We start from the raw sequence: 55,240 nt of genomic DNA on the forward strand, positions 1-55,240 counted from the left end.
ACAATACACACATGCTAGGATTGTTTGCTAACAAGGTCTTGGAAGCGAAGTTCGAGAGGAGTGAATGACATGGAAAAGACAAAAGTAGCAGTCGTTGGCGCGTGTGTGACGCGGGATTGTTTCAATCGGAGTTTTGTGCCTTTTTATCGGGAAAACTTCGAGTGTGTTGCAACTGTTTGGCAGTCTTCATTTATTTCGCTTGTCGCGCCCCCCACGAAAGTAGCGGATGATGAGTTGGTCGGTCGTCTCAATGAGAAGCAACTGGCATATTTGAAAGAGGACATTGAAAAGGCGCATATCAGGAAGCTGGTATCACTAAAGCCAGATTACATTATTCTCGATCTTTATGCGGATACGCACTATGGCGTTTGTAATGTCAATGAGTCTATTGTCACTTGCAATCCTAACAGTCTAATGAAAACTGAGTTCTACAAAAAGAACAAAGAGCGACTTGCCGCCGTCAGTTTGCTGAATTCGCCTGAGCAGTTACCCCAAGTCCTCCAAGCTTTCTTTGATTTTATTGATTTGATGAAACGACTGCTGCCAGATTCGCGGGTTGTTTTACACCTGTTCGAGTTTACAGATGCATTTATCAATAAAAAAGGGGAGCACGTAAAGTTTGAGGGCCCCAAATACAGTTATATTGAAAAAGCAAATAGTTTGCTAAATAAATTCTATGAGCAGATTTTGAGTGAAAGGGATGTCACGACCGTGGATATGCGCAACCGGTATTATCTAGGTGACGAAAGCTACCCGTTCGGCCTTGAGCCCTATCATTTCGAAAGGCAGTACCAGTTAGATTTTATCAGTAAGTTTTCGCTCCTGTGTCACAGGGATCAGCTCAGCAGTTGAAAGCTGTCAATGGTTTGACGCATTCAGGTTCGCGCCCCTTAACCGCTCTGTTTGGAAAATGATGGATTAAGCATGACTAGTGAAAGTGATTTTTTTGGTGAGTTTACGGCCGTAGGTAATAGGTTTGATGGCGCAACGCCTATTTTCCACGGTAAGAATTCTCTTAATTTTAAGGGTGTAGACTGCGTCATTAAAATTGGTGCAAATGTAACGTTTGAGAACGTACGCATCGAAATGCTGGGCGGTAGCGGCACACTCATCGTTGGTGATAACGTAAAACTAAACGGGTTGCTGCAGATTGCCCCACTCAGCAAAATTGAAATTGGTGAAAATACCATCTTTAATCGGCATTCTCACTTGAGTGCATGGGAAGGTGCTTCTATCCGTATTGGCCGTGGCTGCTTGATGTCCAATGTCGAAATTAGAACTTCGGACATGCACTCTATTGTAGACCTCATTAGTGGCGACCGTATCAATCCAGCTAAGAATACCGTGATTGAAGACCATGTCTGGCTTGGTGAAGGCGTTACGATTTATAAAGGCGTGACAATTGGTAGTGGCTCCGTTGTGGGTGGTCACTCGGTTGTATCTGGTCCAGTACCTAGCTATACATTAGTTTCTGGTGTGCCGGCCAAAGTTATTAAGAGCCGAATCAGTTGGCAGCGCGAACTGATGCCAGTTGCTACGCTTGGCGCAGTACAAGTTCCAACCACCCTGCCCACCAAAGAAGAAATGGCTCAAGCTATCAAGGCGGGTGAAACTAAAGAGCTCATTTTCGATATCGACATGTATATGAAGAATACGGGCACTAACTTTGAAGATCTCGAAGGATATGCTCAGTTCTACTACGCTCGGTCGCAATACCTGTCGGGAAGCTTTAAGGCAGCTCGACAGTGCCTGCAAGTTGTGATTTACAAGAATCCTCAGCATAAAGTCGCTATTCAGCTACTTGAGAAGATTCCTGCAGAGGCCTGAATCGCCTAGATGCTTGGCGGTAAGACCGCCAAGCATTTCAAATAGTAAGGTCGATGTCGTCCGTAAAGTGGCGGCGTATCAGTAGATAATATTAAGCACTAACGGATCTTTGAAAATGGGTGAAGCACTCGAAAAAGCGCCTCCTAGCACACTAGCCTATACAGCTTTCGCTTTTACCTCTACTGGAATCACAGTTACCATCCCGCTCGCTCAAAAGGTACCGAATTCTATATTGATTCTCGAGCACACAAAATCGGGACAAACATGGGATTTTGAGAGATTTAGAGCGGATTCGGCTGGTGAGGTTTGGGTTGCGCCTTTCAAGGTGCTTGAGCTCAGCGGCTCATACCAATTTCGATATGTCAGCAAGGCTAATGGTATTAGTCGCGTATTGGGTAAAGAAATTGCTGCGCAAGTGAGCTCAAACGATGAGCGCTTTATCGGGAGCACATTCTTTCAGAGGGCGGGTGAGCTTTTTGATGCCGAGCTTTATATTCCGTACACCAGAAAGAGTGCCCGCCTTCGTGTGAGGAAGGCGTTTGAGCATGCAGGTTCTGTAAAACGACTTGAACATTTACATGTGAAGTCGGTAAAGGTCAAAAAAGACGAGTTCATCATATTGGGCTCCGCCTTTGTACCTGGGATACCATCGCTTGATCTCGAGCCATTCCTGTTACTCAAAAATGAAGCTGGAGAGGAAGTACTGCGAGTTCCAGGTGAACGTAAGCGCAGTATGGGTAATCAAAACAGATACGGATTTCCTGATTGTGATTACACCAATTCGGGCTTTCTATTCAATGTTTCAAAACACCTGTTTGATGGTGACGATCGGCTCAAAGCGCCAAGTCGTCTAAAGTTATCAGTTACCCTCGTAGGGGCTAATGGCGAATCTTACGAGCGGACTCCAAAGGCTACTCCGGCTTCTTTAGACTCGAAAGTGCGCACAATTGCGTCGCTCGGCACTATAGGGAGTCGTAATATCGTATCAGTCATCTCTGCAGTCAATAGCGATGAACTGTTCTTTACGCACCGGGTAGAGGAAGAGATTTTATCGAGTTTTAACAAGTTCAAACGCGCGCTCGTATACAAAGCTTTCAATTTCATGCGGCGGCCGCAGTCTAATACTTGGCTGCTCTACGAGTTTGAGGCTTCAGCCGCTCAAGATAACGGATTGGCATTGTTTGAGGAACTCAAGCGGAGCAGGGCAGATCTAGATGTTAAGTATATTATTGATCGCAGAAGCCCAGATGCGATTAAGTTAAAGAAATATGGTAGGCATGTGATAGGGAAGTATACCTTACGGCATTACTGGTCGTTGCTTACCGCTCGTGTGTATGTGTCATCTCAGTCTCGTTATCACGGTTATCGTCTCGCGCCACCGAAGGCGGATCCAATTGGCCAAGTAATGGCTAAAAAGCCTTTTGTTTTTCTTCAGCATGGTGTTATTGCACTAAAGAAAATCTCATTTCACAGAAGTAATCCGCGTGTAGCATCTGATTTGTTTTTCTCGTCGACTACGTTAGAGCAGGACATTATCTGCCGGGAATTCGGCTATCAACCACATGAGGTACCGGTTGTCGGTCTTCCTCGGTTTGACAGGTTGGTAGATAAGTCGAATACTACAAATGAAATACTTGTCATGCCTACTTGGCGGAAATGGCTACAACGATCAAATCAACACAGCTTTATGTCGAGCGACTTTTTCAGAAACTACATGACATTTTTGAAAAGCTCTGATTTATCAAGCTTGTGCGAAAGGCAGGGTCTGGTAATTAAGTTTTATCTACACCCGATGATTGCGAAGCATATCGGATGCTTCACGGATCTCCCGCCTCATGTTGAAATTGTCTACAACGGGCAAGAGCCAATCAATGAATTGATGATGAAAGCGAAGATGCTAGTCACCGACTATTCATCCGTTGCTTGGGATTTCATGTACATGAAAAAGCCAGTCGCTTTCTTCCATTTTGACCTGCCAATGTATGATCAGGCTCATGGCTCCTATTTCGATTTGAAAGAGGGACTTGGCCGTTCGTCTGTGAAAAAACCGGCAGAGTTAGTAGCCCTTATTCAAAGCTGGGCCGCTGGGGAGAAATGGCCTGAGCCAACAGTCAATAAGTTTCTTCATACAGATCAAAATAATTGTAATCGAGCCATAGCTGCCATTGAGGAGCTTTTGAATAAGAGCGATATCACATCACCTTAGTCTGCGCTTATGATTGATTACTCACCTCAAAGAAATATTCATAATGCGCCCACGGAGCTGGGCGCTTTCGGATATTGCATGGGCTTTATTTAAGTTCATATATTGCACGTTGACGGCCTGTTTCTTTCCTTCCTGTGGTGACGCCTACAAACAATACTGGCGTCCCTTTTTCGCCAACGCGACTATAGCAAAGTCCTTCAGGTTCATATGATTGTCTAGGTAATAGGCTGTTCTTGCCTGGGTTAATGTCAGGAATCATTCCTTGCGCTGTGCCTTCAATAGTATAAACAAACACAGGTTTAGATTCGTTCGCCTTTGAAGTTCCATACGAGATGGCGACGATGTCTTGATTGGATGCAATACCCTGTACGGGGAATCGACGTCGGGTGGGTATTGACCACTCATATTCGAAAGAGTTCGAAAGATCTCTGCTATCGTTCCTCAGAACTTTCTGAAGCTCGAATATTCGTATGGTATTGGACCCACCATACTCTTTTGTTTTTCTACTGGTTGCGATAAGCCACTTCTGGTCATAGCTTATAGCGACGGTTATTGAAAACCGCATATAGGAATCGTCAAATAATTTGTAGCGTTGGATGTCTAAACGCCCATCGAGGTTATACTTAAATCTTACGGCTTCCCAGCTTCTGCCAGGTGCTGCGGCCCAGAGGTGCGGCCCATCACTGACATTTTCCAAGCTAAGGCCCTGATGGCCTATTTCCCTAGTCGGTTGACGTATGGTTACGGGTAGCCCCCTCCCGTTTGGGGTAAGGTCATATTCCATAATGGTCGTCTGAGCAGGTCTCTCATGGGTTACAAATTGTGCGTAAAGCCTACCTCCGTGATCGTCAATAGCAAATGATTGAAGCGCTAAATCCTGTGCATCATAGTCAGAAGGCAACAGCAATGTGAAATATGGCTGGTCAGCGCCTCGATTTTTAGCTCCAAGGGTTAAGGCATTGGCATAAGTGGCGATGAACGTCACAAGCAGCCCACCTGTAAAGGTGCGTCTCGTTACCATGGTTCTAGTCTCCGGATATTGATTCGCAGACTTCCCAAATTGGTAATTCAGGATAGCGCTCTTCAAAGAAAGATTTTGACAGTTCTTTGTACTTACTGTTTTTTGCACTGTCGCCGCCGTCATTGATGCAAATAAATTTATACTTCAATGAGTTGTAATTAAGTAATTTGGCGGCAGTGTGAGGCTTAGCGGTAAAGTTTGCGACCTTGGCTGTTGACGCCCGACCAGTCGCTCTGATGTAGTGCTGGAAGAAAAAAGAAGCTACATTGATGTCGGTGGCTGATCTGGTGCGTGAGTTACGAGTTGTATTAAATTCATGAATGAAGCGTACCTCCATCTCTTCTAGAATCGATTTCTTTAGTGCGTATGGAACATGCTTATGTTGAAGTCGTGGGCGATGCTTAAAAGATTCATATATTAGTTCGCTTGAGTTCATGGATGCGCGTAGATAGTCAGGGGTTTCAGTGTGAGGGGACCCTGATAGTGCGGGAGTACACTCCTCGAAATACAAAATGGGGCGATTGTACTCGTCAAAAAAATCGTTGGGTCGACATGGTAAAGAGATTAAGAAGTCGTCATTGAAATAAACAAAGTTTTCTGAAAGTCCGCGTATTCTATGGAGGCAAGATTCTATTGCGTGAGAGTTGAATGTCGGTAGAGTCGAGGCTGATGGAAAAATCTCATCATGCGTGACCCATTGAACCTTCCCATCGTTTTTCGACAGCCATAATGGGCGTTCGCAATTGCTAACAATGAATATTTTATTGAACCAAGGCGCATATTTGTTAATTGACCTTAGCGAATACCGGAGTTCTTCGTTGCTTGTGAAGCGGTCGAGGTCAAATGGCCTATCGGGATATGTTTCATTCCAAGCGGACTGCCATCCTTCATCGGTGCAGTCAACCCAAGTGATGACGGCATCTATTGGTTTGCGACAAAGATCGTTGATGTACTTAGACTGCAAGTTTGAATATTCTTCAAGTTTTAATTTCTTAATCCAGGCGTGGTTAGAACGAAGTGCTGAGTAGCCGTCTTCTGTTTGATCGCTTAGGTAAATTCTTAAAACAGTGTCTAATTCATGTTTAGGATCAGAAAACTCTATAATAAACTGTGATGCTTTGGAGAATTCTTTGGAGGCTGCATTGGATAAAGGTAACGCATTTTCGTCCGCGTATATAACCGCGCTCCGTTCGTGGTCATATAGTAATGTTGTAAGCCCGAAGGAGCATCTGATTAAATCAATCAGTTTTAACGTGTCTTTGACATGACAGCCATTGACGAGGAGGCTTCTTGGATCAGTACCGTCACTGACACCATGTGGGCATTTCAGTTTACTGATGACGAAACTCGGTATACCGAATTGCTTAACCATATTTAGATCAGCCGCGGAGAGCTTTTTTGCTGCGGACTGTGTGCTGCGTTGACCAATCACATGCACCTTCGTTTTATTAACCCGTTTTCGAAAGAAATCTAAAAAAAATCGATTCGGATCACTAACCAATTTTTCAAGCTTTGGGGAAATCAGTTTTTTTTTCATTTAAATAAAAACTTAAGCCGCTTCCGAAAAGTGTCATATCTGTCTACGTGGCCAGGCTTGTTCTCAAAATAAATCGAATAGTCTTGTACTCTCCTTTCGGTACTTGAACATAGATTTATAAAATCCGTCATCAGTGTTGGATCGACCGGTCGCTCGCCGTCAACGAAGGCTTTATGTTTCTCGCAAAAATAAAGATAATTTTTTTGGCGAAGTGAATAATATAAAGCACTTTCGTTAGGTTTTTGATGAAATATGTGAAGGAAGAAATCTTTTTCTAATAATGGTGTTAAACAAAAGCGCCCGATCTCCCGTCTAAATCCTTGTGCAAAAAGGGGAGCTCTCATCGTCGCGTTCTCAAAAAAGTCTAGAGCAGGGCTGATTTTTGAACGTAATACAGCAAGTCTGAGAAGGAAGTCAAAATCTTCGTATCCGTGACCTGCAAAGGTAACATCGAACCCGTTCAGAATTTTATAATCATCACTTCGTAGTATTACGATAGACGAGGGATTCGCCAAGTGCAAAAATTCTTTCCGAGAGAAAGAAAAGTACTGTTCTTTTAATAGGTTAGTGGACTTCTCTCGGGAAACCAAGGACCTGCTACCGGCCTCGGATAGATAAAGGCAAGGAATTATTGTGAATGATTCTTCATTTTTGATGATTTTGGCAAGATATTTGGATAGTATATTTAGATCAAGCCATAGATCTACATCCAATAACACCAAGTGCTCTGTATGAACAGCTTCGAACGCGATATTTCTTAGAAGTCCTGAGTTAACAGTGCCTTCGTAAAATTTCCCTGATACTAGCGATACATTATTTATATCGCGGAGGGATTGTTTTAGTTGAGCATCCGCTGCTGTTTTACGATCGTTATGGGCAAATACGATCTTGAGTGATGAGCCGTGACAAAGTTCAACCATCAGTCTAACTTTGGCTAGTATGTCCTTCGCTCGGAATTCCAGGTCTAAAGGAACGATAGCTGTAAGATGCTCTAGATGATCCAATCTGCAAGGTTCAATGTTTTGAGCTTCTGTGATTCGCAGCATTATCCTATCCGTAAGTTTTCAAGATCGCTAATGAAGTCTCTTGTTTCTTGGGCTGATTGCCTATCTACTATAAAGGCCAAATCGAGAGGTTTAGCTAGCATAAATGAAGATGGCAAATGCTGGGGGCTTCAGCGACAAACGACTAATACGCTTAAGTGAATTCATTTGCTATTCGCCTATTTTAATTCCTAGCTTTTGAAGAATGCGTTTAGTCCAATGGGGCTCTATAATGGGTGAGGGTTCTTCAATAGATGCGACTTCTTCAATTGTACTGTTCCAGTAGGGGGACTTGGATACAAATGAAGCATCTGGCTTGTAAGGAGGGGCGACATGATTGAGGTGAGGACGTTCCCACGCGATATTCTTTCGAACCACTCTAATGGGAGCCCCCGCAGCTACACAGTTGTTCGGTATTTTACCCTTTACTATACTGCCAAAACCGATAACACTACCCTGTCCAACATTCGCGCCGCTCAATATTGTTACTCTTCCCCCGATCCAGGTATGAGCTCCGATGTTGACCGACTTAGGCATGTTTATCCGTTTCTCTGACTTAACATCAAAAATTGGATGGCCGTCATCTGCGCGTATTTGGATGTCGGAAGCAAGCATGCAATCCTCACCAATAGTTACCGATATTCCTTCGGCGGCGGTAATCAGGCAATCATTTGTGCAGGTAACTTTGTCGTTTATGGTTACGGTGCAGTCTTCTCCTAATCGTATAAAGCCCTTGAATCGATTTTGCCCTATATGGCATGTGCCGTTATTGCATTCGAAGTAAATCCCTCCTTTGATTTTACTTCCTTTTTTAACTACGAGTTTATTGTTCTTCCCATAGAATACAACTCTAGCGGTTTTGATCTCTTCGTCGCAAAAGATTTCATTGTTGTGTTCATCTTTGTATGGTCTTATGGTATTAACGATAATCATGTGTTAGCAGTGTGCTCAGTCAATGGTGTCTAGTTATTGAAGCGAGCATCAATTATTGCACACTGCGTCCGCGACATGCTACTAAGTGTGGAGGTGGAAGAGAGTGGCACGCCTAATCGGGCATCATTTGTTCAACGCGCCGGCTGCCCTTACTAATTGTTCGTGGCTCGCAAGCGATTTAGTCGCATACGCCTAGCTTGTCCGCGGGCGAGAGATATTTGACACCGCCAAGCTATTCTCAGCCTGCTCCGCAGGCCAGCAGTCATGAGGCCCCGCTTCTGTAGGTGCTTACGAAATTGGGCCTTGGTTCGGCCAAAAATTGGGATGGAAAGCAGTGGCTTTGCCCGATCCTGCTTTGCAGGGCTTGCTGAAAGCTTTAGTATTGTTTCTTTGCTAATACGCCCATGAGGTGGAAATGAATCATCTCCTAATCGCCAAGGAAGCGCTTGTTGCCCAAGCCCAAGCGATAAACCAGCTAGCGCACCGTCTGGATGGTGAGTTTCAAAGTGCAGTTCAAGTAATCTTGGGCTGTAAAGGTCGCACGGTTGTCTGCGGTATGGGCAAGTCAGGTTTGATTGGGCAAAAGATGGTAGCCACTTTTGCCTCAACCGGAACACCAAGTTTTTTTCTCCATCCGGCAGAGGCGTTTCACGGTGATTTGGGGATGCTCAAGTCAATCGATGTTTTGATCTTGATAAGCTATAGCGGTGAGACTGAGGAGTTAATAAAGCTACTGCCAAGTCTTCGCTCGTTTGGCAATACCATCATTGCGATGACAGGCAATGGTCGGTCGACGCTTGCCAAGAACGCTGATATTTGGCTTGATATTTCAGTTGAGCGGGAGGTTTGCCCAAATAACCTGGCGCCTACTACATCTACGCTCGCGACCATGGCAATGGGTGATGCGTTAGCAGTTGCTCTTATTGATGCGCTTCAGTTTAAGCCCATGGATTTTGCGCGATTTCATCCAGGTGGTAGCTTGGGTCGAAAATTACTGACACGCGTATGTGATGTTATGCATTCTCCTGCGCCGATAGTGTCACCTGATACAAGTTTTCATGACTGTCTGTCGATGATGACCCAAAGTCGGCTAGGTTTAACATTGGTTACAGATAATAATGGTGAGCTTGTAGGTATTGTAACGGACGGGGACTTGAGAAGGGCGTTGCTTGAAAGTCCCGATGTGGTCAGGGAAAGTGTTCAGTATTTTATGACACCTAATCCTCATACAATTCTCGATTCTGCGCAGTTGTCAGAGGCTGAAAGCTACATGCGAGAAAATAAAGTTCGCGCGTTGGCGGTTCTAGGGGCCGGAAGTGGTGAAGTATTGGGTATAGTTGAAATTTTCGATTAACTTTCCACTCGGAAAGCAGGAAAGGCCATTCATTCTGGCCTTTCCCTTGTGATCATTTAGTAAGCTTTGCCAGCTTTATAATAATTTTGGAAGCAAAAGTTTGTTGCGTCAATGTAACCTTCAGCGCCGCCGCAGTCAAAACGCTGGCCTTTGAATTTGTACGCTATGACACAACCGCTTTGCGCTTGCTGCATCAGGGCGTCAGTGATCTGGATCTCACCACCTTTACCAGGCGGAGTGTTCATGATGATGTCGAAAATGTCGGGCGTCAGAATGTAGCGACCGATGATAGCTAAGTTCGAGGGCGCGTCTTCAGGCGCAGGCTTCTCGACCATATTTGTCACTCGGAAGATATCTTCACGGATCATGTCGCCGGCAATCACACCGTACTTATTGGTTTCTTGAGGGTCGACTTCCTGGATAGCGATGATTGAGCAGCGGAACTGTTTGTATAGTTTTACCATCTGAGTCAGTACGCCGTCTCCGTTCGGGTTAACGCAGAGGTCATCCGCTAGGACTACGGCAAACGGTTCTTCGCCGATTAAAGGGCGGCCGGTGAGAATCGCGTGGCCCAAGCCCTTCATTTCGGTCTGACGGGTATATGAGAAAGAGCACTCATCCAGCAGGCGACGGATGCCGACTAGGTATTTTTCCTTGTCAGTGCCCTTGATCTGGTTCTCCAGCTCGTAGCTAATGTCGAAATGATCTTCCAGAGAACGCTTTCCTCGGCCCGTGACGATGGAAATCTCGCTCAGGCCGGCATCCAGTGCCTCCTCAACGCCGTACTGAATCAGTGGTTTGTTGACCACCGGCAGCATTTCCTTCGGCATGGCTTTGGTAGCGGGCAGGAAGCGGGTGCCGTATCCGGCGGCTGGGAAAAGGCATTTCTTGATCATAATTTCCAGTCTTTAGCTGCTTCGAGGTGTGGGTAGGAAAAACCGTGAGGTAAGCTCACGGTTATGTCCGAAATTACTCAGTGTTGTAACGCAATAACGATCAGCTTTTTGGGTTGGCGGAGTTATTGGTCGCTTATTTATAGTCCGGTGGTTCTGCCTATGATCATTGTTTGTACAATAGGAGAGATGATTTTTTGCCATTCGTAAACTGCGGCATTAGTCACGTAAATGGTGTCATCCGGTTTGATGGCAATCTGTCGTGCGTAAAAGATTGCTGCTGGATCTCTCATATTCAAACGCAATACAGTCGGCTTTGTATTCTCGCCGGTAGGCATGCGGAAGACAAAAACACCCTCAGGGTTGGCGTTTTGTTCACGCAGACCGCCTACAGATCCCAAGGCATCTAGTAAGGTTGTGTTCTTACTAGGGAGATCTTTCAAGCCAGGTTCACCTACAGCCCCCATAGCTACAAACCGTTGGCGTGCTCGGTCTAGAACTACTTCAGAGTTAGGGCGCAGAATCATGTTATTGCCAGCAAGCACGTCCTCATAGTTGAATTGCTGTACTTGAGTACCGTTGCGCACTGTGACATTAACTAAATGAGATTCCAGTACAGGCCCGCCTGCTTGGTTGACTGCATCCAGCAGAGTCAACGGCCCTTGCAAAGTACTGAAACGACCGGGGGTTTTCACTGCTCCTGCTACTAGCACTGAGCCGGAGAGGTCGCCGACCAATTCAACATGAGTTTGAACGTCCGTGGTAATTCCTTTCAGCTGACGTCGGATCATGTTCTCTACTTGATTGAGAGTCATGCCTGCCACGAACTGTCTGCCGACGTAGGGTAGTGACAGCATTCCTTGAGAGTCGATACGAGTTTTAAGCTGAGTGCCGCCGGTGGCCAGCGGAGCAAAAAGTGCAGACCCTTCCGGAGCCGTATCGGCAATGAGTACGTTGAGTGTATCACCGGACATCAATCTGACTTCTGGTGAAACTGGTGTAGTCACGGAGCTCACAGCCGGACGTGGCGCCCCCTGCATGTAAGGTGCGATCGAGGTCGCATTAATGTCTACGAGAATGTACTGCTCTGATTTTTTCTCGATTGCGCCTTTGTAAGGTCCAGCACCTGAGAGGGTTCCACCGCAACCAGCCAAGCCAAGTGTCGCAAGCGCCACCGCTGCTAGCTTCAGATTAAAATTACGAGATAAAGCCAGGGATTTAATCACGATGATCCTCGATCGACGCCAGAATGAAGCGGGTGATGCCGTAAAGCATCAACAGGCCAAGCAAAATAGTTGCCAGGTTGTACCAGCGCTCTGGGTAGAGGGCGAGCTGCGGGGTGTTGGGGCTGACTACAGTGACCAGGGTACGAATTTTTTTGCTCGCTTCGATGCGGGCATTATCAAGCGCTGCTACAGATGCTTTGTAAGTTTCCTCAGCAATCCCGGCGTCGAGGGTCAGTTGTTGGAAGCGTGAAGCAACAACGTTAAGTTGAGAGCCTTTTGGCGAAGAAACGAGCAATCGCTTTTCTTTAGCTAATTGTTGAGTAATGGCTTCGACTTTTTGCTTCTGTTGACGTATTTGGGGAGCATCACTACGCAACTTGAACGACATCTCCGTCAGGCTAGCTTGCTCCTTTGTATACTGGCTCTCTAAGTCGGCAATAATAGTTGCCCGGCTCTGCGCAGTATTCGCGCCGTCCAGAACTTTGTTGATGTTCTGGAAGTCCATAAGTTCAGTTTTACGCTTGGCATAATTGATTCGAGCGCTTTCCAATTCGCTTTGAGCGAATTTCATTTGTTCGCGGGCTATGTTGTGGCTCACTTCGTTAACGAAATGTTCGCTAGCTTGAAGGATTATGCGCAGCATCTGCTCGGACAGTTCTGGCGTAAATGCCTGAACTTCAACGCGCAGAAGGCCAGTGGTTTCATCATAATGTGCAGAGACCATGCGCTGGTAATACTTAAGCAAATTCTCACGCGGAGCATTCTCGTCCAGCCAGAAAAACACATCGCTGCGCTGGGCTGAAAACTGCTCGATCCAATGTGCTTTTTCTTCAAGCAGCAGCATCATGTCCATAGAGGTGATGAATTCACGGAGATAAAGAGTCTCCTCTCTAGAGGCAGGGTTGGCACCTGTCAACAGAGTAGCCAGACCTGGTACCTGAGCGCCTGGGGTGCCGCCATCTTGACGTACTACAACCTGTGCGGAGCTTACATAGCGATCAACAGCAAACACCCCGTAGTACACGGCTGCCAATATCATTGGCAAAATCACCATGGCGATCGTAAGGCGCCATTCCTTCTTTTTACCCGTACTGCTCATAGTTGGATGCATCCTTCAAGTGGAACGGTGCTGCTTAATTGGAAAAGAGTTTAATCAACTATTGTAAGCTTCAATGCCTTTGGCAACATCGTCGTATACCTGGATGCCGCCGTTGCGCACAAGAAGGACTACATCACAAAGTTTTTCAATCTCAGGCATTGAGTGAGAAACTAATACGACATTCGATCTCTGGAGTTTATCTTTAAAAACTTCTGCGCATTTGCGTTTGAACTGCGCATCTCCTACAGACATGACTTCGTCAATCAAGTAGTAATCGAAGTCGAAAGCCATGCTCAACCCAAATGCAACCCTCGAGCGCATGCCAGATGAGTATGTTTTGATCGGCTCGTCAATCCAGTCGCCTATTTCCGCGAATTCTTGGACATAGCGTACTTTTTCGCGCATCGCTTCGCCGGTGGCTCCGTAAATTCGACATACGAACTTGATGTTGTCGCGCCCCGTCATGCTGCCTTGGAAGCCGCCCGTCAAACCAACAGGCCATGAAATGCTTCGGTCGGTGGCAATCGTGCCGGAGTCCGGAACATCGGCACCACCCAGCAACCGCATGAGAGTGGATTTGCCTGCCCCATTTCGGCCTATGAGACCAATGTTCTTTCCGGGCGGTATCGCCAGCGATAGGTTGCGAAAGACATACCGGCGCCCTTTAGGGGTGAGGTAAGACTTAGTGACGTTTCTGAGTTCGAACACGTTTGGCCTGTACTTAACCGTTCTTGGTGGAAATCAGATGCATCCTGCGGGCGCGGTACGCACCAAGGGACAGGAACAGCAATACCAGGGTGAAGGTAAACACATAGGTCACGGAGACGCCGTCGACCGGGGTGTAGTGTGGCAGCACTTCTGCACGGATTAGCTCAAGGATGTGCAGGAAAGGGTTCAGCAGTAACACCGGCATCATAGTCTGTGGCAGGTACGATGCAGGGATCAGTACGCCGGAGATAAAGTACAGAGGGAAGAACGCCATGCGAATGACGATCTTAAGGCTGGGCAAGGCGTGGGTGACCAAAGCTAGGAACATCCCCAAGCCGAAGGCGAACAGCAAACCCAAAAGCAATGTAAAGACCCACTCCAATGGACTATGGATTGACATGTCGAATCCAAACCAGGCAAAGCCAAAAACCAGGAGAGCGTAAACTGTGGCCGCAATGCAGGTCTCGACAATGACCCGTGCAACATAGGTATCCAGTGGTTTGATCTGTTTGTAGCCAAACAGTGATCGGTTCTCTCGAAGGCTGTCCATGAGCCGTAGGGCAGTATTTCGGTAGAGTAGGAAGGGCGCCATGCCGACTAAAATGAACACCGGGTATTCGACACCAGATACGGTGCGGCCTCGTAGCATTGCAAAGAGCAAGGAAAAAAGAAGGAGGTGAACCAGGGGTTCTAACAGCATCCACACGGCCCCGAGACGGCTGTCGCCGACGCGTGCGCGCGCTTCACGTAAAACGAGTGCGAAAATAACTGATTTCTGGATTTGTAGACAGGAACGAGGCTTCAAGATGGCGACCGCAAAGCAAAGCAGCGCGCCTAGGCACGCCGGAATTCATCTTCACGAAAGGCCCGATTCCCGTGGCGGGTAGGCTGGGGATATCCCGGATACTTCCATGTTCTAAGGTGCGCGAGGTTAATTCGATGAGACGCAAGCGTCAAGAAAATTGAGCGAAATTGCAATCATTCGCCGGCTCCGTGCACTCCATCTGCCACGATGTCGCTTCAGTCAGCTCTCAACACATCGGACGAGTTTGCTGCAAGATCCGTATGTCAGCAGAGTTGCAAAAAACCGGTTTGTGTCAGGTGGGAGGATTGCTGGCGGGGTGATGTCAATATGATGCCAACCCCCCTTATCTGTCTGACTGTAATTTACCCATCTTGGTTATAGAATTCAGTTGCTTACGAGTAGGTTGTCTAGGGCTTGCCTGATTGGTTTGCGTGCATCAAATCAGTCAGGCTTGATTGGGGTGCGAGACCTACCGGATCGGTACCGATAGGCGCATAAGGATTTTTAGGGGTGGGTGCCAAGCTTACAATTTATCCCGCCAGCCATTCCCCTAGCGAGCACAGTGCCTATAATGCCCGCCGAAATTGGCAGCAGCTGGCTGTTGTTCATGGACAGATTATGCATCAAGGAAATCATTCGCAATGCCGTACTACCGTAACCCCCGTGATGTGACGGCCCTCCCTGCCTGGCAGGCGCTTCAGCACCACCGTGAGGCCATGCAGAACTTCAGCATGCGCGAAGCCTTCGCCGCCGATGCCAAGCGTTTTGATCAGTTCTCCCTGAGCAGCTGCGGCCTGTTCCTCGACTACTCGAAAAACCTGATCACCGAGCAAAGCCGCGACCTGCTGGTGAACCTGGCCAACGAAGTCGGCCTGCAGGATGCGATCAAGTCGATGTTCAGCGGCGAGATCATCAACGCCTCCGAAGGCCGTCCGGTGCTGCACACCGCCCTGCGCCGCCCGGTGGGCGACAAGCTCAGCGTCAACGGCGTCAACGTGATGCCGGAAGTGCACAAAGTGCTTAACCAGATCACCGAACTGGTCGGGCGCATCCACGATGGCCTGTGGCGCGGTTACAGCGAAAAGCCGATCACCGACGTGGTCAACATCGGCATCGGCGGCTCGTTCCTCGGCCCTGAACTGGTCTCCGAAGCGCTGCTGCCCTACGCACAACGCGGCGTACGCTGCCATTACTTGGCGAACATCGACGGCAGTGAGTTCCACGAACTGTCGGCCAACCTGCGCGCCGAAACCACCCTGTTCATTGTCTCGTCGAAGTCGTTCAACACGTTAGAGACGTTGAAGAACGCGATGGCTGCGCGCACCTGGTACTTGGCCCATGGCGGGGCGGAATCCGAGTTGTACCGGCACTTCATTGCCGTCTCCAGCAACAAGGCTGCCGCCGTCGCCTTCGGTATCCGTGAAGAGAACATCTTCCCGATGTGGGACTGGGTCGGTGGGCGCTATTCGCTGTGGTCGGCCATTGGCCTGCCGATCGCCTTGGCCATCGGTACCGCCAACTTCAAGGAGCTGTTGTCTGGTGCCTACACCATGGACCAGCACTTCCAGACCGCGCCGTTCGATCAGAACATGCCGGTGCTGCTGGCCCTGCTGGGCGTGTGGTATGGCAACTTCTGGGGCGCCCGCAGCCATGCGATTCTGCCGTATGACCACTACCTGCGAAACATCACCAAGCATTTGCAACAGCTGGACATGGAGTCCAATGGCAAGAGCGTCCTGCAGGATGGAACGCCGGTGAAGACCGAAACCGGCCCGGTGATCTGGGGCGGCGTTGGCTGCAACGGGCAACATGCTTATCACCAGCTCTTGCACCAGGGCACCCACCTTATCCCTGCTGACTTCATCGTACCGGTAGTGAGTTTCAACCCAGTGGTTGACCATCATCAATGGCTGTACGCCAACTGCCTTTCGCAGAGTCAGGCGTTGATGCTGGGCAAGACCCGCGATGAGGCAGAAAGCGAGCTGCGGGAAAAAGGCCTGAATGAAGCAGATATCGAGAAGCTGGCCCCGCATAAAGTGATCCCGGGTAACCGCCCAAGTAACACCTTGGTTGTCGAACGCATTAACCCGCGCCGTCTTGGTGCACTGGTTGCAATGTACGAGCATAAAGTCTTCGTGCAGAGCGTGATCTGGGGTGTGAATGCCTTCGATCAGTGGGGGGTCGAGCTGGGTAAGGAGCTGGGCAACGGCGTATACGGGCGTTTAGTCGGGAGTAACGATGAGGCTGCTGAAGATGGCTCAACGCAAGGTCTGATCAATTACTTCCGTGGTCGCCACCGCGGCTGATTGTTTTTGCCGAGAAGTCATAAACGAATCGCTCGTGCCCATTGCTGAGAAGCAATGGGCACGAGCGATTTACGAATGCGGCCCCGCAAGTGCGCGTCCTATATCTACCCTAGTTAGGTGTCGAGTCTCGCTTTAAGGGGCGAACTACTTTGCTTGCGTTTTTGTAGGAATGTTCACAGTCAGAAGTCCGAATGTAAGTATTACCTTAAGGTAATTTTCGTGCAGGTTATAAAATATTTGGATTAAGGCTAGTCATCATGTGAAGTGTGGGGCCATGGCGCTTTATATGGGTATACGAAGCTCCGCTATTTGCTGTCCCATTTGGTAACGATTCATCGAGCCGCCTGTCTAGTTAGAACAATGGAATACCGCTAGGGTTGATTGCGCAGCCAAAGGAAAGCTGCTGCTAGATAAGACCAACCCAAGGAGTGATCCCTAATGCGCAATACCGTTCTGTCCTACCTGCTTCTGCCCCTGTTCGCCAGCCTATCCTTCTCGGTCAGCGCCGCCCCCGCCAGCACTACCGCCGTGCAGGAACCAGTGCCAATCGTCACCCACATGGAAGCTCAGACCACCCGCCTAGACCTGAACAAGGCCGATGCCCCAACCCTGCAAAAAGAACTGAACGGCATCGGCAAGGCCAAGGCTGAAGCGATCGTCGCCTACCGGGAAGCCAACGGCCCATTCGCGTCGGTGGATGAGCTGCTGGAAATCAAGGGAATCGGCAATGCGTTGCTGGAGCGTAATCGGGACAAGGTGATGGTGGAGTAATCAGCAGTGGGGCTGGGCAGGCGGAGCTTGGCTCAGCCCATTTATGGACGTATGCATCACTTGACCATGGAGAGGTATAGGTAAAGCCAGCTGGAACTCGAGCGGAGAGGGTGTTGGATTCTTCGCGGGCAAGCCCGCTCCACAAGTCCAGCTGCCACAGGTTGAGAAGGGGCGGACTAAGGCCTTTTCATTTGGCATGACAGCGACGTCGAATGGACGTTGCTGTCTTCTACAGGGAATGGGGCAGGGGGTTTAACGGTCCTGCGCGTCCTTCGCATCAGCTTCAGCATTGCGCTCATGCACCTTGCGCAGTTGCTCATCCGTCAACGGCAGTTTCTTCGCCGTATCTCGCAGCATCATCAAGCCGCCGACAATCGAGCCGAGGGCTATGATGAGTATCAGCCAGGCATACCAGGGCATTGTCGTTCTCCTTTGATCATCATGGGGCGGCGCTTGTATGAAATTTGAGCAATTGCCGGTTCCTTTGGTTCAATTATAGAAGTCAGGCCTTGCAGGGCCAATTCCGTGACCCGCGGCCCCCAAAGCCTGCGTCACTTCGTTTACAATGCGCGCCGTTTTCGACTTGCCAAGAGACCCTGACCATGTCCGCCTGCCAGACGCCCCTGATCGTCGCCCTCGACTTCCCTACCCGTGAGGCCGCTCTGAAGCTGGCTGACCAGCTTGACCCTGCACTGTGCCGGGTAAAGGTTGGCAAGGAGCTGTTCACCAGCAGTGCCTCGGGCATCGTCGAGACCCTGTGTGCCAAGGGCTTCGAAGTATTCCTCGACCTCAAGTTCCACGACATCCCTAACACCACGGCCATGGCCGTCAAGGCTGCCGCCGAGATGGGCGTGTGGATGGTCAACGTGCATTGCTCCGGTGGCCTGCGCATGATGTCGGCCTGCCGTGAAGTGCTGGCCAAGCGCAGCGGCCCGCAGCCGTTGCTGATTGGCGTGACCGTGCTGACCAGCATGGAGCGTGAAGACCTGGCGGGTATCGGCCTGGATGTTGATCCGCAAGAACAAGTGCTGCGCCTGGCGGCCTTGGCCGAGAAGGCGGGCATGGACGGGCTGGTGTGCTCGGCGCTGGAGGCGACCGCACTGAAGGCTGCGCACCCTTCGCTGCAACTGGTGACCCCGGGTATTCGCCCGGCAGGTAGCGCCCAGGATGACCAGCGCCGCATTTTGACCCCGCGCCAGGCGTTGGATGCTGGCTCGGATTACTTGGTGATCGGGCGGCCGATCAGCCAGGCGGCGGACCCGGCACAGGCTTTGGCTGCGGTTGTAGCTGAAATTCGCGGGTAAGGGGCTGGGTTGCGTTTGCGTTTGCGTCGGTAGGGGTTCGCCGTCGCAGTTTTGGTGCCTGTGAGATCGAGCGCCGCCCGCGCGGCGCTCGATTTACGCCCCGACACAACAATCGAGGCAGGCACTGAAATCCAGGGCCTACGCTGTCAGACCTTCAACACCAACTTGCCAAAATTCTCGCCGCTGAACAGCTTGAGCAGCGTCTCTGGGAAGGTCTCCAACCCTTCCACCACATCTTCCTTACTCTTCACTTTGCCAGTGGCCAGCCAGCCGGCGATTTCCTGCGCGGCTTTGCCGTAATCCTTGGCATGGTCAAACACCACGAAGCCTTCCATGCGTGCGCGGTTCACCAGCAGCGACAGGTAGTTGGCCGGGCCTTTGACGGCTTCTTTGTTGTTGTACTGGCTGATGGCGCCGCAGATGACGATGCGGGCTTTGAGGTTGATGCGGGTGAGCACGGCATCGAGGATCTCGCCGCCGACGTTGTCAAAGTACACGTCTACCCCTTTCGGGCATTCGCGCTTGAGGCCGGCCAGCACGTCTTCGGCCTTGTAGTCGATGACGCCGTCGAAGCCGAGTTCGTCCTTGAGGTATTGGCATTTTTCGGCGCCGCCGGCGATGCCGACCACATGGCAGCCTTTGAGCTTGGCGATCTGCCCGACGATGCTGCCGACTGCGCCGGCGGCGCCGGAGATGACCACGGTGTCACCGGCTTTGGGCTGGCCGACTTCGAGCAGGGCGAAGTAGGCGGTCATGCCGGTCATGCCCAGGGCCGAGAGGTAGCGGGGCAGGGGTGCGAGGCTGGGGTCGATCTTGTGCAGGCCTTGGGGCTCGCCGGTGAAGTAGTCCTGCACGCCGAGCGGGCCGCTGACGTGGTCGCCGGGTTTGTAGTCGGGGTGGTTGGAGGCCACCACTTCGCCGACGCCGAGGGCGCGCATCACTTGGCCGAGGGCGACCGGGGGGATATAGGACTTGCCTTCGTTCATCCAGCCACGCATGGCGGGGTCGAGGGACAGGTACAGGTTGCGCACCAGAATCTGGCCTTCGCCGGGCTGTTCGGCGGGAACTGCCTCGAAGCTGAAGTCGTCACGGCGCACGGCGCCGACCGGGCGTTTGGCGAGCAGGAAGCGGCGGTTGGTCTGGGTCATGGCGGGTCCTTGTGGGCAGTTGATCGGTGTAAGGGCAATTTACCTTGCTGATGCAGGTTGAAGCGCAAAATCACTGGTAGGCATGGTAGCTCAACCGTGGGTGTGATGATGCTGCACTGGGGGGGAGGGGGTGACTATGCTCTGGGGCAGAGGGTGGGTGATGGTGGGTGGGTGTTTGGCGCGGCATTGGGTAATGGCCGGCAGGTGTTCGGCGGAAGATGTTTGGTGGCCGGGAGATCGAGCGCCGCCCCCTCCAGCCCCGCACCTAGCGGCCCTGATGCAATCCCCCAAAAAACAACCAGGAGCAAACGATGAGCATGACCTTTTCCGGCCAGGTAGCCCTGGTCACCGGTGGCGCCGCAGGTATCGGCCGGGCAACGGCGCTGGCCTTCGCCCGTGAAGGCTTGAAGGTGGTGGTGGGCGACCTCGACCCAGTCGGCGGTGAGGCCACGGTGGCGTTGATTCACGAGGCGGGCGGTGACGCGATGTTCATCGCCTGCGACGTCACCCGGGAGGCGGATGTGCGCCAGCTGCATGAGCAGCTCATCGCCGCCTATGGCCGCTTGGACTATGCCTACAACAATGCCGGTATCGAGATCGAGCAGGGCCGTTTGGCCGAGGGCAGCGAGGCGCAGTTCGACGCCATCATGGGCGTCAACGTCAAAGGGGTGTGGCTGTGCATGAAGTATCAGTTGCCATTGCTGCTGGCCCAGGGCGGTGGGGCGATCGTCAATACTGCGTCGGTGGCGGGGCTGGGGGCGGCGCCGAAGATGAGCATCTACAGTGCCTCCAAGCACGCGGTCATCGGCCTGACCAAGTCGGCGGCCATCGAGTATGCGAAGAAGGGCATCCGGGTTAACGCGGTGTGCCCGGCGGTGATCGATACCGACATGTTCCGCCGTGCCTATGAAGCGGACCCGCGCAAGGCGGAATTCGCGGCGGCGATGCACCCGGTGGGGCGCATCGGCAAGGTGGAGGAGATTGCCAGCGCGGTGCTGTACCTGTGCAGCGATGGGGCAGCCTTCACCACAGGGCACAGCCTGACAGTGGATGGTGGAGCTACGGCGATCTGACCCGCTTTCAGGGTATTGCTCAGTCATCCCCGGCCCTATCGCCGACAAGCCGGCGCCCACAGGTCACCTGGTGCTTGCGGGTCACCGCACCTCCTGTGGGAGCCGGCTTGCCGGCGATAGGGCCCGCGCAGACAACCACAACGCCAACCCAACCAGCACGCACCCCAGCAGCAGCACCCCACCAAACACCAGCAAGGCCATCCGTGACCCCAAGCGGTCGCTCAGCAACCCGGTAAAGATCACTGGCAAGCTGAAGCCCAGGTACGCCAGCAAGAAGAACCCGGCACTGGCCCGGGTTTTTTCTGTGCCGGCCAGTTGGTTCACCGCCGCCAACCCGCCCAGGTAGATAAACCCGTAACACGCACTGCTGGCCGCCACCGCGCCCAGCAACACGGCCCCCAGTTGCCCAGCATCGGCCCCCCAGGCCAGCACCGCGTAACTGCACGGCAGAATCAGCAGCCCCAGCAGCGTGGCCTTGAGGCTCGACAGGCGACGTGCCATCGGCTGAAACAACAAGCCGCAGCTGATCACGCAGAAGGTCGAAAACCCCGACCAGGCACTCAAGCCATGCTGGCGCAAAATCCCCGGCAGCAGGGCGATGACCAAGCCAACGCAGGCCCAGGCCAGCAAGATGGCCAGGCCATAGGCAACGCTGCCGCGGGGGTAGCACGGCAGCCGCAGCATGGCGCTGCGCTGTGTCGGGCGCGGGTCGGGCATGCGCCAGACCAGCACCAGGGCAACGGCGGCGAGCAGCAGCTGCAGGTGGAAGCTGCCTGGGGTCAGGCTCGGGCCGCGCAGCAGGAACAGGCTGGTAAGCGCGGCGCCTAGGCCAAAGCCCAGCGAGGTGCTGGCGGTGACCCAGTTGGCGGCACGGGGGCTGCCGTCACTGCCCATCAGCTCACCCATGTAGGCGGTTGCCGTGGCCGAGGCAAGGCCGGTGCCCAGGCCCAGGAACAGCCGCGCCAGGCCGAGGGTTTGCAGGCTGGGGGCGAGTAGCATGAGCACGGTGGCGATCATCGACAGGATCAGCGCGGCGATGATCAATGGGCGGCGGCCAACCCGGTCGGCTAGCCCGCCGAGGGCCAGGAGTACCGGGAGTACGCCCAGCACGTAGCCGGAGAAGGCCACGGCGGTGGCGGCGGCCCCCTGGCCGGAGAGGTCGGCGTAGGTGATGTAGAGCGGGGCCTGGAGGTTGACGGCGAGGGTGATCAGGCACAGGGCGAAGGCCAGTCTGGCGGGGGGGCGGGGCATCGGTAAGATCCTGGCTTTTAAGAGGGCAGTGCCGGCCTCTTCGCAGTTCAATGGGCTGTGAAAACCCCTGTAGGAGCAGCCTTGTGCTGCGAAGAGGCCGGTGACAACACCGGAAATCTTGGCTGTTTTCACCGGCCTCTTCGCAGCACAAGGCTGCTCCTACCCGAATCGCGTGCGACGTTTGGGCCGTGCTGGTGTGGCAACAATGATTACAATCAGCCCCCGCAACCAGGCACACCGCCACCCCATTTATGCTTAACTGTTCGCTCAAAACCTGCGAACACCTGCCATGCACTTCCCTTTAGACCGCACTAGCCCCACGCCCTTGGTGCAGCAACTCACCAACCACCTGCAAACCTGGATCGGCCACCAACGCCTGCGCCCCGGCGCCCGTCTGCCGTCGATCCGTGCGTTGGCGCGCAGCCAGGCGGTCAGCGCGTCTTGTGTGATCGAGGCCTATGATCGCCTGGTCGCCAGCGGCTGGCTGGAGGCGCGGCATGGCACCGGCTTTTTCGTCGCCGAGCGCAAACCGGTGGGCGAGGCGGACGATGGCTTGCCTTGGGGCGAGGCTGGCGATGGCCACTGGCGGCAGTTTCGCGAGGGCCATGACGAGCTGCTCAAGCTCGGCTGCGGCTGGTTGCCCAACAGCTGGCGTGCGGCCACCGAGCTGGCCCAGGCGGTGCGCCAGGTCAGCCGCGGCAACCCGCAGGACCTGTTCGACTACTGCCCACCGCTGGGCCTGGCCAGCCTGCGTCAGCAACTGCACAAGCGCCTGGCGCGCCAGGGCATCGCCGCCGGCCCCGAACGCATCCTCACCACTCAAGGCGCCAGCCATGGCCTCGACCTGCTGGTGCGCACCTTGCTGCGCCCTGGCGATACGGTGCTGGTGGAAAACCCCGGTTACTACAACCTGTACAACCTGCTGCGCCAGCACCAGGTGCGCATGTTGCCCGTGCCCCGCCTGGCCGAAGGCCCAGACCTGGCGGCGCTGGAGCGCTTGCTGGCCGAACACCGCCCGCGTTGCCTGTTCATCAACAGCCTGTACCACAACCCGACCGGCACCAGCCTGACCCCCAAGGTTGCCTACCGCCTGCTGGAGCTGGCCCGCGAGCACGACCTGCGCATCATCGAAGACGATATCTACGCCGACTTCCAGGAAGGCCCGGCCACGCGCCTGGCCACGCTGGACAGCGAACAGCGGGTCATCTACATGGCCAGCTTCTCCAAAACCCTCAGCAGCTCGCTGCGGGTCGGCTACCTGGTCGCCGACCCGGCCCTGCTGGCGCGGCTGGCCGAGCTGAAGATGGTCAGTGGCATCGGCACGTCGCGCTTCGCCGAGCAGGTGGTGGGGCAGATGCTTGCCAACGGCAGCTACCGCAAAAGCGTGCAACGCCTGCGGGTGCGCCTGGGCCAGCACATGGCCAAATTGCTCGGGCAGTTGGAGCAGGCGGGGTGGGAGGTGTTCTGTGAGCCTTACGGCGGTATGTTCGTGTGGGCGCGGGTACCTGGGCGTGACGTTGCCAGCCTGGAGCGGCTGGCCCTGGAGCATGCGGTGCTGCTCACCCCTGGCAGCGCCTTCGATTACCAGGGCGCGAGCAGCGATTGGCTGCGCATCAATGTCGCTTACGGGCAGGATTCCCGCGCCCAGGCCTTCTTCAAACACGCAGGGCGACCTCCAGCACACTGAAAGCGACACGCTCATAGCTATTTGACACTATTCTGGCGTCAGGCCCTTGTGAGTGCACGGGTATCGTTGCCACGCTTGGCCTTCGGCAAAACCTGACAAGGTGAAGGGGAATCGGCGATGGGCGCGACCAAGCACGGTGTTCTGGCCAACCTGGGCATGGCCCGCAAGCTCGGCCTGGGCTTTACCCTGGTGCTGTTGTTGACGCTGGCGGTGGCGGCCATCGGCATCGCCGCGTTGCACAGCGTGGGCCAACGCTTCGACGGCTTGCGCCAGCTGGCCCAGTTCAATACCGACCTGCTCAGGTTGCGCCAGCACGAACAAACCTTTGCCATGAGTTCCGACATCAAGCAGGCCGAGGCCTTGCGCACGGGCCTGCAGGGCTTGGCTGAACGTGCCCGTGGCTTGCCGGCGCTGGCGGCGGCCGAGGCTGAGCTAAGCGCCTATGGCCAGGCGTTCGAGGCCTTTGTCGAAGCGGTGCAGGCCAAGGAGCTGGCGCTGGACATGGCCAGTTGGTCGGTGTCCAGCGTGGCCAACAACCTGGATGTGCTGCAGGCCGGGCTGGCCGACGACGGCACCTACACCCTCAAACAATCCCAGGGCCAGCAGGGCGGCGAGTTTCTGGAGCAGGCCGCGCAGGTGGCGCAGGTGTCGCGGCTGATGCTGCAAGCAATGGACGAAGCCCGCGTGCGCCTGGACAAGAGCCGCAAGGGTGAAGAAGGCACGGGCCAGACGCGCATAGCCCAGACCCTCGAAGCCGCAAGCCTGGTCGAACAGCTCAAGGCCGCCGTCAGTGATGCCGGGTACCAGAGTGTGCTGGGCGAAGTGGCTGGGCACATCGGCAGTTTCTCCGACAAACTCAACGAATACACCGACCTGCTGGCCAAGGAGCAGGGCCTGAAGGCGCAGCTGCAGGCGCGGGCCGAGCAGGTCACCGGCCGGGTCGACCAGGCCTACCTGGCGCAGGAGCAGGCCCTGCAAGGTGAGTTGTCGCGCAATGCCCTGGCCATCGCCCTGGCCACGGGGCTGGCGCTGTTGGTGGGTGTGCTGGCTGCCTGGCTGATCACCCGTGCGGTGGTCGGCCCGCTCAAGCGCGTCATCGCCCGTGCCCAGCGCATTGCCGCGGGCGAATTGAGCCTGGAAGCAGAAGCGCCGCGCCGCGACGAGGTGGGGCAGTTGATGCAGGCCATGCAGCAGATGGCGGCCGGGCTGTCGGGCATTGTCAGCGGGCTGCAGCAGGGTATCGAGCAACTGGCCGGCAGTGCGCAGGCGCTGTCGGCGGTGACCGAGCAGACCAACCGCGAGGTGGGCAGCCAGAAGGAGGAGACCGAACAGGTGGCCACCGCCATGCAGCAGATGACGGCCACCGTGCACGATGTGGCGCGCAATGCAGAGGAAGCGGCGCAGGCGGCCCAGTCTGCCGATGACAAGGTCGAGTCTGGGCAAGTGGTGGTGCGTCAGAGTATGCAGCGTATCGAGCAGTTGGCGTCGGCTGCCGAGACGGCCAGTGCCGGCATCGACAGCCTCAGTGCCGAGATCCACACCATTGGCGATGTACTGGAAGTGATCAAGAGCGTCGCCGAGCAGACCAACCTGCTGGCGCTCAATGCCGCGATCGAAGCGGCGCGTGCGGGCGAGCAGGGGCGTGGTTTTGCGGTGGTGGCCGATGAGGTGCGGGCCTTGGCCCGGCGTACCCGGCAATCGACCGAGCAGATCGAGACCCTGGTGGGGAGCTTGCGCGGCAACGCCCAGCAGTCGGTGGCGCAGATCCGCGGCAGCACCGAGCTGGTGCGTTTGGCGGTGGCGGATGTGTTGCAGACTGAAAGTGCGCTGGGCAGCATTGCCTCGGCGGTTTCAATGATCCAGCAGATGAACCAGCAGATTGCCGCCGCGGCCGAGCAGCAGAGCTCGGTGGCCGAAGAGATCAGCCGCAGCGTTACGCAGATCCGCGGCAGTGCCGATCAGGCGGCGTTGGCGATGCAGGACAATGCCAGGTCGAGTGTCGAGCTGGCGCAGTTGGGCACGGACTTGAAGGGGATGGTGGGGCATTTCAGGCTTTGAGCTTTGTGTAGCCTGCACCGGCCTCTTCGCGGGGCAAGCCCGCTCCCACAGTGGATATCACCAAGCCTACGAGCTGTGGAGACCTGTGGGAGCGGGCTTGCCCCGCGAAGAGGCCGGTGCAGGCTACAACACCTTAGATCTTGCGCGGATTGAGGATCATCAGGGTCAAAACCCCCGCCACAATCCCCCAGAACGCCGACCCGATCGAGAACAGCGTCAACCCCGACGCCGTCACCATAAAGGTAATCAACGCTGCCTCACGCTCGCGCGCCTCACCCATGGCCACGGTCAGCCCGTTCATGATCGAGCCGAACAACGCCAAGGCCGCAATCGACAGCACCAGCTCTTTCGGCAACGCCGTAAACAGCGCCGCCAACGTTGCCCCGAACACCCCGGCAATGCCATAGAAAATCCCGCACCACACCGCCGCGGTGTAGCGCTTGCTCGGGTCTTCATGGGCATGTGGCCCGGTGCAGATCGCTGCGCTGATCGCTGCCAGGTTCACCCCGTGCGAGCCAAACGGTGCCAGCAGCAACGAGGCAAACCCGGTCGCCGAAATCAATGGTGAAGCCGGTACCTGGTAGCCATCGGCCCGCAGCACGGCCACGCCGGGCATGTTCTGCGAGGTCATCGCCACCACGAACAGCGGAATCCCAATGCTGATGGTCGCCCCCAGCGAGAAGCTCGGTGTGGTCCACACCGGCGTGGCCACTTCCAGGCGGAAGCCGCTGAAGTCCAGCAGGCCAAGGGCGCCAGACAGCGCCGTACCGACCAGCAACGCGGCCAGCACGCAGTAACGCGGCGACAGGCGCTTGACCAGCAGGTAGCTGAAGAACATGCCCAGCACCAGCACGGTGCGGTGCTGCGCGGCGACAAAGATCTCGCTACCGATCTTGAACAAGATACCCGCCAGCAGCGCCGAAGCCAGCGAGGCCGGAATACGTTTGACCAGGCGCTCGAAGCTGCCGGTCAGGCCGCAGATCAGCACCAGCACGGCGCAGGTGATGTACGCCCCGATGGCCTCGCCATAGCTGACGCCGCCCAGGCTGGTGATCAGCAGCGCAGCGCCTGGGGTCGACCAGGCCACGGTGATCGGCGTGCGGTAGCGCAGCGACAGGCCAATGCTGCACACCGCCATGCCGATCGACAGCGCCCAGATCCAGGACGAAATCTGCGCAGTGGTCAGCCCGGCCGCCTGGCCGGCCTGAAACATCAGCACCAGTGAGCTGGTATAGCCGGTGAGCATGGCAATGAAGCCGGCGACCACCGCCGACGGGGAGCTGTCTGCCAGGGGCCGCAGGCGTGCGGAAGTGGCATCGGTCATGAACAAAATCCTTGTAAAGGTGTAAGCAGTTTTTTCAGACTAACGCGAGCAAGGTTGATCCTTGCCATACAGCGGCCATTGCTTTTAGCCGTACAGTCGCCAACTATTGGGCACGAATGCGCAACTGCATGGGAGGGGAGGGGTGATGTACAAGGTCTATGGCGATTACCAGTCGGGCAACTGTTACAAGGTCAAGCTGATGCTGAGCCTGCTGGGCCGGCCGTATGAGTGGCACCCGGTGGATATTCTAAAAGGCGAAACCGAGACGCCCGAATTTCTGGCGATGAACCCCAATGGCAAGGTGCCGGTGCTGGAGCTGGAAGACGGCACGTACCTGTGGGAATCCAATGCCATCCTCAACTTCCTCGCCGACGGCAGCGAGTTCCTGCCCACTGAGCCGCGGTTGCGCACGCAGGTCTTGCAGTGGCAGTTTTTCGAGCAGTACAGCCATGAGCCGTATATTGCCGTGGCGCGGTTCATCCAGTTTTACCTGGGGTTGCCGGATGATCGGCTGGAGGAGTACCGCAAGCTGCACAAGGGCGGGTACAAGGCGCTGAAGGTAATGGAGCGGCAGTTGCAGATGACGCCGTACCTGGTGGGGGAGCAGTATTCGATTGCCGACGTGGCGTTGTATGCCTACACCCATGTGGCGCAGCAGGGTGGGTTCGACCTGGCGGATTACCCGGCGGTCAGGGCCTGGCTGGAGCGCGTGGCCAGCCATCCGCGGCATGTGCCGATGGTGGGCTGAGCCTATTCGACTAGCCCGGGCGCGATTCCCCGCCTGGGCGCGATTCCCCGCCCGGGCGCGATTCCTTGCCTGGCGCAATTCCCTGCCCGGGCGCAATTTCTTGCCCGGGCGCAATTTCTTGCCTTGGCACAATGCCCTGCCCGGGCGCAATTTCTTGCCTTGGCACAATTCATTGTAGGAGCAGCCTTGTGCTGCGAAGAGGCCGGTGCAAGCCACAGAGATATCCTCAGCCTGCACCGGCCTCTTCGCAGCACAAGGCTGCTCCTACAAGTACAAGGTCAGCCGAAGAAGTACAACGTCAGCCAGAGAAGTACAAGGTCAGCCGAAGAGGTACAAGGTCAGCCGAAGAAGTACAAGGTCAGCCGAAGAAGTACAAGGTCAGCCGAAGAAGTAAAAGGTCAGCCGAAGAAGTACAAGGCCAGCCGAAGAAGTACAAGGCCAGCCGAAGAAGTACAACGTCAGCCCAAGCGGTGCCAGGTCAGGCGAAACGCTTGTCCAGGTAGGCAATGATGGCCTTGGACTCATACATCCAGCTCACCTTGCCTTCTTCCTCGATGCGCAGGCACGGCACTTTCACGCGGCCACCGCCTTCCAGCAGCGCCTGGCGATGCTCCGGGTCGTTCTTGGCGTCACGCAGCGCCACTGGCACGTTCAAGCGGTGCAGGGTGCGGCGGGTTCTGACGCAGAACGGGCAGGCATGGAACTGGTACAGCGCAAGGCCACTGGCCGCTTGCTCGACACGCGCCTGGGCGGCGGCATCGCGCTTGCGCTTGGCCGGGCGGCTGATCCAGTCGCCGAACACGATGAGCTGGCCGAGGCCAACCCGCAGGGCTTTGACGATCATGGGCAACTCCTGAAAAGAAAAAGCCGACCCAGCAGGGTCGGCTCAGGGTAACCAGCCAATCACTTGATCAGGCTGAGGAACTCACTGCGGGTGGCGGCGTTGGCGCGGAATTCGCCCAGCATCACCGAGGTGATCATGCTCGAATTCTGCTTCTCGACACCGCGCATCATCATGCACATGTGCTTGGCTTCGATGACCACGGCCACGCCAGCAGCGCCCGTTACCTTCTCGACCGCTTCGGCGATCTGGCGGCTGAGGTTTTCCTGAATCTGCAGGCGGCGTGCGTACATGTCGACGATGCGTGCCACCTTCGACAGGCCCAGCACCTTGCCCTTGGGCAGGTAGGCCACGTGCGCCTTGCCGATGAAGGGCAGCATGTGGTGCTCGCACATCGAGTACAGCTCGATGTCCCGGACCAGTACCATCTCGCTGTTGTCGGAGGTGAACAGCGCGCCGTTGGTGACTTCTTCCAGCGTCTGCTCATAACCGCGGCAAAGGTACTTCATGGCCTTTGCAGCCCGCTTGGGCGTGTCGAGCAGGCCCTCACGGGAGACGTCCTCGCCGATCTGGCTGAGAATCTCGGTGTAGTTCTGTTCCAGGGACATGTATCTACCTGTGGGAAAAATCGCAAAAACGAAGGGTACGGCGGCAAGGGCGGCGCTGCAAGCGCGGCGTTACTCGTCGCGTCCTTCGAGCATGGTTCGTTTAAGCATCACATACACCGCGCCGGTGCCGCCATGGCGCGGGTTGCACGAGGCAAAACCGAGCACTTGCGGGTGCTGGCGCAGCCAGGTGTTGACGTGACTCTTGATCATCGGGCGCTTGCCGTCGAGGCGTGCGGCCTTGCCGTGGGTGACGCGGACACAGCGTACTTCCAGCTTGGTGGCCTCGGCGATGAAGTCCCAGAGTGTTTCACGGGCTTTCTCGACGGTCATGCCGTGCAGGTCGAGGCTGCCCTCGAAAGCGATCTGGCCGAGCTTGAGTTTGCGCAGCTGGGTTTCCTGCACGCCGTCACGGCGCCACATCAGCTCGTCTTCGGCGCCAACGTCGATGACGAACTGGTCGGACATGCCGTCGATCACCAGTGCCTTGTCGCTGCGCACGGTAGCCGCCTGCCGCAGGCCGGCCAGCTGCTTGCGGTCGGCCTTGGGTTTGCCGACCTCGGCACGGTCGTGCTTGATCGGCTTGACGCCGCGCACTTCGGCATGGAACAGGGAAAAGTCGTCGTCTTGCATGATGCCTCCACGTGGGCGGCGTAGTTTACGCGACTGTGGGGCTGTGTGCAGCCTGTGCGGGCCTCTTCGCGGGTAAACCCGCTCCCACAGGTTTCGCGCGGACACTGAACCTTGTGGGAGCGGGTTTACCCGCGAAGAGGCCCGCACAGGCGATACAAAAGAGTCAGTCGTGTTTTTTCATCAAGTGCGGCGACAGGTTCAATTCCCGCCCGCGACGCAGGCGAATACGGCTGCGCCGCCAGAAGCGCACGCCCAGCCACAGCAACAGCAAGCCAGCCCCGGTGAGGATGCTGGCCAGCGGTTTGTTGGCATTGAGTTCTTGCAGGGCCGGGTAATTGCCCAGCAGGCCGGCGATGCCGGCCATGGCCAGCAGCACACCCAGCGTTGCCAGCAAGGCGGACAGGCCGGCAGCCAGGCGTGCGCCCCAATTGCGCGGTTCGCGCGTGCGCAGGCGTTTGGCGTCGAAACTGCCTTTGAGCTTCATTCCGATTTCCTCTGTGGATATCCGGAATTCGACCTGCGCTCGCCCTTTGGGTTCCGCCCGGCTGCCGGGCGGTCGTTACCCGCCCTGAATCAGATCAGGCTGGCGGTAGGGGCGACACAGGCGAAGTTGTCGGCCATCACGGCCATTTCACACTGGTGAATCTGTGCGGCCGGGATGACCCCGTCCTTGAACGCCAGGTCGCGGGTCGCCGAGGCGTCTTCCACCAGGGTGCACCGATAACCATAGTCCTTGGCGCGGCGCACGGTGGTGCTGACGCTGGAGTGGCTCATGAAACCGCAGACGATCAGGTCCAGGTGGCCCAGCGCCTGCAGGGTGTCGTGCAGCTTGGTGTTCTTGAACGCGTTAGGCATGCGCTTTTCGATGACGATTTCGCCTTCGTGTGGCTCCAGCCCAGGGATGAACTGGCCACCGCTGCCTTGTGGGTCGAAACGGCCACCGACAGTGCCCAGGTGACGGACGTGGATGATCGGACGGCCGCTCTTGCGCGCGGCATCGAGCAACCGGGCGATGTTGGCCACGGCCTCGTCCATGCCCGACAGTGCCAGGGGACCACTGAGGTACTCCTTTTGCGCATCGATGATGATCAGGCTGGCGTGGCTCAGCTTGGCCGGCGGGTAGTCGCGGCCAGTGAGGCGGAACATCGTGGTTGGAACGGACATCAAGGGCTCCTTGGAAGGGCTTTTGTATACCTATTGTCCCTTGCCTTGGCGTCAATGGGAATGGTTGACATCGCAAACAGCGTGGTTACTGGCCTGTGGCTACCCTTTGGGGAACGCCAAGGAACAATTGTGCGGGTTGGGCTGTTAGACTTTTGTACGGTCTGAATTAGGAGTACCCCCGTGATCACATCCCGTCTGCGCACGCTGCGCGACTACATTCGCTGGGCGGTCAGCCGCTTCCACGAGCGCGAGCTGTTCTTCGGCCACGGTGCCGACAACGCCTGGGACGAAGCCCGCCTGCTGGTGCTGGGCGCCGTGCACCTGCCATGGGAGGTGGCCGACAGCTACCTGGACTGCATGCTCGAGGACGACGAACGCGTGCGCCTGCAGCACCTGCTCAAGCGGCGCATCGAAGAGCGCGTGCCCACCGCCTACCTGCTGGGCGAGGCGTGGTTCTGCGGCATGTCGTTCATTGTCGACGAGCGCGTGCTGGTGCCCCGTTCGCCGATTGGCGAGCTGATCGAAAAACGTTTCGAGCCGTGGCTGGCGTCAGAGCCTGCGCGCATTCTGGACCTGTGCACCGGGTCTGGTTGCATCGGCATCGTCGCGGCCGAAGTGTTCCCCGAGGCCGAAGTGGTGCTGGGCGACCTGTCGTTCGATGCCCTTGAGGTGGCGAACCAGAACATCGAGCGTCACGGCCTGGACATGCGCGTCTACACCGTGCAGGGCGATGGTTTCGATGGCCTGCCAGGGCAGCGCTTCGACCTGATCCTGTCCAACCCGCCGTATGTCGATGCCGAAGATTTTGGCGACATGCCGGCCGAGTATCACCACGAGCCTGAGCTGGGCCTGGCCTGCGGTAACGATGGCCTGGACCTGGTGCGGCGGATGCTGGCCGAGGCGGCTGACCACCTGACCGACAAAGGGTTGCTGATTGTCGAAGTGGGCAACAGCCAGGTGCATGTCGAGTCGCTGTACCCCGAGGTGGATTTTGCCTGGCTGGAATTCGAGCGGGGGGGGCATGGGGTGTTCATGCTGACGGCTGAGCAGTGCCGGCAGCATCAAGAGCTGTTCAAAGCTCGGGTTTGAGTGGGGGCTGCTTTGCAGCCCATCGCCGGCAAGCCGGCTCCCACAGGTACAGCGCCGTTCTCAAGGCCAGTGCTGCACCTGTGTGGCTTGCCGGCGATGTGGCCGGAACAAGCAACACAAGCAGTTGTTCCCACAGGTACGGCGCCGTTCTAAAGGCCAGTGCTGCACCTGTGTGGCTTGCCGGCGATGTGGCCGGAACAAGCAACACAAGCAGTTGTTCCCACAGGTACTGCGCCGTTCTAAAGGCCAGTGCTGCACCTGTGGGAGCGGGTTTACCCGCGAAGCAGGCGCCACGGTCTCAGCGGGTAGCAATCCAGATCAGCAGCCCCGCCTGAAACATCGCAAATGCCACCAGGCAGGTGATGGTAAAGCGCAACCCGCCATCTTCACGCCGGTACTTGGCCACCCGCTCATCCCGTTCGCGCAGTTGGCCTTCCATTTCCTGCAGCTGTTGATCGGCCTGCTGCAGCAAGTTGGCCGCATCGAGAATCTCCACCCGCTGCAGCCGCTCGCTGCTCCAGGCGCCTTTCAGCTGGCCCACCGTGGCTTCAACGGTACGGCCTTTGAGGTGCTGAGGGTCTTCGTACTCCACTTCGATACCCACCCCGCGCAAGAATTGGTCCCGGCGCAGGCGTGAATCCTCGCTCAGGGCATCCTTGCTCGGCAGTGCCATGCCTTCGACCCGGTAATGCGACCACCTGCGCTGCAGCCATTGCACGGCCTGGGCCAGCATGAAGCGGCCGATACCGCGGTTCAGGGGTTCCAGCTGCAGGCCCTGGTCGCTGCCAATGCGCACCAGGCGTTCGGCGTGGTCGACGCGGATATCCAAGTGGTTCTGCTCTTTACGCACCTTTTGCCCTGGCAGCTGGATTTCCATGCGCAGCAGGCTGTGGGCTTTGTCGTGGCGCTCGGCGTAGCCGAACTGCACAAAACGCAGCGGGCGGGCGCCGGTGGCGCGGTCGGTGGGCAAGGGGGCCAGGCGCAACAGCTGGAAGTGTTCGGCGGCAAGGTCGGCCCAAGGCAGCGCGGCGCCGTCCTGGGGTTGTGGCTCGTCGGCCGGCTCTTGGGCGGCGGGGGCAATTGTCATGGGGGCTGTCCTTAGGTTCGGGCATGCGACAAATGGGGCTGCTGCGCAGCCCATCGCTGGCAAGCCAGCTCCCACCAAGGGCGCGCTGCTCTCAAGGGCACTGCTGCACCTGTGGGAGCCGGCTTGCCGGCGATGGGCCGCCAACGCGGCCCCGGATTCGCCGCCAATACCGCCTTATCGGCAGCCCCGGCCAAGACCTGAGGGTCAGGCCGATGGCAAATGCTGGATGAACGTGACGATCCGCTCCCCCAGCTCACGGGCCAGTGGCAGCTCGGGGTTGAGGTAGCTGTCACGCTGTTCGCTCATGGCCTTGGGGCTGATGCGCAGCATGTGGTTCATGCCATCGATCAGCACCAGTTGCGCATCCGGTTTCGCAGCCTTGAGGCGCTCGGCATCCGTTACGTCGACCTGCACGTCGTTGCGGCCCTGGACGATCAGCGCCGGCATCGGCAATTGCGCGAACGCCGCCGCTGGGTTCTGCCGGAACAGCGAAATCAGGTACGGCTGCACGCTGGGGCGGAACACCTGGCGCAACGGCGCGGGCACATCCAGGCTGGTCTGCCCAGCCTGCAGGCGGTCGAGCAAGTCACTGCCACGGGCCAATTGGGCGGGCGGCAGGCGCTGGGCCAGCTGCTCGCGCAGTACGTCGGCCAACGGGCGGCCGACGCCGGCCAAGGTGATCACCGCGCTGGCACCTGCCTGTTCGGCGGCGAGGCTGGCGATCAGCGCGCCTTCGCTGTGGCCCACCAGAATCAGCGGGCCGAACCGCGGGTCGGCCTTGAGCTTGTGGCTCCAGGCAACCACATCGGCGACATAGCGCTCGACGCTGAGGTCGCGCTCATCGGGCGTGGCCGGCTGGCTCGCGGCCACGCCGCGCTTGTCATAACGCACGCTGGCAATGTGGTCGTTGGCCAGCACCAGGGCCAGCCGCTTGAGGTTGTCGATACGCCCCGTGGCCGGGTTGTTGCCGTCTCGGTCGGTGGGGCCGGAGCCCGCAATGATCAACACCACCGGGGGCGGCGTGGCCTGTTGTGGCAGCAGCAGGCTGCCGTGCAGCACCCCCTGGCCGGTGTCGAGGTCGATGGGGCGCTGCAAGACGGTGGGGGAGGCGGCCTGGGCGAGGCCAGCACAGAGCATGAACAACAAGGCGACGAGGCGCGGCATCATGGGGTACTACGGTGGGGAGATGTCGGTTTGACCCAATGTTTGTGGGAAGGTTCGGTGCGTAGTTGCCTGTGCTGGCCGCTTCGCGGGTAAACCCGCTCCCACAGGAACATCACTGCTTTCGGGCTAGGGTCCACCCTGTGGGAGCGGGTTTACCCGCGAAGAGGCCCGCACAGACAACCAATCCCTCGGTATTTTTCCGTATACTGCCGCTTTCGTTCACCTCAGGCAGACTCGCGGAGCGTCCATGTCCGGCAATACCTACGGCAAGCTGTTCACTGTCACCACCGCAGGCGAAAGCCATGGCCCGGCGTTGGTCGCCATTGTCGATGGATGCCCGCCGGGCCTGGAGATTTCCCTGGCCGACCTGCAGCATGACCTCGACCGGCGCAAGCCTGGCACCAGCCGGCACACCACCCAGCGCCAGGAGCCGGACGAGGTCGAGATCCTCTCCGGTGTGTTCGAAGGCCGCACCACCGGCTGCTCGATCGGCCTGCTGATCCGCAACACCGACCAGAAGTCCAAGGACTACTCGGCGATCAAGGACCTGTTCCGCCCGGCGCACGCCGACTACACCTACCACCACAAGTACGGTGAGCGTGACTACCGCGGCGGCGGCCGCAGCTCGGCCCGCGAAACGGCCATGCGTGTCGCGGCAGGGGCCATCGCCAAGAAGTACCTGGCCACCCAGGGCATCACCGTGCGTGGCTACATGAGCCAGCTGGGCCCAATCGAGATTCCGTTCAAGACGTGGGAATCGGTCGAGCACAACGCCTTCTTCAGCCCAGACCCGGACAAGGTGCCGGAACTCGAGGCCTACATGGACCAGCTGCGCCGCGACCAGGATTCGGTTGGGGCGAAAATCACCGTCGTGGCCGAAGGCGTGATGCCAGGCCTGGGCGAGCCGATCTTCGACCGCCTTGACGCGGAATTGGCCCATGCGCTGATGAGCATCAATGCGGTCAAGGGCGTCGAGATTGGCGCCGGCTTTGCCAGTGTCGCCCAGCGCGGTACCGAGCACCGTGATGAGCTGACCCCGGAAGGGTTCCTCAGCAACAACGCCGGCGGCATCCTGGGGGGGATTTCCTCGGGCCAGCCGATCGTTGCGCACCTGGCGCTGAAGCCGACCTCCAGCATCACCACGCCGGGCCGTTCCATCGATGTGGAGGGCAACCCGGTGGACGTGATCACCAAAGGCCGTCATGACCCCTGTGTTGGCATCCGCGCCACGCCGATCGCCGAAGCGATGATGGCCATCGCCCTGATGGACCACCTGCTGCGCCACCGCGCACAGAATGCCGACGTGAAGGTCAGTACGCCGGTGCTGGGCCAGCTTTGATTCGTCAGTGCCGGCCTCTTCGCGGGTAAACCCGCTCCCACAGGTACTGTGCTGCCCTCAGGGCCTGCACCTAACCTGTGGGAGCGGGTTTACCCGCGAAGAGGCCGGCACAGGCAACAACCAATCTGGCTGAGCCCCCATGCCCCCAATCCCCTACTGGCGCCTGTCCAGCTTCTACCTCTTCTACTTCGCCCTGCTGGGCTCCACAGCCCCTTTCCTGGCGCTGTACTTCGACCACTTGGGTTTCTCCCCGGCGCGCATCGGCGAGCTGGTGGCCATCCCCATGCTGATGCGCTGTGTCGCTCCCAACCTGTGGGGTTGGTTGGGCGACCGTACCGGCCAGCGCCTGCTGATCGTGCGCCTGGGCGCGTTGTGCACGCTGGCCAGCTTCGCCCTGATCTTCTTCGGCAAGAGCTACGCCTGGCTGGCGCTGGTCATGGCCCTGCACGCGTTCTTCTGGCACGCGGTGCTGCCGCAGTTCGAGGTCATCACCCTGGCGCACCTGCACGGGCAAACCGCCCGCTACAGCCAGGTCCGCCTGTGGGGTTCGATCGGTTTCATCCTCACGGTGGTGGGCTTGGGGCGCTTGTTCGAATGGCTCAGCCTGGACATCTACCCGGTCGCCCTGGTGACGATCATGGCGGGCATCGTCCTCGCCAGCCTGTGGGTGCCCAATGCCCAGCCGCTGGAGCAGGGCGAGCGCAGCGGGGCGGGCGGCTTTTTACAGCAACTGCGGGCACCTGGGGTTATCGCGTTTTATGCGTGCGTGGCGCTGATGCAGCTCAGCCACGGGCCGTACTACACCTTCCTTACCCTGCACCTGGAACACCTGGGCTACAGCCGCAGCGCCATCGGCCTTTTATGGGCGCTGGGGGTGGTGGCCGAGGTGCTGGTGTTCATGGCCATGAGCCGCATTTTTGCGCGGTTTTCCGTGCAGCGGGTGTTGCTGGCCAGTTTTCTGCTGGCGTCTTTGCGCTGGCTGCTGCTCGGCAACCTGGCCGATGCCCCGGCGGTGCTGGTGCTGGCCCAGGTGATGCACGCGGCCACCTTTGGCTGCTTCCATGCCGCCTGCATCGCGTTCGTCCAGGCCAGCTTCGGCGCTCGCCAGCAAGGCCAGGGCCAGGCGTTGTACGCGGCGTTGTCTGGCACCGGCGGTGCGCTGGGCGCCTTGTACTCGGGCTACAGCTGGAAACTGCTGGGGCCGACCTTCACCTTTGGTATGGCCAGCGCCGCAGCCTTGGCCGCAGCCGTTATCATTGCCCTTTGTTCGCAATCGACCAGGACCCGCCACTGATGAGTACCCTCAGCGTTTTCCACCCGTCCAGCCCAGGCCTGCCGAACAAGCTGCTGACCCACCACGACGACATCGCAGCGACCCTGGCCGAGCAGGGCGTGCGTTTTGCCCATCACCCGCTTGCGCTTCGGGTTCGCCCTGGCAGTTCAGAGGATGAGGTGATGGCAGCTTGCCGGGAACACCTCGACCAGTTGATGACCGGCCACGGCAGTGCGGCCTTCACACTGCTCAACCGTGGCGGGGTGGACCCGGCACAGGCGGATGTACGTGACGAGCATGTGCATGACGCCGAAGAGGTGTTTGCGGTGGTGAGCGGCCGGGCCCAAGTGGGTTTGCGGTTGGGCGAATTCGTGTATTCGGTGCTGTGCGAGAAGGGCGATCAGCTGGTGGTGCCGGCAGGCACGCGGCGCTGGGTAGAGCTGGGCGAGACGCCGTTCTGCCTGGCGTTGCGGTTGTTTGGCAGTGAGCAGGGGATGCAGGCGCGGTTGACCGGGGATGAGACTGCCCGGGCGTTTTTAGGGATCGACGAGTTGTAATGCTTGGGCGGGCCTCTTCGCGGGGCAAGTCGGACCGCCGCACCGCCGCTCCTACAGGTCAGTGGTATTCCTGTGGGAGCGGCGGTGCGGCGGTCCGACTTGCCCGCGAAAAGGCCGGTGCAGGCAATCAACGATAGGTCGGCAAGGCAAACCGCTGCTGGCTCTGCAGCATCGAAATCACCGGCAGCTCGCTGGCCTGTTCAGCCAGGTCACGGCGGATGGCGCTGATCGCCCAGGACAGCTGCTCGGCGCTGTGCAGTTGGCCGTAGGTCAACACGCGGCGGGTAACCTTGCCATCAGCGGCGCGCAGGGTGAGCAAGACACCACCATCGGGGCGGGGCTGGGTTGCGACCTGGTAGGCCGAAAACACCGAGACGAACTTTTCCTGGATGAGGTCCATATCAACTCCTGACTGTTGTGTGGCAGACGTGAGTTGATGGTTGCAGTGACCGTGCCAGAAACTGATTAAGTTAAAAATTCTTTAAATTCAATGGTTTACGATGCTGCCGAAAGGATCTCTTCGTGCAACCTGCAAGGTCGTGCATTTTGCACAGTGCAATTTGCACGGCCTGCCGGCCACCTATCGGCCCGATAGAATCTGAACCTTTGACCGCATGGCCTTGCCTGACAAAGACTTGGGCAACCATTTTTGCCAGGAGGTTCAACATGTCCACCGTCCAACCCTCGCCTGCCGCCATGACCGATGACGAAACCGCGGCCTTCGCCGAGCAGGTGTTCGAACGCGCCCGCCAAGGTGACGCCCCGATGCTTGAGCGGTTGCTTGCCAGTGGCCTGCCTGCCAACCTGCGCAACCACAAGGGCGACACCTTGTTGATGCTGGCCTGCTACCACGGCCACCATGACGCGGTGCGCGTGCTGCTGGAGCACGGCGCCGACCCATTGATGGCCAATGACAATGGCCAACTGCCAATCGCTGGCGCCGCGTTCAAAGGCGACCTGGCCATGATCCGCTTGCTGCTGGAGCATGGGGTGCCGGTCGATGCCGCCGCGCAGGACGGGCGCACCGCGCTGATGCTGGCGGCCATGTTCAACCGCAGCGAGATCCTCGACTACCTGCTGGCCCAAGGTGCCGACCCGGCACACCAGGATGCTCGCGGCGCCACCGCGCTGATGGCCGCGCAAACCATGGGCGCGGCAGACGCCGTGGCGCGCCTGCAGGCGCTGGCCGGCTAACTGTTCGGGGGCGTTTGCGGCTATCCTTGGCGACTTTTCACCGGTCGCAGGCCCCCTTCATGAAAAACCAATTGCTCGAACTCATCACCCTCATCGGCGCCGGTTGCATGCGCGATGAAGACATCGAGCGCATCGCCGACGAGGCCGCCCAGGCCTACGCCGACCCCGTCGCCTTCCTGGCGGCCAACCCGGACATCAACTACGACGACACCTTCCCGATCCCGCTGGGGGAGTGGATCGTGCTGGGCAGCCTGCCGGACACCGTGCTGTTCCAGGCTGACAGCTATCAGGACCTGTTCCAGAACATCGCCGACTCGTTCGACAAGAGCGTGCCGTTCACCCTCAAGCCCAAGCAGCTGGCGCGCACCGAGCCACTGACCGCGCTCAATCGCATCCAGGTGCAGATGGGGGCGTTGAACAAGGAGGCGGGGGGTTATGTACTGCTGAACTTCAGCCAGTTGCTGGATGATGAATTGCAGATGGTGATGGTCGGCCAGCATGACCTGGCACGGGTGCTGGAACTGGGGGCTGAGGTGGGGATCAAGACCGAGCCGGCTTTGGAGGCTTTGAAGGTCGCGGTTCACGTCTGATTTGTCGGTTGGCTGGACCGGCCTCTTCGCGGTCCGACTTACCCCGCGAAGAGGCCGCTACAGGCAGTCGAAGAACTCAGCCCAGCGCCGTATCCAGAAACATCATCACCCCGAACCCACCCATCAACCCCAGGGTCGCCGCCGTCTGGTGGCCATTGCGATGGGTCTCGGGAATCACCTCGTGGGACACCACAAAAATCATCGCCCCCGCCGCCAACCCCATGCTTATCGGGTAGGCCAAGGCAAAACCGGTGGAAATCCCCAGGCCGATCACCGCACCCAGCGGCTCCATCAGCCCTGAACCCACCGCTACCAACGCCGCCTTCATGTTCGACAGCCCCGTGGCGCGCAACGCCAAGGCCACGGCCAGGCCTTCAGGAATGTCCTGGATGGCGATCGCGCTGGTCAGCGGCAGGCCGATGTTCATGTCGCCATTGGCGAAACTGACCCCAATCGCCATGCCTTCGGGCAGGTTGTGCAGGGTAATCGCCAACACGAACAGCCACACCCGGTTGATGCGCTCTGCCTCTGGGCCGCAAGGGCCAGTGCTCTCGTGCTCGTGTGGGGTGAAGCGGTCCAGGCCCAGCATCAGCAATACCCCAAGGCCCATGCCCAGCACCACGGTAAACGCCGCCGCCGGGCCGTTGCCGGTGATCTCGCGGGCGGCATCCAGGCCCGGCAGAATCAACGAAAACGAACTGGCGGCCAGCATCATGCCGGCGGCAAAGCCGAGCATCACATCCTGGGTGCGCGCACTCACATCACGCAGCACCACCGCCAGTACCGCGCCCAGGGCCGTGGCGCCAAAGCCGGACAAACCGCCCAGCAGCGCCAGGTGCAGGTTGTCGGCATGGTCGCCGTTGACCGCGTTCCACAGGCTTGCCGCCAGCAGCACGATCACCGCCAGCAGGCTCAACCCCAGGCCGGCGCTGAGCCAGGGGGTAGTCAGCACCTGTTGCCGCCAGGCGCTCAGCAGCGAGGGTGGGGTGGCGGTTTCGGAATGGGCTGGGGGCATGTGAACCTCGAATCAATGAATACAGGCAGTCTAAGCAAGGACCTGCACGATCGGCCAAGGATTCCCTTCTATCGACGTGATAGCTGGCTATGCTGTGCTGCAACGTCTTTGCAAGGGAGTAGCGGCATGGGGTCTACATTCAATAGCCTGGTTGGCCTGATCATTCTGGCTCTGGATATCTGGGCGATCCTCAATGTGATCAAAAGTGGCAGCGAAGTGGGCATCAAGGTGTTGTGGATTCTGCTGATCGCGCTGCTGCCGGTGATAGGGCTGGTGATCTGGGCAATTGCCGGGCCCAGGGGCAATGTGCGGATCTGATAGCGGACATAAGCAGAAATGCGGCCGTGACAAAATTTTCACATTGGTTTAAACAGAATCCGCACCCGCACAATGCTGCGTTGGTATTAACCTTCGCCATCTCCGCAAACCCGCAATCCTAGGACTTTCCCATTCATGGCTAACACGGATGCCTTGAAACAGGGCGCGCGAGCGTCGTTCGCGCCGACCCTGAAATCCCACCTGGCCTACACGCTGCTCAGCGGCCTGGTCATCATGCTGATGCTCAGCCTCGTGCGCCTGGCGCTGTTGGTCTACAACAGCGACATGATCGGCGATACCCCCTATGCGACTGTCGCTGAAGGCTTCCTGAACGGGTTGCGCTTCGACCTGCGGGTGGTGGTGTACATCAGCATTCCGCTGCTGTTGGCCATTCTCAGCCCTTGGGCCATGGCCCGGCGTGGCGTGTTCCGGCTGTGGCTGACCCTCGCCTCCAGCGTGGTGATGTTCCTCGGCCTGATGGAGATGGACTTCTACCGCGAGTTCCACCAGCGCCTCAACGGCCTGGTGTTCCAGTACATCAAGGAAGACCCCAAGACCGTCATGAGCATGCTCTGGTACGGCTTCCCGGTGGTCCGTTACCTGTTGGCCTGGGTCATTGGCACCTGGCTGCTGAGCCTGCTGTTCAAGGGTGTCGACCGCATGACGCGCGGCGGCCAGCCGACCGGCGCCACCCCGCAGCGCAGCGTAGCGCCGTGGTACAACCGCCTGGCGGTGTTCATGGTGATCCTGCTGGTGGCCGTGGTCGCCGCCCGTGGCACCCTGCGCCAGGGCCCGCCGATGCGTTGGGGTGATGCCTTCACCACCGACTCCAACTTCGTCAACCAGCTGGGCCTGAACGGCACCCTGACGTTGATCGATGCTGCCAAGAGCCGCTTCGGCGAAGACCGCGCCAACATCTGGAAGCCGGTGCTGGACCAGCCGCTGGCCACGCAGACCGTGCGTGAGCAACTGCTGACCGCCCACGACACCCTGGTCGACGCCGACGAAGCCGCGATCCGCCGTGACTTCGTGCCACCGGCCGAGCGTACCCTGCCGATCAAGAACGTCGTGGTGATCCTCATGGAGAGCTTCGCCGGCCACTCGGTGGGCGCCCTGGGCAGCCCTAACAACATCACCCCGTACTTCGACAAACTGGCCAAAGAAGGGTTGCTGTTCGACCGCTTCTTCTCCAACGGCACCCATACCCACCAGGGCATGTTCGCCACCATGGCCTGCTTCCCTAACCTGCCAGGCTTCGAATACCTGATGCAGACCCCGGAAGGCGGGCACAAGCTGTCGGGCCTGCCGGCACTGCTCAGCGCCCGCGATTACGACGACGTGTACGTCTACAACGGTGACTTCGCCTGGGACAACCAGTCCGGTTTCTTCGGCAACCAAGGCATGACCACGTTCATTGGCCGCAATGACTTCGTCAACCCGGTGTTCTCCGACCCGACCTGGGGTGTGTCCGACCAGGACATGTTCGACCGTGGCGCTGAGGAGCTGGCCAAGCACGACGGCAAGAAGCCGATCTATGCGCTGCTGCAGACCTTGTCCAACCACACGCCTTACGCGTTGCCCAAGGACCTGCCCGTAGCGCCTGTGACCGGCCAAGGCCGCCTGGACGAGCACCTGACGGCCATGCGTTATTCCGACTGGGCGTTGGGCCAGTTCTTCGAGAAGGCGCGCAAAGAGCCGTACTTCAAGGAGACCCTGTTCGTCATCGTCGGCGACCACGGCTTCGGCAACCACCAGCAGGTCACCGAACTGGACCTGGGCCGCTTCAACGTACCGCTGCTGCTGATTGCCCCGGGCATCCAGGAGAAGTTCGGTGCGGTCGACCACACCGTCGGTACCCAGGTCGACATCGTGCCGACCATCATGGGCCGTCTGGGTGGCCAGACCCGTCATCAGTGCTGGGGCCGCGACCTGCTCAACCTGCCTGAGGGCGACCAGGGCGTGGGCATGATCAAGCCGTCGGGCAGCGAACAGATCGTTGGTTTGGTGCAGGGTGACCGCATCCTCATCGAGTCCAAGGACATGAGCCCGCGTATGTACCGTTACCAGCTGGGCAGCGAGTTCAAGGCCGAGCTGATCGAAAGCCCGGACCAGCCGGAAATGCTGAAAAAGCTTGAAGCGTACATCCAGACGGCGACCAAGAGCCTCTTGGACAACACCGCTGGCGTCGTGCACGGCACGCCGAAGTAACCCCCAGCAGGCGCGCCCGTTGTCCCCGGCACGCGCGCCTGTCATCGCCGGCTGCCGCGTCTATCATCACCGGCTGCCGCGTCCGTTGTAGGAGCAGCCTTGTGCTGCGAAGAGGCCAGTGAAAGCACCGTAGATCTTTGGTGTTTACACTGGCCTCTTCGCAGCACAAGGCTGCTCCTACAAGGGCCACCGCAAACCCTGCCAATTGAAGGGCCACCGCAAAGCCCTACCAACTCGAGGACCACCGCAAAGCCCTGCCAACTGAACAAATCCCCCCGCCCAAGGTCAAGCTATACAGGCGCCACACACCCGGCGTTCTTCAGACCGAGGGCTCGTTCCATGAAAGAGTGGGAAGTCATCTTTGCCGACCAGAAAGGCGAACCGACGTCATTGCGGCTGCGGGCTGAACATTGCCCCAGCGAAGAAGACGCGGCCCGTGCCATTCGCTCGCACTTGTTTCCGGTCATGGATGAATTGGACCTCAACGACTTCCAGGACCGTGCACCATCTCCCACGGCGCGCTGGCTCAAAGAGCAAAATGGCGTAACCATCACCCGTATCCAGGAAGCGCCCTGAAGCTTGCGTTGACGTGGTGCCCACGCAGGCACTACGCTGGACCCAGGTGCCGGCCTATTCTGCGGGTCGGCACCCATAACATTCGCGTCTTGCATCAGCTCTATACAACTCGATCTGTCCGGCACCGCCGGCAGGTACGTAGTGCCCGGAAAGTCTATCCATTGCATTGCAGGAGGACGATTCATGAGCAGCCAGAACGACGATATCAGCAGCAATGTCCTGCGCCAGATGAAAGCTGGCGGTTTTGACTTCACCCGCATCCACCCTATCGAGTTCTACGCAGTATTCCCTGATGAAGCCGGCGCGCGACGGGCAGCCGGGCAATTTCGTGGCGAGTCCCTCAACGCCCAGGTACGCGAACGCAAAGACGGCGCCTGGCACCTTGAACTGAGCAAGGTCATGTATGCCACTTATGGAGGGATTGGCGACTTCGAAGAAACGTTCGAGCAACTCGTTTCACCGTACGGTGGCGAGGTCGAAGGATGGGGCGTCAAGCAAGAGCGACTGTGCGCCTGACCCTGACTCACCCACTGCCGCTCCACAGGCTTATGCACCTCCCTGTAGGAGCGGCCTTGTGCCGCGAAGGGCCGCCAAGCGGCCCCAACCTCTCAGGGCTTACGCCCCGCCATATGCCCCAGATAAGCCAGTAGCGCATCCAGCTCCTGCTCGCTCAACACAGCCTCTGTAAACCCCGGCATCTTCGCCTGCGGCCACGTTCGAAGGCTTTGCGGGTCACGGATCAGCTTGCGCAAAAATGCCGGCTGGAAGTACTCGGTAGGGTTATGCGGCAAGTTCAAGTCCGGCCCAAACTGGGCATCACCCGCGCCATTGAGGCGGTGGCAGGCCAGGCAGTTCTGCTGGAACAACGCAAACCCCTGGCGCACCGGGTTATCGGCCGGGAGCTTCGGGTCTGGCAGCAGTGCCGGAAAACGCTGCTCCACCGAAGCCAGGCGGCGGATGCTGGCGATCTGGAACGGCCACTGCTCTGGGCGGATGCCGCTGGCCTGCGGTGCCGTCCAGACCAGGTAAAACGGCCCGGCGCTCGGCTTGCCGTTGCCCAACGCGGGCCACGGTTTGGCCGGGTCTTCGACGGCCAGCCAGGCACGCGCCGGCCCTTGCTGCAGCAGCGGCGCGGCAGGCATTTCGGCAGCAAAACCATCCAGCGCGACGGCTTGCAGGTGGTCGTTCGCACCCACGCCCTTCAGCAGCACAGCCAAGGGGACGGCGCGATACTGCATGTGGCGCTTATAGGAAACGTCCTGCTCGATGCTGATGTCGCGCGCCTGCGGGTGGGCTAGCAGCTCGGCGCTGCTCCACTGGCGCGACGTGTCGCCCAGCTCAAGGTGCAGCTGCGCCGCCGACACTGGCAGGCTCAAAAGCAGGGCGAGTAGGGCAAGGCAGTGGCGCATGGGGAGTCTCCGACCTTCAAGGCCGGCAGGTTACATGCGCGCTGCCTGTTGACGCCACAGCCACCGTCAGCCGAATAAACGTGTCAGGTTCGGCAGTATCAGCAGTAGAGTCGTGGCGAAGAGAATGAGCCCTGCTTGGCGTATTTTCGATTGTCTGAACATGGCGGACCGCCTTCTTGTTGTTATTCCTGAATACCCGTTGGCTTCCCTGTCGCGTTTCGGGTCGATCGCAGTGGCGTAAGTTGACGCCTGTTCTGCTTGCCTCTTGAAAGTCGATATACAACCAACAGTAGGGTGTGCGTCATCCATGTTTGAGAACCCTTTGTTCTAATTGTAAGGCTGGTTAATTTCATTGGGTTATGAGGCCAATGGCCAGCTGGCTGGCATGCTCTCGCTAGACAGTGGCGTTACTGCAAACGAAACGCCGGCGAAATATGACCGTTCGTCAGTGCGGCCTACTTGCTTGTACGTGCCTTTCGCGGCAGTCTCTACAGCAGATTCCCACCCATGTCGTTCAGGACTATTTCTATGTCGTTACGCATCTGCATCCTGGAAACCGATGTCCTGCGACCGGAGTTGACGGCGCAGTACCACGGCTATGGCAGGATGTTCGAGCAGCTGTTCTCGCGTCAGCCGATCGCCGCCGAGTTTCGCGTGTACAACGTGATGAACGGCGACTATCCCGCCGACGATGAAGTGTTCGATGCCTACCTTGTGACGGGCAGCAAGGCCGATTCGTTCGGTTCCGACCCTTGGATCCAGACGCTCAAGGCTTACTTGTTAAAACTCTACGCACGGGGCGAGAAGCTGCTGGGCGTGTGTTTTGGCCATCAGCTGCTGGCCTTGACCCTGGGTGGTAAGGCCGAGCGCGCCGAGAAGGGCTGGGGTGTGGGCATCCACCGTTATTCACTGGCGGCGCATGCGCCCTGGATGGACCCGGAGGTTTCCGAGCTGACCCTGCTGATCAGCCACCAGGACCAGGTCACCGAGCTGCCGGAAGGCGCGACCGTAATTGCCTCCAGCGACTTCTGCCCCAACGCCGCCTACCACATTCGTGACCAGGTGCTGTGCTTCCAAGGGCACCCGGAGTTCGTGCATGACTACTCCCGGGCGTTGCTGGATGCGCGACAGACGTCGTTGGGGGATGAGGTGTACCACAAGGCCATTGCCAGCCTGGCCACCGAGCACCAGGGCGACCTGGTGGGCGAGTGGATGTTGCGGTTCATTGGGCAGTCGGTGAGTAAAGACAGCGTGGCGTGATGGCGGGGGGCCGCACAGCGGCCCCAACATCAGTGCTGTACCTGTAGGAGCTGGCTTGCCTGCGATGGGCCGCACAGCGGCCCCAACATCTCAAAGCCAACCCGACTTCTTGAAGCTGGCATACAACCCCGCACACCCCAACCCAATCACCCCTAACACACCAAAATACCCGTACTGCCACGCCAGCTCCGGCATGTTCTGAAAGTTCATCCCATAAATCCCGGCAATCGCCGTGGGGAAGGCCAGAATCGCCGCCCAGGCCGCGAACTTGCGTTGCACGATGCTTTGGCGCGACGACTCCAGCAACATGCCGATCTCGATGGTCTGGCTGGCGATATCGCGAATGCCGACCAAGTCTTCCATCTGCCGCGTGACATGAATCTGCACATCGCGAAAATACGGTCGCATGTTCTTGTCGATGAACGGAAAGCTCAGGCGCTGCAGTTCTTCGCTCACCTCCAGCATCGGCGCCACGTACCGGCGCAGGCGCAAGATGTCGCGCCGCAGGCTGTGCAGCCGGCGGATGTCATCCTCTTGCAGCGAACCGCCCAGCACGCTTTGTTCCAGTTCTTCAATTTCGCCATGGATCGCCTCGCTGACCGGCTGGTAGTTCTCGGTCACGAAGTCGAGCAGCGCATACAGCACGAAATCCTCGCCATGCTCCAGCAGCAGCGGCCGTGCTTCGCAGCGTTGGCGCACCAGGGCGTAGGATTTCGAGTGGCCGTTGCGGCAGGTGATGATGTAGCCATTGCCAGCAAAGATATGGGTTTCGATGAACTCCAGCTTGCCTTCATGACGTACCGGCGAATAGGTGACGATGAACAGCGCATCACCGAAGGTTTCAAGCTTGGGCCGGCTGTGCTTTTCCAGCGCGTCTTCAATGGCCAGCTCGTGCAGGTTGAACTGCCGCTGCAGGTTGGCCAACTCCTCGGCGTTGGGTTCTTCGAGGCCGATCCAGACGAAGTGGCCGGGCTTGCGCGCCCATTCGCTGCCTTCGTCGATGCTGATGTTAGTGACCTTTCTGCCGGCGCTGTACACCGCCGACGCCACGACTCGACCCATGGTTGTCCACTTATTCGATTGAACACCCTTACAGCTTGGGCTGTAAGGGCCCAGAGGGCAACCTAGCGGCGTGCGAGTTCATCTTCCATGCGGTCGATGCACTGCTGCATCTGGCTGCGGCACTGTTCGACCAGGGCGGGGATGTCGCGCTGGCTCAAGCCCGCCGTGGCAATCGGCGGCAGCGAGCGCACGATCACCGTCCGCTGCCGCCAGCTGTTCAGGTTCAAACGCCGGGCATAGCGGCTGACGCACACCGGCACGATTGGTACACCGGCTTCGATGGCCATGTGAAAGGCGCCTTTCTTGAACGCCAACAGGTGGTCTGCCGGGTTGCGGGTGCCCTCGGGGAAAATCCAGATCGATGTATCGTCCTGCAGCACCCGCGTGGTCTTTTGCAGCGCCTTGCGCGCCTGGTAGGCATTCTTGCGGTCGATCAGCACATTGCCGCCCAGCCAGAACAGCTGGCCGAACAACGGGATCCAGCCCAGGCTTTTCTTGCCAATAGCCACGGTGCGCGGCGGCACTGCCTGGCCAATGAGGAACAGGTCGAAGTTGGACTGATGGTTGGCGATGATGACGCAACCGGGCGGGTGATCGAACAATGGGCCGACTTCGGCTTTGACCTTGACGCGCATCAGCCAGGCGGCCGGCACGCTGTAAAGCCGGGCAAATACCCGGCTGTTGTCGGGGTTGAAGGGGCGGCACAGGCCGATTATCAGGCCTACAGCGCCAACCACCAGAAAATGCAGGGCCAGCAGGAGCATGCGCAACGAATAAAGCATGGGATGACTCACACCAGATAGTCGCATTCCAGTGTACGACTGTGCACTCAAAGAGGCAAACCTGGGGTGAGTCTGTCGACCTGCAGGGTTAGCCCATGTGGCTCTGATCCAGCTCGATAGCCTTGTCCAGAGCCTCCAGCAGGCCCTTGCGCACCTTCAGCTTGGTGTTTTTGTGCGCCAGCATGTTCAGCTTCTTCAGTTCACGGGCCGCAGCCAGGGCCGCCTCGTGCAGTTGCTCGGCCGGCACCACCTTGTCGAGGAAGCCGGCGTCCAGTGCGCCTTGCGGGTCGAAGATCTCGGCGTTGATCACCGAGCGGTGGAAGGCCGAGCGGCGCAGGCGGTCGCGGGCCAGTTCGATGCCGGCATGGTGCATGGTCATGCCGATCTGCACTTCGTTCAGGCAGACCTTATAGGGCCCGTCGACACCAATGCGGTAGTCGGCCGACAGCAGCAGGAAGGCTCCTTTGGCCACGGCGTTACCGGGGCAGGCGACGATCACCGGGAACGGGTGCGACAGCAGGCGGCGGGCGAGGGTGGAGCCGGCGGTAACCAGGCCTATCGCCTCCTTGGGGCCACTGGTCATGACCTTGAGGTCGTAGCCGCCCGACAGAATGCCCGGCTGCCCGGTGATGATCACCACGGCACGTTCCTGTTCGGCGCGGTCGAGGGCGGCGTTGAAGGCGGTGATGACATCCGGCGAGATGGCATTGACCTTGCCGTTGTTCAGGGTCAGGGTGGCGATGCCGTCTTCGGCGTGGTAGGTAATCAGCTCGCTCATGGCAGAGTCCTTTTGTTGGCGTGGCGACGACGTTACCCAGCGCCGTGGGCCAGGTAAAGCAGCAAGGCTGACTGGCCGGTCAGCGTTTACCGGGCCTCAAATGCAAATGCATGAAAAATTTGAAAAAAATGCTTGCCAAAGGAAAGGCCTTACACTAAATTAGCGCGCCTCGACAGGCTGAAAGGCTTGAAGAGAAAACGGTGAAGTGTCCGAGTGGTCGAAGGAGCACGCCTGGAAAGTGTGTATACGAGAAATCGTATCAAGGGTTCAAATCCCTTCTTCACCGCCACATTCTACAAAAAGCCCCCGCGCTGAAAAGCTCGGGGGCTTTTTGTTTTCGCAGTGCTTATGGGGCTGCTGTGCAGCCCATCGCCGGCAAGCCAGCTCCCACCCGAACTGTCTAGCCTTAAAGGCTAGCGCCGCACCTGTGGGAGCTGGCTTGCCAGCGATGAGGCCAGAACAAGCACCACAAGACAGTTGCTCCCACAAGAACTTTGCAGACTCCAAGGTTGGCGCCAGGCCTGTGGGAGCCGGCTTGCCGGCGATGGGCCGCGCAGCGGCCCCGGGTTCATCAGAAACTCACAGACGCCGACAACCTTGCCGTACGCGGCGCACCCTGGAACAGGTAGTTGTCCCCCAGGTAATCCCCCACATCGCGCCAGTAGCGCTTGTCGAACACGTTATCCACGGTCAACCGCAGCACCGTGTCATACCCCCCAATGCGGGTGCGGTAGCGGCTGCCGACGTCGAACACGGTATAACCGCCCACCTCGACATTACCCGCCTGGCTGGCATATTTGCTGGCGCTGTAGCGCGCACCGCCCAGCAGCGCCAGGCCTGGTACCGGCAGGCTGTATTCGGCCTGCAGCGCCGCACGCAGTTTGGGCACATTGATCGCCTGATGCCCTTCGTAGTCCTCGGTCCCGCTGTTTTTTACCCGCGCGCGAATGGCTGCGGCACTCGCCTGCACTTGCAGGTTCGAGGTCACCCAGCCACTGGCGCCCAGCTCCAGGCCGGTGTTTTTCTGTTGGCCTTGCTGGACATAAGTGAAGGTGCCTTGGCCATCGGGCCGTGCGTATTGATACGCCTGGCGGATCTGGAACAGTGCGGCACTGAAGCTGATGCCTTGCCAGTCGCGCTTGATGCCCAACTCCAGCTGGCGTGACAGGGTGGGGGCGAGGATTTCAGCCGCGTTGCTGGCAAACCACGGTGCCGTACCGCCAGCCGACAGGCCTTTGGCATAGCTGGCGTACAGCGTGGTGTCTGGGCGTGGCTTGTAGATGAGCGCAGCATTGGGCAGCAACTGGTACTGGCGAGTGTGGCGCCCGGCAACACCGGTCTCGTCCCAGGTCTGCTCGTCCAGGCGCACTTTGCGAGCGCCGATCATAGTTTGCCACTGCTCGTTGAAGCTGATGCGATCACTTACGAACAGGCCGTACTGGCGGCTGTCGAGGCGCCGCTCGCTGGCGCCGATCGGCTTGTCAGACGGGTCGAGTGCTGGCGCACCGGTGTAGATATTGCCGGTACCCAGCCACTCGTTGTAATAGGGGCGTTGGTCCACCGTGCGGCGTTGCGCGCTGCTGCCGATTGTCAGGTCGTGCCCTACGCCCAAGGCATCGAAGCGGCCGTTGAGCGTGGCCTGTGCCTCGTCGGTGCGGCGGGTGTCATCCGGGCTGCGGTAGTCATAAATGTCATAGTCGCCATTGCTGCCGAAGAACGCCCCTTCGCTCGAGCCCCAGGCAAACGCACTGTAATCGTCGATCACCACCTTGCTGCGCGACGCACTCAACGTGCCGGTCCAGGCCTCGTTGAAGCGGTACTCGAAACGCCCACCCAGGTTCAGCGAATCGTTCTGTACCGGCTTGGCCCACTGCTGGTAGGCCAGGCGATCATGCGGGTCGATACCGTGTGGCACCTCGGTGCCGCCGAGCAACTGGTAACCGGGCACCGAGCGTTGTTCGCGGTGCTGGTACTCGGCGTCCAGTTGCAGCGTGGCATCCGGGTTGATCTGCCAGTCGAAGGCCAACGAAGCGAAGTCGCGCTTGCCGTCGGCATGGTCGACATAGTTGCGGATGTCTTCATGGGCAAGGTTGGCGCGCAGGCCGAACTGCCGCTCGCTGCCGAACCAGCCGCCCAGGTCGGTGGCCAGGTAACGTTCGCCTTGTTCGTTGGTCGATACCGTCACGCTGCGCACGTCTTCGGCGCGCTTGGTCACGTAATTGATTAGGCCGCCGGGCTCCGAAACGCCGCTTTGCAGCCCGGACAAGCCCTTGAGCAATTCCACTTGCTGTTTGTTTTCCAGGGCCACGTTCTGCTCGCCGGCGAGGGTCTGGCCATTGATCCGGTAGCTGCTGGCGGCATTCAGCTCGAAGCCGCGCACGTTGAAGTTTTCGTAATAGCCGATGGGCGCATAGCTTTCCCCCACCGAGGCGTCGCTTTGCAGCACTTCGCTAAGCTTGCGCACCTGGCGGTCCTCCAGCAGTTGCTGGCTGAACACGCTGACCGAGGCCGGGGTGTCGAGCAGCGGCACGGCCTGGAAACCACCCACCGAGGCTTCGCGCACCTGGTAGCCGTCGTTGCCATAGCTGTCGGAGACCCGCAGCGGGTCCAGCACGATGCTGTCTTCGGCTAGCAAATGAGGGCAATGCAGGGCCAGGCCCAGGCTGAGCAAGCTCAGGGGCAGGCGGGGGCGAAGCGGGGGCATGCGGAGGCTCCTGGATACGCGATACCAGTGCCGGCCTCTTCGCGGGGCAAGCCCGCTCCTACAGGATTTTGCGCAACCCTTGTGGGAGCGGGCTTGCCCCGCGAAGAGGCCGGCACAGGCCATGAAAAAGGCGGCATCTTAACAGCCACCTTCAACATTGGACGATCAGGCCCGCGCGATATTCAGTCGTTGCTGGCCGGGCGCTTGTGCTGGCGCCAGCTGTCGTCGATCTTCGACCAGGTCTTGCCATCGGTCACGGCCAGCAGTTTGCGCCCGTCCTTGAAGGTGGCGAGGAAGGTGGCTTCTTCTTCCTTGCCACCGAGCCAGAGCCCGGCCAGCAGCCCCACCGGCCCGGCCACCAAGGCCCCAGCTACACCCCAGCCAAGGGCGGTACCCAGGCTGCGGCTGGACTCCAAACTGGACAGCTTGAGGTCACTGATGCGTGCAAGTGAGATCCGCTCGCCAGGCGAGGGGCTGCGCGGGGTCTTGAGTGTGAGCGATCCATTGCGATACTCGCCTTCACCTTGCAAGAAATCGCCGGATCGAACCGTGAGTCTTGTCATAAAGTCGTCCTTCAGGGAGGGGGCATTGTCCAGCGCCTACTTGAGCCCTCCCGAGGCAGGCAGTCAACGCTCAGGCGACGGAGGGTAGTGCGTTGCAATGTCGCGGCTGATGCGCTTGCGCTCGGCCAGCGCCCAGGCCAGCAGCGCCAGTGTACCGATCACCAACCCGGCAACGACGATGCCCATCCAGCCCTGACGCTGGAACAACTGCGTCCCCAGCAGCGACCCCAGCGCACCGCCGATGAAGTAGCAGGTGATATAGCCTGCATTCAGCCGTGTGCGCGCCTCTGGCCGCAGAGCGATCACCGCGTTTTGGTTGCTCACGTGTACCAGCTGTACGGCCAGGTCGAGCATCAATACCCCCAGCAGCAACGCCAGCAGCGAGTACTCGGCAAAACCAAGCGGCACCCACGACAGCAGCAGTACGATCAGCCCGACCGTGGTGCCTAACGCCCCTTTGCCTCGGTCGGCCAGGCGCCCAGCCCAGTTGGCCGACAGCGCCCCCGCCGCGCCTGCCAGGCCGAACAGGCCGATCACGGCGTCCGAGTAGTGGTAGGGCTCTTGCGCCAGCAGGAAGGCCAGTGGTGTCCAGAACAGCGCGAACAGGCTGAACGCCAGCAAGCCCAGCAGCGAGCGCAAGCGCAGCACGGGCTCTTCGATGAACAGGCGGAACACCGAGCCGATCAAGGCCGGGTATTTCAAGCCGGCATGGCTGTGGTGCTGCGGCAAGCTGCGGTACAGGGCCAGGGCGGTGATGGCCATCAGTACTGCGGCCAGCACATAGATACTGCGCCAGCCACCCAGCTCCGCCATGAAACCGGCCGCCGTACGCGCCAGCAGAATGCCCAGCAACAGGCCGCTCATCAGTGTGCCCACAGCGCGCCCGCGCTGGTGCGGCTCACTCAGGCTCGCCGCCATCGGCACCAGGATCTGCGCCACCACCGAGAACAGGCCGGTCAGCGCGGTGCCGAGCAGCAACCACGGCAGGCTCGGTGCGCAGGCGCTGATGACCAGGCCGAGGGTCGAAATGGCGGTCATCACCGTGATCAGGCGACGTTGCTCGAACAGGTCGCCCAGGGGCGCCAGCAGCAACAGGCCAGCGCCATAGCTGAGCTGGGCGGCGATGACGATGCTGCCGGCGCCGGCGGTGCTCAGGCCGAACTGCAGGGCGATGCTGTGCAGCAACGGTTGCGCGTAGTAGTTGCTGGCCACGGCCAGGCCGGTGGCGGTGGCCATCAGCAGGATCAGGGCGCGACTGAGGGTGGGGGCGTTCATGGGGATCTCGGGGGGCAGGGAGCTGTATTCTAGGGGCGTTGAGGGTTTGACGGGGAGTTTTAGGCGCCGCTCGCGCGGCGCTCGATCTCACAGGCGCTAATACCCCCACCTCAAGCCGCAAACCCACCATCCGCCGTCAAACTGGCCCCAGTGATGTACCCCGCCTCTGGCCCCGCCAGGTAGGCCACGAAGCTGGCAATCTCATCCACCTGCCCATAGCGCCCAATGGCCATCAGCGGTATCAGGTTGTCGGCAAACTCACCGCTGGCCGGGTTCATCTCGGTGTCTACCGGGCCGGGCTGCACGTTGTTGACGGTGATGCCCTGGGGGCCGAGGTCGCGTGCCATGCCGCGGGTCAGGCCCACCAGCGCCGATTTGCTCATGGCGTAGGGGGCGCCACCGGCAAAGGGCATCCGCTCGGCGTTGGTGCTGCCGATGTTGATGATGCGCCCGCCCTGGCCCATGTAGCGCACGGCCGCTTGGCTGGCGACGAACACACTGCGCACGTTCACCGCCAGCATGCGGTCGAAGTCCCCCAGGTCGAACTCGGCGATCGGCGCCACCGTCAGCACGCCGGCGTTGTTCACCAGAATGTCCAGCCCACCAAAGGCCTTCGCGGTGTCATCCACCGCCAATTGCACGGCTGCGGCGTCGGCGCTGTCGGCGCGCAGGGCGAGGGCTTGGCCGCCGTTGCCGATGATTTCCTGGGCCAGCTGTTCTGCCGGGCCGGCGGAGCTGACGTAGGTGAAGGCAACCCGAGCACCGTCGCGGGCCAGGCGGCGCACGATGGCCGCACCAATGCCGCGGGAGCCGCCCTGGACCAGGGCTACCTTACCGTCGAGTGGAAGTTGTTTGGACATGCTGATCTCCTGCTGGGAAGCAAGGCCGAATGCCTTGGATGGGCGCAGTATCGGTGGCTAATTACCTGCTGATAAGATGGCAATCACTATTAGCAGAGTAAACCTTTGGTTGTTAATCATGGCCGTGGAATCGTTCAACGCCCTCGAATGCTTTATCCGCAGCGCCGAGGTCGGCAGCTTCGCCGAGGCCGCTCGCCGCCTGAGCCTGACCCCCGCCGCAGTGGGCAAGCATGTGGCTCAGCTGGAAGCCCGGTTGGGCGTGCGACTGTTCCAGCGTAGTACCCGCAAGCTGACCTTGACCGAAGCAGGCCAGCGTTTTCTGGGTGAAGTGAGTGACAGCTTTCGTACCATCCAGTACGCCGTGGCTAACCTGGCCAGTGCCGAAGGCCAGCCGGCCGGGCTGCTGCGGGTCAGCATGGGCACGGTGTTCGGGCGGTTGTACGTGTTACCCCTGTTGGGAGAATTCTTACGCCGTTACCCGGCGATTACCCCGGATTGGCATTTTGACAATCGCCAGGTCGACCTGATCGGCCAGGGCTTCGATGCTGCCATCGGTGGCGGTTTTGATTTGC

Annotated in this window: 54 protein-coding genes, 1 tRNA gene and 1 pseudogene (2 of these 56 only partly in view); 26 read left to right on the plus strand and 30 right to left on the minus strand. The window is 58.6% G+C overall.

Annotated features, from left to right (window positions below; genetic code table 11):
* The 4 genes from D886_RS0122115 to D886_RS28010 form a co-directional block, all read left to right on the plus strand.
* Positions 1 to 68: the 3' end of a DUF6270 domain-containing protein gene (locus D886_RS0122115; protein ID WP_027595986.1), read on the plus strand. It extends 676 nt beyond the left edge of the window; 68 of the gene's 744 nt are visible here — the last part of the coding sequence; its start codon lies beyond the left edge, outside the window; the stop codon is at positions 66 to 68.
* A gap of 1 nt (position 69) precedes the next feature.
* Entirely contained in the window at positions 70 to 852 is a 783-nt protein-coding gene (locus D886_RS27490; RefSeq protein ID WP_027595987.1) for a DUF6270 domain-containing protein, read from the plus strand.
* 72 nt (positions 853 to 924) lie between these two features.
* Positions 925 to 1,827, plus strand: a complete 903-nt coding sequence (locus D886_RS27495; RefSeq protein ID WP_050580774.1) for an acyltransferase — start codon at positions 925 to 927, stop codon at positions 1,825 to 1,827.
* Between the two features lie 115 nt (positions 1,828 to 1,942).
* Positions 1,943 to 4,033: a CDP-glycerol glycerophosphotransferase family protein gene (locus D886_RS28010; protein WP_081717531.1), complete on the plus strand. Its 2,091-nt coding sequence runs from the start codon at positions 1,943 to 1,945 to the stop codon at positions 4,031 to 4,033.
* 85 nt (positions 4,034 to 4,118) lie between these two features.
* Here the strand turns inward: D886_RS28010 and D886_RS28255 are convergent, their stop codons facing one another.
* The 4 genes from D886_RS28255 to D886_RS28025 all read right to left on the minus strand — a co-directional run bounded on the left by D886_RS28255 (position 4,119) and on the right by D886_RS28025 (position 8,567).
* On the minus strand, positions 4,119 to 5,018 hold the full coding sequence (locus D886_RS28255; protein ID WP_155951456.1) for a hypothetical protein: 900 nt from the start codon (positions 5,016 to 5,018) through the stop codon (positions 4,119 to 4,121).
* 40 nt (positions 5,019 to 5,058) lie between these two features.
* Complete coding sequence (locus tag D886_RS28015) at positions 5,059 to 6,591, minus strand: stealth conserved region 3 domain-containing protein (RefSeq protein WP_081717532.1); 1,533 nt, start codon at positions 6,589 to 6,591, stop codon at positions 5,059 to 5,061.
* Positions 6,588 to 7,637 carry a galactosyltransferase-related protein gene (locus D886_RS28020; protein ID WP_081717533.1) on the minus strand — a complete coding sequence of 350 codons (1,050 nt, stop codon included), beginning with the start codon at positions 7,635 to 7,637 and terminating at the stop codon, positions 6,588 to 6,590. The genes D886_RS28015 and D886_RS28020 overlap by 4 nt, the downstream gene beginning before the upstream one ends.
* A gap of 168 nt (positions 7,638 to 7,805) precedes the next feature.
* Positions 7,806 to 8,567, minus strand: a complete 762-nt coding sequence (locus tag D886_RS28025; RefSeq protein ID WP_081717534.1) for an acyltransferase — start codon at positions 8,565 to 8,567, stop codon at positions 7,806 to 7,808.
* 415 nt (positions 8,568 to 8,982) lie between these two features.
* On the opposite strand from D886_RS28025, the gene D886_RS0122140 reads away from it, so the two are divergent.
* Positions 8,983 to 9,921, plus strand: a complete 939-nt coding sequence (locus D886_RS0122140) for an SIS domain-containing protein (protein ID WP_027595989.1) — start codon at positions 8,983 to 8,985, stop codon at positions 9,919 to 9,921.
* Positions 9,922 to 9,977: 56 nt separating this feature from the next.
* Here the strand turns inward: D886_RS0122140 and galU are convergent, their stop codons facing one another.
* The 5 genes from galU to D886_RS0122165 all read right to left on the minus strand — a co-directional run bounded on the left by galU (position 9,978) and on the right by D886_RS0122165 (position 14,652).
* Positions 9,978 to 10,817, minus strand: a complete 840-nt coding sequence (galU, locus tag D886_RS0122145) for a UTP--glucose-1-phosphate uridylyltransferase GalU (RefSeq protein WP_027595990.1) — start codon at positions 10,815 to 10,817, stop codon at positions 9,978 to 9,980.
* Positions 10,818 to 10,954: 137 nt separating this feature from the next.
* On the minus strand, positions 10,955 to 12,040 hold the full coding sequence (locus tag D886_RS0122150; protein ID WP_027595991.1) for a polysaccharide biosynthesis/export family protein: 1,086 nt from the start codon (positions 12,038 to 12,040) through the stop codon (positions 10,955 to 10,957).
* Positions 12,033 to 13,139 (minus strand): ABC transporter permease, encoded by a 1,107-nt coding sequence (locus D886_RS0122155; protein ID WP_027595992.1) that lies wholly within the window; start codon positions 13,137 to 13,139, stop codon positions 12,033 to 12,035. The genes D886_RS0122150 and D886_RS0122155 overlap by 8 nt, the downstream gene beginning before the upstream one ends.
* 54 nt (positions 13,140 to 13,193) lie before the next feature.
* Positions 13,194 to 13,847, minus strand: a complete 654-nt coding sequence (locus D886_RS0122160) for an ABC transporter ATP-binding protein (protein WP_027595993.1) — start codon at positions 13,845 to 13,847, stop codon at positions 13,194 to 13,196.
* A 13-nt stretch (positions 13,848 to 13,860) separates the two neighbouring features.
* Positions 13,861 to 14,652 carry an ABC transporter permease gene (locus D886_RS0122165; protein WP_081717535.1) on the minus strand — a complete coding sequence of 264 codons (792 nt, stop codon included), beginning with the start codon at positions 14,650 to 14,652 and terminating at the stop codon, positions 13,861 to 13,863.
* 641 nt (positions 14,653 to 15,293) lie between these two features.
* Between D886_RS0122165 and pgi the strand changes: the two genes are divergently transcribed.
* Positions 15,294 to 16,958 carry a glucose-6-phosphate isomerase gene (gene pgi, locus D886_RS0122170; RefSeq protein ID WP_027595995.1) on the plus strand — a complete coding sequence of 555 codons (1,665 nt, stop codon included), beginning with the start codon at positions 15,294 to 15,296 and terminating at the stop codon, positions 16,956 to 16,958.
* Between the two features lie 438 nt (positions 16,959 to 17,396).
* Complete coding sequence (locus D886_RS0122175) at positions 17,397 to 17,729, plus strand: ComEA family DNA-binding protein (protein WP_027595996.1); 333 nt, start codon at positions 17,397 to 17,399, stop codon at positions 17,727 to 17,729.
* A 252-nt stretch (positions 17,730 to 17,981) separates the two neighbouring features.
* Here the strand turns inward: D886_RS0122175 and D886_RS28030 are convergent, their stop codons facing one another.
* Positions 17,982 to 18,149, minus strand: coding sequence for a DUF2897 family protein (locus D886_RS28030; RefSeq protein ID WP_016500979.1), 168 nt, complete (start codon positions 18,147 to 18,149; stop codon positions 17,982 to 17,984).
* A gap of 182 nt (positions 18,150 to 18,331) precedes the next feature.
* On the opposite strand from D886_RS28030, the gene pyrF reads away from it, so the two are divergent.
* The gene (gene pyrF / locus D886_RS0122185) at positions 18,332 to 19,033 is read left to right on the plus strand and encodes an orotidine-5'-phosphate decarboxylase (RefSeq protein WP_027595997.1); all 702 of its coding nucleotides are present in this window, start codon (positions 18,332 to 18,334) and stop codon (positions 19,031 to 19,033) included.
* 146 nt (positions 19,034 to 19,179) lie between these two features.
* On the opposite strand, the gene D886_RS0122190 is transcribed toward pyrF, so the two are convergent.
* Positions 19,180 to 20,181: an NADP-dependent oxidoreductase gene (locus D886_RS0122190; RefSeq protein ID WP_027595998.1), complete on the minus strand. Its 1,002-nt coding sequence runs from the start codon at positions 20,179 to 20,181 to the stop codon at positions 19,180 to 19,182.
* 311 nt (positions 20,182 to 20,492) lie between these two features.
* Between D886_RS0122190 and D886_RS0122195 the strand changes: the two genes are divergently transcribed.
* Positions 20,493 to 21,254 carry an SDR family oxidoreductase gene (locus tag D886_RS0122195; RefSeq protein ID WP_027595999.1) on the plus strand — a complete coding sequence of 254 codons (762 nt, stop codon included), beginning with the start codon at positions 20,493 to 20,495 and terminating at the stop codon, positions 21,252 to 21,254.
* A gap of 81 nt (positions 21,255 to 21,335) precedes the next feature.
* Here D886_RS0122195 and D886_RS0122200 read toward each other — a convergent pair whose 3' ends face one another.
* Positions 21,336 to 22,505 carry an MFS transporter gene (locus D886_RS0122200; protein ID WP_027596000.1) on the minus strand — a complete coding sequence of 390 codons (1,170 nt, stop codon included), beginning with the start codon at positions 22,503 to 22,505 and terminating at the stop codon, positions 21,336 to 21,338.
* Positions 22,506 to 22,794: 289 nt separating this feature from the next.
* Here D886_RS0122200 and D886_RS0122205 point away from each other — a divergent pair, with 289 nt between their 5' ends.
* The 3 genes and pseudogenes from D886_RS0122205 (at position 22,795) to D886_RS28935 (ending at position 26,250) form a co-directional block, all read left to right on the plus strand.
* Positions 22,795 to 24,192 carry a PLP-dependent aminotransferase family protein gene (locus tag D886_RS0122205; RefSeq protein ID WP_027596001.1) on the plus strand — a complete coding sequence of 466 codons (1,398 nt, stop codon included), beginning with the start codon at positions 22,795 to 22,797 and terminating at the stop codon, positions 24,190 to 24,192.
* Between the two features lie 669 nt (positions 24,193 to 24,861).
* Positions 24,862 to 25,389, plus strand: a pseudogene (locus D886_RS28930) (HAMP domain-containing protein); the annotation flags it as partial.
* Positions 25,387 to 26,250 (plus strand): methyl-accepting chemotaxis protein, encoded by an 864-nt coding sequence (locus tag D886_RS28935; protein ID WP_371098508.1) that lies wholly within the window; start codon positions 25,387 to 25,389, stop codon positions 26,248 to 26,250. The pseudogene D886_RS28930 and the gene D886_RS28935, both read left to right, overlap by 3 nt.
* Before the next feature lie 133 nt (positions 26,251 to 26,383).
* Here the strand turns inward: D886_RS28935 and D886_RS0122215 are convergent, their stop codons facing one another.
* Positions 26,384 to 27,574, minus strand: coding sequence for a benzoate/H(+) symporter BenE family transporter (locus tag D886_RS0122215; protein ID WP_027596003.1), 1,191 nt, complete (start codon positions 27,572 to 27,574; stop codon positions 26,384 to 26,386).
* Positions 27,575 to 27,719: 145 nt separating this feature from the next.
* On the opposite strand from D886_RS0122215, the gene D886_RS0122220 reads away from it, so the two are divergent.
* Positions 27,720 to 28,322 (plus strand): glutathione S-transferase family protein, encoded by a 603-nt coding sequence (locus D886_RS0122220; protein ID WP_027596004.1) that lies wholly within the window; start codon positions 27,720 to 27,722, stop codon positions 28,320 to 28,322.
* Positions 28,323 to 28,800: 478 nt separating this feature from the next.
* On the opposite strand, the gene D886_RS0122225 is transcribed toward D886_RS0122220, so the two are convergent.
* The 5 genes from D886_RS0122225 to D886_RS0122245 all read right to left on the minus strand — a co-directional run bounded on the left by D886_RS0122225 (position 28,801) and on the right by D886_RS0122245 (position 31,565).
* Complete coding sequence (locus tag D886_RS0122225; protein WP_027596005.1) at positions 28,801 to 29,166, minus strand: glutaredoxin; 366 nt, start codon at positions 29,164 to 29,166, stop codon at positions 28,801 to 28,803.
* 59 nt (positions 29,167 to 29,225) lie between these two features.
* Positions 29,226 to 29,771, minus strand: a complete 546-nt coding sequence (gene folE / locus D886_RS0122230) for a GTP cyclohydrolase I FolE (protein WP_027596006.1) — start codon at positions 29,769 to 29,771, stop codon at positions 29,226 to 29,228.
* Between the two features lie 69 nt (positions 29,772 to 29,840).
* Positions 29,841 to 30,401, minus strand: coding sequence for a Smr/MutS family protein (locus D886_RS0122235; RefSeq protein ID WP_027596007.1), 561 nt, complete (start codon positions 30,399 to 30,401; stop codon positions 29,841 to 29,843).
* A 163-nt stretch (positions 30,402 to 30,564) separates the two neighbouring features.
* Complete coding sequence (locus tag D886_RS0122240; protein ID WP_027596008.1) at positions 30,565 to 30,885, minus strand: hypothetical protein; 321 nt, start codon at positions 30,883 to 30,885, stop codon at positions 30,565 to 30,567.
* Positions 30,886 to 30,974: 89 nt separating this feature from the next.
* Positions 30,975 to 31,565 carry a cysteine hydrolase family protein gene (locus D886_RS0122245; RefSeq protein WP_027596009.1) on the minus strand — a complete coding sequence of 197 codons (591 nt, stop codon included), beginning with the start codon at positions 31,563 to 31,565 and terminating at the stop codon, positions 30,975 to 30,977.
* 180 nt (positions 31,566 to 31,745) lie between these two features.
* On the opposite strand from D886_RS0122245, the gene prmB reads away from it, so the two are divergent.
* A complete protein-coding gene (gene prmB, locus D886_RS0122250) occupies positions 31,746 to 32,654 on the plus strand; it encodes a 50S ribosomal protein L3 N(5)-glutamine methyltransferase (protein WP_027596010.1) in 909 nt (302 codons plus the stop codon).
* Positions 32,655 to 32,952: 298 nt separating this feature from the next.
* Here the strand turns inward: prmB and D886_RS0122255 are convergent, their stop codons facing one another.
* Positions 32,953 to 33,741, minus strand: coding sequence for a hypothetical protein (locus tag D886_RS0122255; RefSeq protein WP_027596011.1), 789 nt, complete (start codon positions 33,739 to 33,741; stop codon positions 32,953 to 32,955).
* Positions 33,742 to 33,945: 204 nt separating this feature from the next.
* Positions 33,946 to 34,908 carry an alpha/beta hydrolase gene (locus D886_RS0122260; protein ID WP_027596012.1) on the minus strand — a complete coding sequence of 321 codons (963 nt, stop codon included), beginning with the start codon at positions 34,906 to 34,908 and terminating at the stop codon, positions 33,946 to 33,948.
* A gap of 244 nt (positions 34,909 to 35,152) precedes the next feature.
* On the opposite strand from D886_RS0122260, the gene aroC reads away from it, so the two are divergent.
* The 3 genes from aroC (at position 35,153) to D886_RS0122275 (ending at position 38,074) form a co-directional block, all read left to right on the plus strand.
* A complete protein-coding gene (aroC, locus tag D886_RS0122265; protein ID WP_027596013.1) occupies positions 35,153 to 36,244 on the plus strand; it encodes a chorismate synthase in 1,092 nt (363 codons plus the stop codon).
* A 139-nt stretch (positions 36,245 to 36,383) separates the two neighbouring features.
* Positions 36,384 to 37,538, plus strand: coding sequence for an MFS transporter (locus D886_RS0122270; protein WP_027596014.1), 1,155 nt, complete (start codon positions 36,384 to 36,386; stop codon positions 37,536 to 37,538).
* Entirely contained in the window at positions 37,538 to 38,074 is a 537-nt protein-coding gene (locus tag D886_RS0122275; RefSeq protein WP_027596015.1) for an oxidase, read from the plus strand. Before D886_RS0122270 ends, D886_RS0122275 begins: the two co-directional genes overlap by 1 nt.
* A gap of 127 nt (positions 38,075 to 38,201) precedes the next feature.
* Here D886_RS0122275 and D886_RS0122280 read toward each other — a convergent pair whose 3' ends face one another.
* Positions 38,202 to 38,474: a DUF3509 domain-containing protein gene (locus D886_RS0122280; RefSeq protein ID WP_027596016.1), complete on the minus strand. Its 273-nt coding sequence runs from the start codon at positions 38,472 to 38,474 to the stop codon at positions 38,202 to 38,204.
* A gap of 266 nt (positions 38,475 to 38,740) precedes the next feature.
* On the opposite strand from D886_RS0122280, the gene D886_RS0122285 reads away from it, so the two are divergent.
* Positions 38,741 to 39,268 (plus strand): ankyrin repeat domain-containing protein, encoded by a 528-nt coding sequence (locus D886_RS0122285; protein WP_027596017.1) that lies wholly within the window; start codon positions 38,741 to 38,743, stop codon positions 39,266 to 39,268.
* Between the two features lie 59 nt (positions 39,269 to 39,327).
* Positions 39,328 to 39,858 (plus strand): hypothetical protein, encoded by a 531-nt coding sequence (locus D886_RS0122290; RefSeq protein WP_027596018.1) that lies wholly within the window; start codon positions 39,328 to 39,330, stop codon positions 39,856 to 39,858.
* A 76-nt stretch (positions 39,859 to 39,934) separates the two neighbouring features.
* Here the strand turns inward: D886_RS0122290 and D886_RS0122295 are convergent, their stop codons facing one another.
* Positions 39,935 to 40,873, minus strand: a complete 939-nt coding sequence (locus tag D886_RS0122295; RefSeq protein WP_027596019.1) for a ZIP family metal transporter — start codon at positions 40,871 to 40,873, stop codon at positions 39,935 to 39,937.
* A 126-nt stretch (positions 40,874 to 40,999) separates the two neighbouring features.
* Here D886_RS0122295 and D886_RS0122300 point away from each other — a divergent pair, with 126 nt between their 5' ends.
* The 4 genes from D886_RS0122300 to D886_RS0122315 all read left to right on the plus strand — a co-directional run bounded on the left by D886_RS0122300 (position 41,000) and on the right by D886_RS0122315 (position 44,491).
* Complete coding sequence (locus tag D886_RS0122300; protein WP_027596020.1) at positions 41,000 to 41,191, plus strand: PLDc N-terminal domain-containing protein; 192 nt, start codon at positions 41,000 to 41,002, stop codon at positions 41,189 to 41,191.
* A gap of 135 nt (positions 41,192 to 41,326) precedes the next feature.
* Positions 41,327 to 43,399 carry an LTA synthase family protein gene (locus tag D886_RS0122305; RefSeq protein WP_027596021.1) on the plus strand — a complete coding sequence of 691 codons (2,073 nt, stop codon included), beginning with the start codon at positions 41,327 to 41,329 and terminating at the stop codon, positions 43,397 to 43,399.
* A 339-nt stretch (positions 43,400 to 43,738) separates the two neighbouring features.
* Positions 43,739 to 43,975, plus strand: a complete 237-nt coding sequence (locus tag D886_RS0122310) for a hypothetical protein (RefSeq protein WP_027596022.1) — start codon at positions 43,739 to 43,741, stop codon at positions 43,973 to 43,975.
* A gap of 183 nt (positions 43,976 to 44,158) precedes the next feature.
* Positions 44,159 to 44,491: a ribonuclease E inhibitor RraB gene (locus D886_RS0122315; protein ID WP_027596023.1), complete on the plus strand. Its 333-nt coding sequence runs from the start codon at positions 44,159 to 44,161 to the stop codon at positions 44,489 to 44,491.
* A gap of 92 nt (positions 44,492 to 44,583) precedes the next feature.
* Here D886_RS0122315 and D886_RS0122320 read toward each other — a convergent pair whose 3' ends face one another.
* Positions 44,584 to 45,384, minus strand: a complete 801-nt coding sequence (locus tag D886_RS0122320; protein WP_027596024.1) for a cytochrome c — start codon at positions 45,382 to 45,384, stop codon at positions 44,584 to 44,586.
* Between the two features lie 528 nt (positions 45,385 to 45,912).
* Between D886_RS0122320 and D886_RS0122325 the strand changes: the two genes are divergently transcribed.
* Positions 45,913 to 46,644 carry an amidotransferase gene (locus D886_RS0122325; protein WP_027596025.1) on the plus strand — a complete coding sequence of 244 codons (732 nt, stop codon included), beginning with the start codon at positions 45,913 to 45,915 and terminating at the stop codon, positions 46,642 to 46,644.
* 90 nt (positions 46,645 to 46,734) lie between these two features.
* Here the strand turns inward: D886_RS0122325 and D886_RS0122330 are convergent, their stop codons facing one another.
* From D886_RS0122330 to D886_RS0122340, 3 genes are all read right to left on the minus strand, one after another.
* A complete protein-coding gene (locus D886_RS0122330; RefSeq protein WP_027596026.1) occupies positions 46,735 to 47,706 on the minus strand; it encodes a magnesium and cobalt transport protein CorA in 972 nt (323 codons plus the stop codon).
* A 62-nt stretch (positions 47,707 to 47,768) separates the two neighbouring features.
* Positions 47,769 to 48,488: a 1-acyl-sn-glycerol-3-phosphate acyltransferase gene (locus D886_RS0122335; protein ID WP_027596027.1), complete on the minus strand. Its 720-nt coding sequence runs from the start codon at positions 48,486 to 48,488 to the stop codon at positions 47,769 to 47,771.
* An 88-nt stretch (positions 48,489 to 48,576) separates the two neighbouring features.
* The gene (locus tag D886_RS0122340) at positions 48,577 to 49,266 is read right to left on the minus strand and encodes a crotonase/enoyl-CoA hydratase family protein (protein WP_027596028.1); all 690 of its coding nucleotides are present in this window, start codon (positions 49,264 to 49,266) and stop codon (positions 48,577 to 48,579) included.
* Between the two features lie 199 nt (positions 49,267 to 49,465).
* Between D886_RS0122340 and D886_RS0122345 the strand changes: the two genes are divergently transcribed.
* Positions 49,466 to 49,555: transfer RNA gene (locus tag D886_RS0122345), tRNA-Ser, on the plus strand.
* 282 nt (positions 49,556 to 49,837) lie between these two features.
* On the opposite strand, the gene D886_RS0122350 is transcribed toward D886_RS0122345, so the two are convergent.
* From D886_RS0122350 to D886_RS0122365, 4 genes are all read right to left on the minus strand, one after another.
* Entirely contained in the window at positions 49,838 to 51,970 is a 2,133-nt protein-coding gene (locus tag D886_RS0122350; protein ID WP_027596029.1) for a TonB-dependent siderophore receptor, read from the minus strand.
* A gap of 182 nt (positions 51,971 to 52,152) precedes the next feature.
* The gene (locus D886_RS0122355; RefSeq protein ID WP_027596030.1) at positions 52,153 to 52,533 is read right to left on the minus strand and encodes a hypothetical protein; all 381 of its coding nucleotides are present in this window, start codon (positions 52,531 to 52,533) and stop codon (positions 52,153 to 52,155) included.
* A gap of 63 nt (positions 52,534 to 52,596) precedes the next feature.
* Positions 52,597 to 53,808 carry an MFS transporter gene (locus tag D886_RS0122360; RefSeq protein ID WP_027596031.1) on the minus strand — a complete coding sequence of 404 codons (1,212 nt, stop codon included), beginning with the start codon at positions 53,806 to 53,808 and terminating at the stop codon, positions 52,597 to 52,599.
* A 110-nt stretch (positions 53,809 to 53,918) separates the two neighbouring features.
* Positions 53,919 to 54,668, minus strand: a complete 750-nt coding sequence (locus tag D886_RS0122365; RefSeq protein ID WP_027596032.1) for a 3-oxoacyl-ACP reductase family protein — start codon at positions 54,666 to 54,668, stop codon at positions 53,919 to 53,921.
* A 118-nt stretch (positions 54,669 to 54,786) separates the two neighbouring features.
* Here D886_RS0122365 and D886_RS0122370 point away from each other — a divergent pair, with 118 nt between their 5' ends.
* Positions 54,787 to 55,240, plus strand: partial view of a LysR family transcriptional regulator gene (locus D886_RS0122370; protein ID WP_027596033.1) — the beginning only. 485 nt of this gene lie beyond the right edge of the window; 454 of the gene's 939 nt are visible here — the first part of the coding sequence; its start codon is at positions 54,787 to 54,789; its stop codon lies beyond the right edge, outside the window.

The sequence above is a fragment of the Pseudomonas sp. LAIL14HWK12:I7 genome, from assembly GCF_000483465.1.
Lineage (GTDB): Bacteria > Pseudomonadota > Gammaproteobacteria > Pseudomonadales > Pseudomonadaceae > Aquipseudomonas > Aquipseudomonas kermanshahensis.

Excerpts from the sequence above, each read along its gene's own strand:
- D886_RS27490 (WP_027595987.1), top strand. The coding sequence starts at position 70 with ATGGAAAAGACAAAAGTAGCAGTCGTTGGCGCGTGTGTGACGCGGGAT.
- D886_RS27495 (WP_050580774.1), top strand. The coding sequence starts at position 925 with ATGACTAGTGAAAGTGATTTTTTTGGTGAGTTTACGGCCGTAGGTAAT.
- D886_RS28010 (WP_081717531.1), top strand. The coding sequence starts at position 1,943 with ATGGGTGAAGCACTCGAAAAAGCGCCTCCTAGCACACTAGCCTATACA.
- D886_RS28015 (WP_081717532.1), bottom strand. The coding sequence starts at position 6,591 with ATGAAAAAAAAACTGATTTCCCCAAAGCTTGAAAAATTGGTTAGTGAT.
- D886_RS28020 (WP_081717533.1), bottom strand. The coding sequence starts at position 7,637 with ATGCTGCGAATCACAGAAGCTCAAAACATTGAACCTTGCAGATTGGAT.
- D886_RS28025 (WP_081717534.1), bottom strand. The coding sequence starts at position 8,567 with ATGATTATCGTTAATACCATAAGACCATACAAAGATGAACACAACAAT.
- D886_RS0122140 (WP_027595989.1), top strand. The coding sequence starts at position 8,983 with ATGAATCATCTCCTAATCGCCAAGGAAGCGCTTGTTGCCCAAGCCCAA.
- galU (WP_027595990.1), bottom strand. The coding sequence starts at position 10,817 with ATGATCAAGAAATGCCTTTTCCCAGCCGCCGGATACGGCACCCGCTTC.
- D886_RS0122155 (WP_027595992.1), bottom strand. The coding sequence starts at position 13,139 with ATGAGCAGTACGGGTAAAAAGAAGGAATGGCGCCTTACGATCGCCATG.
- pgi (WP_027595995.1), top strand. The coding sequence starts at position 15,294 with ATGCCGTACTACCGTAACCCCCGTGATGTGACGGCCCTCCCTGCCTGG.
- D886_RS0122175 (WP_027595996.1), top strand. The coding sequence starts at position 17,397 with ATGCGCAATACCGTTCTGTCCTACCTGCTTCTGCCCCTGTTCGCCAGC.
- D886_RS28030 (WP_016500979.1), bottom strand. The coding sequence starts at position 18,149 with ATGCCCTGGTATGCCTGGCTGATACTCATCATAGCCCTCGGCTCGATT.
- pyrF (WP_027595997.1), top strand. The coding sequence starts at position 18,332 with ATGTCCGCCTGCCAGACGCCCCTGATCGTCGCCCTCGACTTCCCTACC.
- D886_RS0122190 (WP_027595998.1), bottom strand. The coding sequence starts at position 20,181 with ATGACCCAGACCAACCGCCGCTTCCTGCTCGCCAAACGCCCGGTCGGC.
- D886_RS0122195 (WP_027595999.1), top strand. The coding sequence starts at position 20,493 with ATGAGCATGACCTTTTCCGGCCAGGTAGCCCTGGTCACCGGTGGCGCC.
- D886_RS0122200 (WP_027596000.1), bottom strand. The coding sequence starts at position 22,505 with ATGCCCCGCCCCCCCGCCAGACTGGCCTTCGCCCTGTGCCTGATCACC.
- D886_RS0122205 (WP_027596001.1), top strand. The coding sequence starts at position 22,795 with ATGCACTTCCCTTTAGACCGCACTAGCCCCACGCCCTTGGTGCAGCAA.
- D886_RS28935 (WP_371098508.1), top strand. The coding sequence starts at position 25,387 with ATGGCGGCCGGGCTGTCGGGCATTGTCAGCGGGCTGCAGCAGGGTATC.
- D886_RS0122215 (WP_027596003.1), bottom strand. The coding sequence starts at position 27,574 with ATGACCGATGCCACTTCCGCACGCCTGCGGCCCCTGGCAGACAGCTCC.
- D886_RS0122220 (WP_027596004.1), top strand. The coding sequence starts at position 27,720 with ATGTACAAGGTCTATGGCGATTACCAGTCGGGCAACTGTTACAAGGTC.
- D886_RS0122225 (WP_027596005.1), bottom strand. The coding sequence starts at position 29,166 with ATGATCGTCAAAGCCCTGCGGGTTGGCCTCGGCCAGCTCATCGTGTTC.
- folE (WP_027596006.1), bottom strand. The coding sequence starts at position 29,771 with ATGTCCCTGGAACAGAACTACACCGAGATTCTCAGCCAGATCGGCGAG.
- D886_RS0122235 (WP_027596007.1), bottom strand. The coding sequence starts at position 30,401 with ATGCAAGACGACGACTTTTCCCTGTTCCATGCCGAAGTGCGCGGCGTC.
- D886_RS0122240 (WP_027596008.1), bottom strand. The coding sequence starts at position 30,885 with ATGAAGCTCAAAGGCAGTTTCGACGCCAAACGCCTGCGCACGCGCGAA.
- D886_RS0122245 (WP_027596009.1), bottom strand. The coding sequence starts at position 31,565 with ATGTCCGTTCCAACCACGATGTTCCGCCTCACTGGCCGCGACTACCCG.
- D886_RS0122255 (WP_027596011.1), bottom strand. The coding sequence starts at position 33,741 with ATGACAATTGCCCCCGCCGCCCAAGAGCCGGCCGACGAGCCACAACCC.
- D886_RS0122260 (WP_027596012.1), bottom strand. The coding sequence starts at position 34,908 with ATGATGCCGCGCCTCGTCGCCTTGTTGTTCATGCTCTGTGCTGGCCTC.
- aroC (WP_027596013.1), top strand. The coding sequence starts at position 35,153 with ATGTCCGGCAATACCTACGGCAAGCTGTTCACTGTCACCACCGCAGGC.
- D886_RS0122270 (WP_027596014.1), top strand. The coding sequence starts at position 36,384 with ATGCCCCCAATCCCCTACTGGCGCCTGTCCAGCTTCTACCTCTTCTAC.
- D886_RS0122275 (WP_027596015.1), top strand. The coding sequence starts at position 37,538 with ATGAGTACCCTCAGCGTTTTCCACCCGTCCAGCCCAGGCCTGCCGAAC.
- D886_RS0122280 (WP_027596016.1), bottom strand. The coding sequence starts at position 38,474 with ATGGACCTCATCCAGGAAAAGTTCGTCTCGGTGTTTTCGGCCTACCAG.
- D886_RS0122285 (WP_027596017.1), top strand. The coding sequence starts at position 38,741 with ATGTCCACCGTCCAACCCTCGCCTGCCGCCATGACCGATGACGAAACC.
- D886_RS0122290 (WP_027596018.1), top strand. The coding sequence starts at position 39,328 with ATGAAAAACCAATTGCTCGAACTCATCACCCTCATCGGCGCCGGTTGC.
- D886_RS0122295 (WP_027596019.1), bottom strand. The coding sequence starts at position 40,873 with ATGCCCCCAGCCCATTCCGAAACCGCCACCCCACCCTCGCTGCTGAGC.
- D886_RS0122300 (WP_027596020.1), top strand. The coding sequence starts at position 41,000 with ATGGGGTCTACATTCAATAGCCTGGTTGGCCTGATCATTCTGGCTCTG.
- D886_RS0122305 (WP_027596021.1), top strand. The coding sequence starts at position 41,327 with ATGGCTAACACGGATGCCTTGAAACAGGGCGCGCGAGCGTCGTTCGCG.
- D886_RS0122310 (WP_027596022.1), top strand. The coding sequence starts at position 43,739 with ATGAAAGAGTGGGAAGTCATCTTTGCCGACCAGAAAGGCGAACCGACG.
- D886_RS0122315 (WP_027596023.1), top strand. The coding sequence starts at position 44,159 with ATGAGCAGCCAGAACGACGATATCAGCAGCAATGTCCTGCGCCAGATG.
- D886_RS0122320 (WP_027596024.1), bottom strand. The coding sequence starts at position 45,384 with ATGCGCCACTGCCTTGCCCTACTCGCCCTGCTTTTGAGCCTGCCAGTG.
- D886_RS0122325 (WP_027596025.1), top strand. The coding sequence starts at position 45,913 with ATGTCGTTACGCATCTGCATCCTGGAAACCGATGTCCTGCGACCGGAG.
- D886_RS0122330 (WP_027596026.1), bottom strand. The coding sequence starts at position 47,706 with ATGGGTCGAGTCGTGGCGTCGGCGGTGTACAGCGCCGGCAGAAAGGTC.
- D886_RS0122335 (WP_027596027.1), bottom strand. The coding sequence starts at position 48,488 with ATGCTTTATTCGTTGCGCATGCTCCTGCTGGCCCTGCATTTTCTGGTG.
- D886_RS0122340 (WP_027596028.1), bottom strand. The coding sequence starts at position 49,266 with ATGAGCGAGCTGATTACCTACCACGCCGAAGACGGCATCGCCACCCTG.
- D886_RS0122350 (WP_027596029.1), bottom strand. The coding sequence starts at position 51,970 with ATGCCCCCGCTTCGCCCCCGCCTGCCCCTGAGCTTGCTCAGCCTGGGC.
- D886_RS0122355 (WP_027596030.1), bottom strand. The coding sequence starts at position 52,533 with ATGACAAGACTCACGGTTCGATCCGGCGATTTCTTGCAAGGTGAAGGC.
- D886_RS0122360 (WP_027596031.1), bottom strand. The coding sequence starts at position 53,808 with ATGAACGCCCCCACCCTCAGTCGCGCCCTGATCCTGCTGATGGCCACC.
- D886_RS0122365 (WP_027596032.1), bottom strand. The coding sequence starts at position 54,668 with ATGTCCAAACAACTTCCACTCGACGGTAAGGTAGCCCTGGTCCAGGGC.